55 protein-coding genes (2 of these 55 only partly in view) are annotated in these 57671 nt (G+C 59.8%); 26 read left to right on the plus strand and 29 right to left on the minus strand.

What is annotated here, in order from left to right:
* Both pstB and phoU read left to right on the plus strand, forming a co-directional pair.
* Positions 1–201, plus strand: the 3' end of a protein-coding gene (pstB, locus tag FO488_RS02675; protein WP_149209115.1) for a phosphate ABC transporter ATP-binding protein PstB. It extends 558 nt beyond the left edge of the window; 201 of the gene's 759 nt are visible here — the last part of the coding sequence; the start codon falls outside the window, past its left edge; it ends in the stop codon at positions 199–201.
* Positions 202–270: 69 nt separating this feature from the next.
* On the plus strand, positions 271–942 hold the full coding sequence (gene phoU, locus FO488_RS02680) for a phosphate signaling complex protein PhoU (protein ID WP_149209116.1): 672 nt from the start codon (positions 271–273) through the stop codon (positions 940–942).
* A 297-nt stretch (positions 943–1239) separates the two neighbouring features.
* Here phoU and FO488_RS02685 read toward each other — a convergent pair whose 3' ends face one another.
* Together FO488_RS02685 and FO488_RS02690 are read right to left on the minus strand one after the other, a co-directional pair.
* Complete coding sequence (locus FO488_RS02685) at positions 1240–1542, minus strand: HigA family addiction module antitoxin (RefSeq protein ID WP_149209117.1); 303 nt, start codon at positions 1540–1542, stop codon at positions 1240–1242.
* 161 nt (positions 1543–1703) lie between these two features.
* Positions 1704–1985, minus strand: coding sequence for a type II toxin-antitoxin system RelE/ParE family toxin (locus tag FO488_RS02690; protein WP_149212053.1), 282 nt, complete (start codon positions 1983–1985; stop codon positions 1704–1706).
* A gap of 533 nt (positions 1986–2518) precedes the next feature.
* Between FO488_RS02690 and FO488_RS02695 the strand changes: the two genes are divergently transcribed.
* Positions 2519–2941, plus strand: a complete 423-nt coding sequence (locus FO488_RS02695) for a hypothetical protein (RefSeq protein WP_149209118.1) — start codon at positions 2519–2521, stop codon at positions 2939–2941.
* A 76-nt stretch (positions 2942–3017) separates the two neighbouring features.
* On the opposite strand, the gene FO488_RS02700 is transcribed toward FO488_RS02695, so the two are convergent.
* From FO488_RS02700 to FO488_RS02710, 3 genes are read right to left on the minus strand one after another with little or no spacing between them, the layout of a single operon-like run.
* Positions 3018–3353, minus strand: coding sequence for a hypothetical protein (locus FO488_RS02700; protein ID WP_149209119.1), 336 nt, complete (start codon positions 3351–3353; stop codon positions 3018–3020).
* The gene (locus FO488_RS02705; protein ID WP_149212054.1) at positions 3335–4639 is read right to left on the minus strand and encodes a radical SAM protein; all 1305 of its coding nucleotides are present in this window, start codon (positions 4637–4639) and stop codon (positions 3335–3337) included. The genes FO488_RS02700 and FO488_RS02705 overlap by 19 nt, the downstream gene beginning before the upstream one ends.
* Positions 4640–4692: 53 nt before the next feature.
* Positions 4693–5001 carry a hypothetical protein gene (locus tag FO488_RS02710; RefSeq protein ID WP_149209120.1) on the minus strand — a complete coding sequence of 103 codons (309 nt, stop codon included), beginning with the start codon at positions 4999–5001 and terminating at the stop codon, positions 4693–4695.
* A gap of 218 nt (positions 5002–5219) precedes the next feature.
* On the opposite strand from FO488_RS02710, the gene FO488_RS02715 reads away from it, so the two are divergent.
* Genes FO488_RS02715 through FO488_RS02725 form a run of 3 tightly spaced genes read left to right on the plus strand, consistent with a single transcriptional unit; the run spans position 5220 to position 7890 of the window.
* Positions 5220–6368, plus strand: coding sequence for a Na+/H+ antiporter NhaA (locus FO488_RS02715; RefSeq protein WP_149209121.1), 1149 nt, complete (start codon positions 5220–5222; stop codon positions 6366–6368).
* A 16-nt stretch (positions 6369–6384) separates the two neighbouring features.
* Positions 6385–7200, plus strand: a complete 816-nt coding sequence (locus FO488_RS02720) for a polysaccharide deacetylase family protein (protein WP_240732144.1) — start codon at positions 6385–6387, stop codon at positions 7198–7200.
* Positions 7201–7209: 9 nt separating this feature from the next.
* Complete coding sequence (locus tag FO488_RS02725; RefSeq protein ID WP_149209122.1) at positions 7210–7890, plus strand: type 1 glutamine amidotransferase; 681 nt, start codon at positions 7210–7212, stop codon at positions 7888–7890.
* Between the two features lie 80 nt (positions 7891–7970).
* On the opposite strand, the gene sppA is transcribed toward FO488_RS02725, so the two are convergent.
* The gene (sppA, locus tag FO488_RS02730; protein ID WP_149209123.1) at positions 7971–8927 is read right to left on the minus strand and encodes a signal peptide peptidase SppA; all 957 of its coding nucleotides are present in this window, start codon (positions 8925–8927) and stop codon (positions 7971–7973) included.
* Between the two features lie 231 nt (positions 8928–9158).
* Between sppA and lpxD (FO488_RS02735) the strand changes: the two genes are divergently transcribed.
* A complete protein-coding gene (gene lpxD, locus FO488_RS02735) occupies positions 9159–10205 on the plus strand; it encodes a UDP-3-O-(3-hydroxymyristoyl)glucosamine N-acyltransferase (RefSeq protein ID WP_240732146.1) in 1047 nt (348 codons plus the stop codon).
* A gap of 97 nt (positions 10206–10302) precedes the next feature.
* On the opposite strand, the gene FO488_RS02740 is transcribed toward lpxD (FO488_RS02735), so the two are convergent.
* The 11 genes from FO488_RS02740 to FO488_RS02790 all read right to left on the minus strand — a co-directional run bounded on the left by FO488_RS02740 (position 10303) and on the right by FO488_RS02790 (position 23846).
* Complete coding sequence (locus tag FO488_RS02740) at positions 10303–10788, minus strand: hypothetical protein (protein ID WP_149209125.1); 486 nt, start codon at positions 10786–10788, stop codon at positions 10303–10305.
* A 169-nt stretch (positions 10789–10957) separates the two neighbouring features.
* Positions 10958–14095: an efflux RND transporter permease subunit gene (locus FO488_RS02745; protein ID WP_149209126.1), complete on the minus strand. Its 3138-nt coding sequence runs from the start codon at positions 14093–14095 to the stop codon at positions 10958–10960.
* 148 nt (positions 14096–14243) lie between these two features.
* Positions 14244–15635 (minus strand): efflux RND transporter periplasmic adaptor subunit, encoded by a 1392-nt coding sequence (locus tag FO488_RS02750; RefSeq protein WP_149209127.1) that lies wholly within the window; start codon positions 15633–15635, stop codon positions 14244–14246.
* A gap of 57 nt (positions 15636–15692) precedes the next feature.
* A complete protein-coding gene (locus FO488_RS02755; RefSeq protein ID WP_149209128.1) occupies positions 15693–17000 on the minus strand; it encodes a TolC family protein in 1308 nt (435 codons plus the stop codon).
* Positions 17001–17355: 355 nt separating this feature from the next.
* Positions 17356–18720, minus strand: a complete 1365-nt coding sequence (locus tag FO488_RS02760) for a sigma-54 dependent transcriptional regulator (protein ID WP_149209129.1) — start codon at positions 18718–18720, stop codon at positions 17356–17358.
* Positions 18721–18737: 17 nt separating this feature from the next.
* A complete protein-coding gene (locus FO488_RS02765; protein WP_149209130.1) occupies positions 18738–19586 on the minus strand; it encodes a Bro-N domain-containing protein in 849 nt (282 codons plus the stop codon).
* A 16-nt stretch (positions 19587–19602) separates the two neighbouring features.
* Positions 19603–20694, minus strand: coding sequence for a PAS domain-containing sensor histidine kinase (locus FO488_RS02770; protein ID WP_149209131.1), 1092 nt, complete (start codon positions 20692–20694; stop codon positions 19603–19605).
* 248 nt (positions 20695–20942) lie between these two features.
* On the minus strand, positions 20943–21608 hold the full coding sequence (locus tag FO488_RS02775) for an ABC transporter ATP-binding protein (protein ID WP_149209132.1): 666 nt from the start codon (positions 21606–21608) through the stop codon (positions 20943–20945).
* 171 nt (positions 21609–21779) lie between these two features.
* On the minus strand, positions 21780–22940 hold the full coding sequence (locus tag FO488_RS02780) for an FtsX-like permease family protein (protein ID WP_149209133.1): 1161 nt from the start codon (positions 22938–22940) through the stop codon (positions 21780–21782).
* Positions 22941–23405: a DUF2318 domain-containing protein gene (locus tag FO488_RS02785; RefSeq protein ID WP_149209134.1), complete on the minus strand. Its 465-nt coding sequence runs from the start codon at positions 23403–23405 to the stop codon at positions 22941–22943.
* Between the two features lie 12 nt (positions 23406–23417).
* The gene (locus tag FO488_RS02790) at positions 23418–23846 is read right to left on the minus strand and encodes a heavy-metal-associated domain-containing protein (RefSeq protein ID WP_149209135.1); all 429 of its coding nucleotides are present in this window, start codon (positions 23844–23846) and stop codon (positions 23418–23420) included.
* A gap of 276 nt (positions 23847–24122) precedes the next feature.
* Between FO488_RS02790 and FO488_RS02795 the strand changes: the two genes are divergently transcribed.
* The 6 genes from FO488_RS02795 to FO488_RS02820 all read left to right on the plus strand — a co-directional run bounded on the left by FO488_RS02795 (position 24123) and on the right by FO488_RS02820 (position 29743).
* Positions 24123–24470, plus strand: a complete 348-nt coding sequence (locus FO488_RS02795) for a hypothetical protein (protein ID WP_149209136.1) — start codon at positions 24123–24125, stop codon at positions 24468–24470.
* A 139-nt stretch (positions 24471–24609) separates the two neighbouring features.
* On the plus strand, positions 24610–25989 hold the full coding sequence (locus tag FO488_RS02800; protein WP_149209137.1) for a cytochrome c biogenesis protein ResB: 1380 nt from the start codon (positions 24610–24612) through the stop codon (positions 25987–25989).
* Positions 25989–26843, plus strand: a complete 855-nt coding sequence (gene ccsB / locus FO488_RS02805) for a c-type cytochrome biogenesis protein CcsB (RefSeq protein ID WP_149209138.1) — start codon at positions 25989–25991, stop codon at positions 26841–26843. The genes FO488_RS02800 and ccsB overlap by 1 nt, the downstream gene beginning before the upstream one ends.
* Positions 26844–27075: 232 nt before the next feature.
* The gene (htpX, locus tag FO488_RS02810; RefSeq protein WP_149209139.1) at positions 27076–27942 is read left to right on the plus strand and encodes a zinc metalloprotease HtpX; all 867 of its coding nucleotides are present in this window, start codon (positions 27076–27078) and stop codon (positions 27940–27942) included.
* A 20-nt stretch (positions 27943–27962) separates the two neighbouring features.
* Positions 27963–28721, plus strand: a complete 759-nt coding sequence (locus tag FO488_RS02815; RefSeq protein ID WP_149209140.1) for a TerC family protein — start codon at positions 27963–27965, stop codon at positions 28719–28721.
* A gap of 89 nt (positions 28722–28810) precedes the next feature.
* Complete coding sequence (locus tag FO488_RS02820; protein ID WP_149212056.1) at positions 28811–29743, plus strand: cation diffusion facilitator family transporter; 933 nt, start codon at positions 28811–28813, stop codon at positions 29741–29743.
* A 58-nt stretch (positions 29744–29801) separates the two neighbouring features.
* Here the strand turns inward: FO488_RS02820 and FO488_RS02825 are convergent, their stop codons facing one another.
* Entirely contained in the window at positions 29802–30296 is a 495-nt protein-coding gene (locus tag FO488_RS02825; RefSeq protein ID WP_149209141.1) for a ferritin family protein, read from the minus strand.
* A gap of 285 nt (positions 30297–30581) precedes the next feature.
* Here FO488_RS02825 and FO488_RS02830 point away from each other — a divergent pair, with 285 nt between their 5' ends.
* Entirely contained in the window at positions 30582–31175 is a 594-nt protein-coding gene (locus tag FO488_RS02830) for a hypothetical protein (protein WP_149209142.1), read from the plus strand.
* 86 nt (positions 31176–31261) lie between these two features.
* Here the strand turns inward: FO488_RS02830 and FO488_RS02835 are convergent, their stop codons facing one another.
* The 7 genes from FO488_RS02835 to FO488_RS02860 form a co-directional block, all read right to left on the minus strand.
* Positions 31262–32869 (minus strand): ammonia-forming cytochrome c nitrite reductase subunit c552, encoded by a 1608-nt coding sequence (locus tag FO488_RS02835; protein WP_149209143.1) that lies wholly within the window; start codon positions 32867–32869, stop codon positions 31262–31264.
* Between the two features lie 53 nt (positions 32870–32922).
* A complete protein-coding gene (locus FO488_RS02840) occupies positions 32923–33291 on the minus strand; it encodes a 4Fe-4S binding protein (protein WP_149209144.1) in 369 nt (122 codons plus the stop codon).
* Positions 33288–33590, minus strand: a complete 303-nt coding sequence (locus FO488_RS02845; RefSeq protein WP_149209145.1) for a hypothetical protein — start codon at positions 33588–33590, stop codon at positions 33288–33290. The genes FO488_RS02840 and FO488_RS02845 overlap by 4 nt, the downstream gene beginning before the upstream one ends.
* 390 nt (positions 33591–33980) lie before the next feature.
* Entirely contained in the window at positions 33981–36299 is a 2319-nt protein-coding gene (locus FO488_RS02850; protein WP_149209146.1) for a molybdopterin-dependent oxidoreductase, read from the minus strand.
* 30 nt (positions 36300–36329) lie between these two features.
* On the minus strand, positions 36330–36578 hold the full coding sequence (locus tag FO488_RS02855; protein ID WP_149209147.1) for a chaperone NapD: 249 nt from the start codon (positions 36576–36578) through the stop codon (positions 36330–36332).
* 243 nt (positions 36579–36821) lie between these two features.
* Positions 36822–36935, minus strand: coding sequence for a helix-turn-helix domain-containing protein (locus tag FO488_RS20385; protein WP_304598767.1), 114 nt, complete (start codon positions 36933–36935; stop codon positions 36822–36824).
* Positions 36932–38191, minus strand: a complete 1260-nt coding sequence (locus FO488_RS02860) for a sigma-54-dependent Fis family transcriptional regulator (RefSeq protein WP_304598768.1) — start codon at positions 38189–38191, stop codon at positions 36932–36934. The genes FO488_RS20385 and FO488_RS02860 overlap by 4 nt, the downstream gene beginning before the upstream one ends.
* Positions 38192–38347: 156 nt before the next feature.
* Between FO488_RS02860 and FO488_RS02865 the strand changes: the two genes are divergently transcribed.
* The 3 genes from FO488_RS02865 to FO488_RS02880 all read left to right on the plus strand — a co-directional run bounded on the left by FO488_RS02865 (position 38348) and on the right by FO488_RS02880 (position 43109).
* On the plus strand, positions 38348–38812 hold the full coding sequence (locus FO488_RS02865; RefSeq protein ID WP_149209148.1) for a peroxiredoxin: 465 nt from the start codon (positions 38348–38350) through the stop codon (positions 38810–38812).
* A gap of 768 nt (positions 38813–39580) precedes the next feature.
* Positions 39581–40546 (plus strand): AAA family ATPase, encoded by a 966-nt coding sequence (locus tag FO488_RS02875; protein ID WP_205743336.1) that lies wholly within the window; start codon positions 39581–39583, stop codon positions 40544–40546.
* Positions 40536–43109 carry a S8 family peptidase gene (locus FO488_RS02880; RefSeq protein ID WP_149209150.1) on the plus strand — a complete coding sequence of 858 codons (2574 nt, stop codon included), beginning with the start codon at positions 40536–40538 and terminating at the stop codon, positions 43107–43109. The genes FO488_RS02875 and FO488_RS02880 overlap by 11 nt, the downstream gene beginning before the upstream one ends.
* Positions 43110–43250: 141 nt before the next feature.
* Here FO488_RS02880 and FO488_RS02885 read toward each other — a convergent pair whose 3' ends face one another.
* From FO488_RS02885 to FO488_RS02900, 4 genes are all read right to left on the minus strand, one after another.
* Positions 43251–44552 carry an NCS2 family permease gene (locus FO488_RS02885; protein ID WP_149209151.1) on the minus strand — a complete coding sequence of 434 codons (1302 nt, stop codon included), beginning with the start codon at positions 44550–44552 and terminating at the stop codon, positions 43251–43253.
* Positions 44553–45104, minus strand: coding sequence for a hypoxanthine-guanine phosphoribosyltransferase (locus FO488_RS02890; RefSeq protein WP_149209152.1), 552 nt, complete (start codon positions 45102–45104; stop codon positions 44553–44555). It abuts the gene before it with no gap.
* Entirely contained in the window at positions 45101–45964 is an 864-nt protein-coding gene (gene prmC / locus FO488_RS02895; protein WP_149209153.1) for a peptide chain release factor N(5)-glutamine methyltransferase, read from the minus strand. The genes FO488_RS02890 and prmC overlap by 4 nt, the downstream gene beginning before the upstream one ends.
* Before the next feature lie 137 nt (positions 45965–46101).
* Positions 46102–46290 carry a hypothetical protein gene (locus FO488_RS02900; protein WP_149209154.1) on the minus strand — a complete coding sequence of 63 codons (189 nt, stop codon included), beginning with the start codon at positions 46288–46290 and terminating at the stop codon, positions 46102–46104.
* 480 nt (positions 46291–46770) lie between these two features.
* On the opposite strand from FO488_RS02900, the gene FO488_RS02905 reads away from it, so the two are divergent.
* The 9 genes from FO488_RS02905 to lpxD (FO488_RS02945) all read left to right on the plus strand — a co-directional run.
* Positions 46771–47283: a peptidylprolyl isomerase gene (locus tag FO488_RS02905; protein WP_149209155.1), complete on the plus strand. Its 513-nt coding sequence runs from the start codon at positions 46771–46773 to the stop codon at positions 47281–47283.
* A gap of 187 nt (positions 47284–47470) precedes the next feature.
* A complete protein-coding gene (locus FO488_RS02910) occupies positions 47471–47944 on the plus strand; it encodes a ferritin family protein (RefSeq protein ID WP_149209156.1) in 474 nt (157 codons plus the stop codon).
* A gap of 229 nt (positions 47945–48173) precedes the next feature.
* Complete coding sequence (locus FO488_RS02915) at positions 48174–50630, plus strand: Rne/Rng family ribonuclease (protein WP_149209157.1); 2457 nt, start codon at positions 48174–48176, stop codon at positions 50628–50630.
* 165 nt (positions 50631–50795) lie between these two features.
* Positions 50796–52274, plus strand: coding sequence for a lysine--tRNA ligase (gene lysS / locus FO488_RS02920; RefSeq protein WP_149209158.1), 1479 nt, complete (start codon positions 50796–50798; stop codon positions 52272–52274).
* Positions 52275–52277: 3 nt separating this feature from the next.
* Positions 52278–53540, plus strand: coding sequence for a lipoprotein-releasing ABC transporter permease subunit (locus FO488_RS02925; protein WP_149209159.1), 1263 nt, complete (start codon positions 52278–52280; stop codon positions 53538–53540).
* A 51-nt stretch (positions 53541–53591) separates the two neighbouring features.
* The gene (locus FO488_RS02930) at positions 53592–54272 is read left to right on the plus strand and encodes an ABC transporter ATP-binding protein (protein ID WP_149209160.1); all 681 of its coding nucleotides are present in this window, start codon (positions 53592–53594) and stop codon (positions 54270–54272) included.
* A 38-nt stretch (positions 54273–54310) separates the two neighbouring features.
* Positions 54311–56599, plus strand: coding sequence for an outer membrane protein assembly factor BamA (gene bamA, locus FO488_RS02935; protein ID WP_240732243.1), 2289 nt, complete (start codon positions 54311–54313; stop codon positions 56597–56599).
* Between the two features lie 33 nt (positions 56600–56632).
* The gene (locus FO488_RS02940) at positions 56633–57151 is read left to right on the plus strand and encodes an OmpH family outer membrane protein (RefSeq protein WP_149209162.1); all 519 of its coding nucleotides are present in this window, start codon (positions 56633–56635) and stop codon (positions 57149–57151) included.
* 56 nt (positions 57152–57207) lie between these two features.
* On the plus strand, positions 57208–57671 hold the 5' portion of the coding sequence (gene lpxD, locus FO488_RS02945) for a UDP-3-O-(3-hydroxymyristoyl)glucosamine N-acyltransferase (RefSeq protein ID WP_149209163.1). It continues 574 nt past the right edge of the window; the window shows 464 of its 1038 coding nt (coding positions 1–464); the start codon lies at positions 57208–57210; its stop codon lies off the right edge, out of view.

Consider the following 57671-nt stretch of genomic DNA (forward strand, 5'->3'; position numbering starts at 1 on the left):
ATCGAGGAGTTGATCGAGGAGCTGAAATCCAAGTACACCATCGTCATCGTCACCCACAACATGCAGCAGGCGGCGCGGGTGTCGGACGTGACGGCTTTCTTCTACCTGGGCGAACTGGTGGAGATCGGCGAGACCCGCAAGGTCTTCACCAACCCCGAGAAGAAGCAGACCGAGGACTATATCACGGGGAGATTCGGCTAACGGATCGACCGGAGCCCGATGGACAAAAACACACGAAACCGGTTGCCGGGATTGAAAGGATGACGATATATGGAACGTGAACACTTCAGTGCAACATTCGACGCAGAGTTGGACGAACTGCGCACCATGCTGCTTGCCATGGGGGGCAAGGTGGAGATGATGATCTCCGGCTCCGTCAAGGCGCTCGTGGAGCGGGATACCCCCCTGGCCGACCGGATCATCGCCATGGACCACGAGGTGAACCACCTGGAGGTCATGATAGACGAGCGCTGTCTGGAACTCCTGGCGCTGCGCCAGCCTGCGGCCCGCGACCTGCGTTTCATCACCCTTGCCCTCAAGATCGTCACCGACCTGGAACGGATCGGCGACCAGTGCACCAACATCGCCAAGCGGGTCAAGGAGCTGAACGAGGAGCCGCCGCTCAAGCCGTACATCGACATCCCCCGCATGGCCCACTGGACCGAGGTGATGATCAAGGAGTCCCTGGACGCCTTTGTGCGCGGCGACGACGAGTTGGCCATCAAGGTCTGCAACGACGACAATTTCGTGGACGACATCAACGAACAGATCCAGCGGGAGTTGTTGACCTTCATGATCGGCGATCCCAACGCCATCTCACGGTCCATCAAGCTCAACTACGTGGCCAAGTCCCTGGAGCGCATCGCCGACCACGCCACCAACATCGCCGAGATGGTGATCTTCATGGTCAAGGGGAAGGATATTCGGCATACTATTGCCTGAGAGGGATGGACCCTGCGGCATTTTTGAAAAAGGCACCCACAAGCCCGGATATTTTCCGGGTTTTTTTTGTGTCAAAATGATGCAATGGTGGGTGGCCGGGTGAAGTTCGTGAGCCTTTTATTGTTTGATTTCAATGGAATAGGGGATTGGCATTTTTATGGTAATTTTTTTAACACTCTGATTTTACGTTGAAATTGGGTTCTGCTGGGTGTAGAAGGGCGAGAGGCGTGTTGTGGTGTTCGTCTCAAATCTACTATTTGGAGCTTTGGCCCCCTTACCTCTCCATAAGCTGCTTGATCACGCGGCCAGCGCAATCGGGCGTATCTGCCTGACCCGGTGCGCCATGATCTTCTCCGTGATTTTCAGATCGTAGCTCGTCTGGAGGTTCATCCAGTACTGCGGCGTCTGGCCGAACGCTTTGCCGAACAACACGGCCAGTTCGGCAGTCACCGGGCGCTTGCCATGAATGACATGGGAAATCCTCATGGCGGAGACGCCGATGGAGTTGGCAAAGGCATTTTGCGATAGCCCAAGCTCTTCAAGGATTTCTTTCAAATATTCTCCGGGGTGGATGGCCGGAAGCCCGTTCTTTGTTGCCATGCCAGTTCTCCAGTTCTACAGGTTGTTGAAAAACGTCATGAGGAAGGCCGTATGCCAGGCGCCCGGAACGGAGCGGCCGAGGCGTGACAATAAGTCAGCCGAGGTCGCGAGTACCGCGCAACGCCGCAGACGGCTCTCCGCAATAGTTTTTCAACAACCTGCTAGTGATAATCGGTGATCTCTACGTCATACGCATGACCCTCGGCGAAGGTGAAACATACCCGCCATTGGTCGTTTATCTTGACGCTCCACTGACCTTTTCTGTCTCCCGAAAGCGTTTCAAGGTGGTTTGACGGCGGCATCCGTAAGTCCTCGACCACCGTGGCATTGTCGAGCTGGTTCAACCGCATGGCCGCACGGGTGACAATGCCTGGCGGTAGCCTTTTCGACTTCCCGGATTCAAAGAACCGTTCGGTTGCTTTGTCGGCAAAGGTCTTAATCATGGATGCAGTATAAACAAAATGTTTACACTCGGCAAGTAAAATTCTTGTCACGGATTCTCTCCGCGCTGTTGCCGCGCCAGGCAATTTCTGTGAAAGGCGGGAGGGGTCGGTTTCCAAAATTCAAATTTGATATTTGGAGCTTTGACCCCCTTGCTTCTCCCGCCGTCGAACAATACACAAAATTCTTTGGAAAAGACCCCTTTAGCGATTTAAATTGAGGAAGAGGAACGTGAGGATCAGGCTCAGGTCTACATTCGATATTAAATGAAAAATGTAGACGCGACCCTTTGAGTATCCCCGGGTGACAATGCCTGGCGGTAGCCTTTTCGACTTCCCGGATTCAAAGAACCGTTCGGTTGCTTTGTCGGCAAAGGTCTTAATCAAGGAAGTTTACCTGGGGTCGGGTCTACATTCTACATTTTGTGTAGAATGTAGACCCGACCCTCATGGATTTGCCTTTTTGTGGAGAATAGGGTTCTGGCCCTTGTGACTCTTATTGGATGTGAGGGAAAATGATAGCTGTTTATGGGAGTTTGGTAGTTCTCTTGCTGTGTATATCTTTCCCGCCGCTGTTTGACCACTTTTTGAGAAGCAAGGATGAGCGCAATTGGAAAAGGGCTTTGGGAGGCTATGCTTTGATTACGATTTTAGGAGGCGTGCTACCGGTCTTATTTGGTTGGCCTCTCTATGTCGATTGGTTTTCCACAATCTTGGCTGTTGCAATTGCAGTAGTTATCGCTCCTGTGACCTTCCTCGGTACTTCTTTTATATTGATCCTGTTGAACATTGTTATTCCAATGCTCACGCTCTGGAATATGTCACAATACAATAAAGTGAAAGAACCGTTTGAGATGGTTCTCGACAATATCGACTGGCCCAAATTCCTTGCGCCGTTAGTGTTGGGTCTCGTTACATTCAGTGCCGGACGGAGGCTGTGCAAAAGGTTCAGAACCTAAAAGGGGGAGTTCCGGGGACATCCATGATAAGTAAAGTCATTTGTTTATATTCAGAGAGCCATAGCACTATTTTGAATCAAAAAAATTTATAACGGGGCTTTCCCGACGAAGCCGGGGGATCGTTGTCCCATTGTTTTTTGTACTCGCTCCAATCCTTTTTCTCCTGATCGGTTCGAAGTTGCATCTCAAATCTCTCTGTTGCCAATCTATCTTTGAACTTTTCCTCTTCTGTCCTTGGGTCGTAAACGCAGGCACTCATGACAGAAGACAGAACGACAAGACTGAGAACAGGCAACAGCAAAAAAAACTTTTGAACCATTGATTTTCTCCATTCCCCTGCCGCAAGGAAACGCCCTGGGCTGAATGTCCCGCTTGCCGGGATGAGCCTTTCCCCTATCCCTTGATCGGCCACCCCTGCTCATACCCCTCGGGAAAGAAATTCTCCCTGGTCCTGTTGTAATAGCCGAACTGCAATTTGGGAAACTCCTGTTTCAACCGCTCCAAGAGCCGGTACATGCCGATCCCCTTGCCCTCTACCCCCATCTCCTGGTTGTAAAAATCCGGGTCGATGGACAGGTTGCGCATCTGGATCATGTCGATGCCGGTGTCGCCCACGAAGCGCAGCAGCGCCTCCACCTCCTCCGGGGCGTCGCTGACGCCGGGGGAGACCAGGTAGTTGATCATGGTGAAACGGCCCGCCTGCTTGGCGATGGCCACGGAGCGGAGCACGTCGGCGAAGGTATACCCTTTGGGACGGTAGTAGCGGTTGTACAACTCTTCCCGCACCGAGTTCATGGAGAAGCGGAAGGAGTCCATGCCCGCGTCGCACAGAAGCTCCACCCGCTCCGGGATGGAGCCGTTGGAGTTGAAGTTGACCGTGCCGCGGCTGGTGGCCTTCTTCATGCGCTTTGTCGCCTCGGCGATGGTGTCGGCCTGGAGGATCGGGTCTCCCTCGCACCCCTGGCCGTAGGAGACGATGGCCTGTTCGGCCTGTTCCAGATGGGGGAGGGCGATCTGACAGATCTCCTCCGGGGTCGGCACAAAGCCGATGCGCTCGTGGTTGGCCGGGCAGCATTCGGACGGCTGCAGGCTGATGCACCCCAGGCAGGCCGAGTTGCACACTGGCGAGGTGGGCAGCGGCGCCTCCCAGCGGCGGTAGAAAAGGTTTTTCGCGGCAAAGCAGTGATAGTCCACGGCGCAGCGGGACAATTGCTCCAGCAGGCGGTTGCCCGGCATCTCCGCCAGCCGTTGGCGCACCAGCGGGTCCAGGGTGCGGTCGTCGTAGTTGACCGGGTTCCAGTTGCTGTTGCCGTCCACCTTGGACGCGGCCACCACGAAACAGTCCCGCTCCTCGTCCCACCCCACGGCGGTGTAGGACCAGAGTGGCAGTTGGACCGTCTTGCGCGAGTAGTCGCAGGCGGGCAGCAGGGTGCGCACGTAGCCGGGCGCCATGAAGGCCGACACCGCCTGGATGCGTCGCTGCCGTTTCCCCTCCCGGACGCTGTCCAGGGTGACGAAGCCCTTTTCCCGCTCGTCCCAGGCGATGGGCGGCATGGCGGGCATGGTAAAGAGCCGGCTGTCCTCGGGCAGCGGGATCAACTCCACATCCTCGGGCAGCACCGGCACGGTGCCGTTCATCCCGGCCATGCACAGTTCGGGATGGTCGTAGATGGTGCCTTTTTCATCGGCGTAGAGCATTTTTGGCAGGTGTCTTGACACGTTTCCTCTTTCGTTTGAACGTCCGGTTGTGGTCAATTGCCGAGCGTCGGCCGGTCGCCCTTAATATTGAGCCATATCCTGTTCGCATCCGTCAACTGCTGCCGGAGCCTCGACAACTCCTCCTCGGTATAGACCGCCGTTCCCTTGGCGATCTCGGTTTTCAACCGCTCCATCCGCTGTTGGATGGAATCCACGTAATTGGCGCATTTTTCGGGATGGATCAGGCAGATATCCTTTTGGCCGGCGTCTTGCGCCGTGGCCGTCTCGTCGGCGCAGGCGGGGGCGGCCGTCAGTATGCAGGATAGCGCCACCAGGGGGAAAATACGGGGTATGCTTTGCATCGCTACGCCTCCGGGGGGTGTCGTTGGGCTTCTGCGGCATGCCGGTCGCCCGGTGAATGGTGCGGCCGAGTACAGGGTAAACCTATCCGAAAAGCGAGCCGAAAGCAATAATATTGCGGGGAAACGTTTGACAGGCCGGTGCATGGGCGGCTATTTTATACCGGAACGAACGCGTGCCCAAGCGGGATACCCCGCGGGCACGGCACAGGGACCGCCCCATGAAACGACGCATCAACCTGCTGCTCGAATTTTCCGTGCCCATGCTCACCGGCGTGGCGGTAGCCCTTGCCTGGGCCAACCTCGACCCGGCCGGGTATCACACCTTCCTGAAACAACCGCTGGTGGGGGGGCTCTCCTTCCACTTCATCACCAACGAACTGTTCATGGTGTTGTTCTTCGGCATCGCCGCGGTGGAGATCACCCAGAGCTGCCTGCCGGGGGGCGCCCTCAATCCCCCCTCCCGGGCCGTCAACCCGCTTCTGGGCACCCTGGGGGGCGTGCTGGGACCGGTGGCGGTCTACCTGGGGCTGAACGCCCTGGCGGGCGGCCCGGAACTGCGCAACGGCTGGGGCATTCCCACCGCCACGGACATCGCCCTGGCCTGGCTGGTCGCCCGCGCCGCCTTCGGCGCAGCACATCCGGCGGTTTCCTATCTGCTCCTTTTGGCTGTGGCCGACGACGCGGTGGGGCTGGCCATCATCGCTATCTTCTACCCCGATCCCAGCCACCCGGTGGCGCCGCTCTGGCTGCTGCTCACCGCCCTGGGGATGCTGGTGGCCTACGCCCTGCGCCGCCTCAGGGTCGCAAGCTACTGGCCCGCCGTGATCTGCGGCGGCGCCCTGAGCTGGAGCGGACTGCACCACGCCCATCTCCATCCGGCCCTGGCCCTGGTGTTCATCGTCCCCTTCCTCCCCCACCGCCGCCGCGAGACCAAGCTGCTCTTCGAGGAGGACCCGGGCGACCGCTCGCCCCTCTCCCGGTTCGAGCACGAATGGAAAGCGGTGGTGGACGTGGGGATGTTCCTGTTCGGGCTGGCCAATGCCGGGGTCGGGTTCTCCAGCCTGGGGACCGCCACCTGGCTGGTCCTGGCGGCCCTTGTCTGCGGCAAGACCCTGGGCATCTTCGGCTTTGGCTGGCTGGCGGCCCGGTTCGGCTTCGGCCTGCCCCGGGGGATGTACCGCAGCGACCTCCTGGTGGCCGGCATCATCGCCGGCACCGGTTTCACCGTGGCCCTGTTCGTGGCGGGAGAGGCCTTCGCCGATCCCGCACTCCAGGGGGCGGCCAAGATGGGGGCCATGTTGAGCATCACCGCGGCGGGGATCGCCATGGTGGCGGCGCGGCTGCTGGGGGTCAGGAGGCACAAATGAATCACGGGAGGATTGCATGGTGATGTCGTTGTTCGGGAAGGTGAGGGTGGTTTCTCTGGTCGTGTCGCTGCTGCTGGTGTGGGCCGTGTCGGTAACGGCGACGGAGCCTGCGCCCCTCCTCGATACCATTAAACAGGAGGTGAGTGGCCGCTTCTCCGGTCGCAAACCGCTCCAGTGGGGCGAGACGGTCAGCGGCGTACGCACCCGGCTGGATACCCGGGACAAGGTGGTCGCCCTGACCCTGGACGCCTGCGGCAGCGGCAAAGGCAAAGGGGTGGATGCCAAACTGATGGATTTTTTGGCGCAGGAGCGGATACCTGCCACCCTTTTCATCAATGCCCGCTGGATCGACGCCAACCCGGAGCTGTTCAAACGCCTGGCCGCCAACCCCCTGTTCGAGATAGCAAACCACGGCATGTGGCACAAGCCGGCCTCGGTGGCCGGTCGCTCGGTGTACGGCATCCAGGGCACGAAGGATGCAGGGGAACTGGTGGAGGAGATCGAACGGAACGCCCGGAAGATCGAGGCGATCACCGGGAAACGGCCCCGGCTCTACCGCTCGGGTACGGCCTATTACGACGAGGTGGCGGTTGAGGTCGCAGGCGCCCTGGGGCATGAGGTGGCCGGTTTCAGCATCCTGGGGGATGCCGGGGCGACCTACAGCGCCCCCAAGGTGACGGCGGCGCTGGTGAAGGCCGCCCCCGGGGACGTCATCATCTGCCACATGAACCACCCGGAGAGCGGCACCGGAGCCGGGATCATGGCGGCGGTCCCGGAGTTGCTGCGCCGCGGTTTCCGTTTCGTCCGCATGTCCGACTATCCGCTGAAATGAGGTGCTTGCGTGTTCCACATCATCCAGAACGACCCGGAGGTCCCGCCGGGAAACATCACTGAACACCTCCGGTCTATGGGTATCGCGGCCGGGGTCTGCCACGCCTACCGCAACGAGCCGTTGCCCGCGCCGGAGGATACCCGGGGGGTCATCGTCCTGGGGGGCGCCATGTGCGCCAACGACGATCAGCGCCACCCCTTTCTCATGCAGGTCAAGGGATTCATCCGTGAGATGGTGGCCCGCCGCGTTCCCTACCTGGGAATCTGCCTGGGGGGGCAATTGCTGGCGGCGGCCGTGGGGGGTGGGGTAGTCTCCAACCGCTGGGAGGAGTTGGGAACCCTGGAGGTGGAGCTAACGAAGGAGGGGAGGGAGGACCGGCTCTTTGCGGGGCTCGCCCCCCGGATCGGCACCTTCCAGTGGCACCACGACAGCTTCGATCTCCCCGCCGACGGGGTCCTGCTGGCCGCTTCCCCGGCCTGTCCGCACCAGGCCTTCCGCGTCGGGTCGTGCGCCTGGGGCACCCAGTTCCACCCCGAGGTGACCGAAGAGATCATCCGCGCCTGGTGCGCCTGGGACCCGGCCACAAGGGAACGCGCCGACGAACTGGTGGCCGCCTGGCGGGCGGATACCGCCTATGCCGCCACCGCCCGGCGCCTGCTGGAGAACTTCGTGGGGGTGGCACGGGGGTAAGGTGGGCCGCTGTGAATCAGAATCCGTAGGGGCGAACTGCTGTTCGCCCAATCAGGAATCAGGGCGCATGCAATGCGCCCCTACGGGCGCCACAGGTACATGAAGCTGCTGCTCCCCAAAGCGTCGAAGCCGCCCAGCGCCTCGGCCAGCCCTTCCTTTTCGGCCGCGCCGGCATAGATGCTCCCCTTGTAGCTGCCGGGGCGGTAATAGCTCACCACCCGGGCCTTGCCGTCCCCCGCGGCCGTGCGCATCCGGGCGATGACGTCGTCCAGGTAGCCGATCCGGTCAATGAGTTTCGCCTCCAGCGCCTGGCCCGCGGTATAGACCCGCCCGTCGGCCAGCTTGCGCAGTTCGTCCCGCGTCAGGCTGTTGCCGGGCCGCTCCATGATCACATCCAGAAAACGTCCGTAGAGTTGGTCAATGATCTCCTGCCCCAGCTTCACCTCTTCCGGCGTGGCCTTGCGGAAGGGGGACATGATGTCCTTCTTGTCCCCGGACTTGACGGTCTGCTCCTCCACCCCGATCTTGCCCATCAGCCCCTCCACGTTGAACTTCACGAGGATCACGCCGATGCTGCCGGTGATGGCCGTGGGGTGCGCCGTGATCCCGTCGGCCGCCGTGGCCACGTAATACCCCCCCGACGCGCCGGTGGCCACGATGCAGGCCTGCACCGGGACGTTCCGGCGTTTCTTGAACTCCATGATGTCGTGGCGGATGATGTCGCTGGCGGTCACGGTGCCGCCGGGCGAGTTGATGCGCAGGATGACGCCGGCGATCTCCTTGTCCTGCTCCGCCTTGTGCAGCGATTCGCGGACTAGGGACACCAGGGAGGGGGCGGCGCGTCCCAGCAGGCCTCCCGACTTCTCCTGCTCCGAAATGGTGCCGCTGATATCCAGCAGCAGGATCTTCTTGGCCCCGTCACCTTCCAGGACCTGTTCGGCCAGGGGGCTGGGGGGCGAGATCAGCGGCACGTTGACGAAGGCGCAGCCGGCGAGCAGCAGCGGCAGCAGAAAAAAAGGGATGAGGGCATAACGCATGGGGAGCCTCCCGGAAAAAGCATGGTGTCCCCTATGATAGCAGCGATTGTTTTTGATTCAAGAGGTGATTTTGCCCGGCAGCCGGAAGCTGCGCCGGCATCTAGTCCTATTTCCTTAATTGTAACGCGTAAACGCAATTACAGGATGACAGCTATGTGCTATGCTGCGTGCAGCACCATCAATAAATGTGGCGGACTCCTCTCTGCGTCTTCGCCGGGAACGGAATGTGACGTGAGTAAAACCCTGCAGGAACTGGCCGAGTATCTCGGCGGCCAGGTTAAGGGCGACCCGGCTGTCGCCATCACGGGGCTTGGGACGCTGGACAACGCGGTGGAGGGGCAGATCACCTTTCTGGCCAACCCCCGCTATGGCGCCAAGGTCGGGACGACCCGCGCCGCGGCGATCGTCATGCCTCCCACGGCCGAGACCTTCGGCCGCAACGCCATCGTGGTGGATAATCCGTACCTTGCGTTCGCCATGCTGCTGACGCTCTTCACCTCCCGGCCGCGCAGCGCCAGGGGGGTCATGGAGGGGGCTTTCGTGGGGCGGGACGTGGTCATCGGCAAGGATGCCTCCATCTACCCCGGCGCCTGCATCGCCGACGGGGTGCGGATCGGCGACCGGGTAACCATCCACGGGAATGTATCGCTCTACGAGGGGGTGGTGCTGGGGGACGATGTGACCCTGCATTCCGGCGTATCCGTGCGCGAGGGGTGCCGCCTCGGGAGCCGCGTTACCATCCACAACGGCACCGTCATCGGTGGAGACGGTTTCGGCTATGCCCCCAACGGGAAGGGGTGGTTCAAGATCCCCCAGATCGGCAACGTGGTCATCGAGGACGATGTGGAGATCGGGGCCAACGCAACCGTTGACCGGGCCGCCCTGGAGACCACCCGCATCGGGCGCGGCACCAAGATCGACAACCTGGTGCAGGTGGCCCACAACTGCGATATCGGCGAGGATTGCATCATCGTCGCCCAGGCCGGCATAGCTGGGAGCGCCCGCTTGGGCAGGCACGTCACCCTCGGCGGCCAGGTGGCCATCGTCGATCATACCGTGATCGGCGACAACGCCATGATCTCCGGCCAGTCGGGCGTATTCGGCGATGTGGCGGCAGGGGCGGTATTGAGCGGCACCCCGGCCATGCCTCACCAGGCGCGGCTCAAGTCCGCCGCCATATTCCCCTATCTGCCGGAGATGCGCAAGACACTGGCCAAGCTGGGAAACCGCATGGCGCGGGTAGAGGAACGACTGGCCCCTGTCACGGCCATAGAGTAGGCACATGCCGGTGTTCTGAAACAAAACAGGCAGCCGATTACGCAATGCATCGGCTGCCTGTTTTGTCCGGGGCGCCTATCGGTGCCGGTATTGTGCCCTACTTCACCGTGTACCAGAATTTGGCGCTGCGCACCTTGCCGTCAGCCAGCTTGAATTTGCACATCACACCGTATTTCCCCTTCTTGGAAAGGTCGAAGTCGGCGCCGAAATGCCCCTGCATGCCCATCAGGTCCTTGGTCTGCTCGGCCTTGTCCGGCCCGATCACCTTGCTCTTCACTTCGCCCGTGGTCAGGGCCTTGCCGCTCTTGGCATCCTTGAACTCCACCATGAGGTGGTGGGTTTCCTTCATCCCCTTGGGCATGTCCATGCCCTTCATGTGTTCCTTCATGCTCATGACCTTGAAGGTGGCCTTGACGCCGTCGATCACCTCCTGGTGCGCCGCAGCCCCCATCTGCATCATGGAGTGGTCGCCGTGCCCCATGTCCATGGAACCGTGGTCATGACCTTCGTGGTCGGCCGCAAAGGCCGCCGGTGCCGAGAAAGCCAGTGTTGCTGCCGCAATCATCAGTAGTTGTTTTTTCATCGTTGTTCTCTCCTTTTTGTTGTTACCGGATTCACCGGGTTTCTCCTGACGGGTGCGATTTTTTCGTGAGATCAAGGAAGGCAAGCCATGCCGCGGAGGCGTAGCAGCGCTACGCCGCACAAGAGCATGGTGAAGCCTGACGCGGATATCGCGGAAAAGGCGCGCCCGTCTAATGTTTCATCCCCGAATACTTCAGCGTCCCCTTCCGTAACTCCCGCTTTTTCATGAGCACGAAGATCACCGGCGTCATGATGAGCACGTGCACCGCCGAGGAGATCATGCCGCCGATCATGGGGGCGGCGATCGGCTTCATCATGTCGGCCCCGGTGCCGGAGGACCACATGATCGGCACCAGGCCGATGAGGGCCACGGCCACGGTCATGAGCTTGGGCCGCAGGCGGAGCACGGCGCCCTCGAAGGTGGCGTCGTAGATGTCCTGCTCTGTGCAGGGGCCGTTGATCAGCTTCTTGTCCAAGGCCTCATGCAGGTAGATGACCATCACCACCCCGGTCTCCACGGCGATGCCGTACAGGGCGATGAAGCCGACCCACACCGCCACCGACAGGTTGTATCCCAGGGCCGCCACCAGGTAGACACCCCCCACCAGGGCAAAGGGGACCGAGAGCATGACCATGCTGGCCTCCAGGGCCGAGTGGAAGGTGAAGTAGAGCAGAATGAAGATGATAACCATCCCCATGGGTATCAGCACCTGGAGGCGTGCCTTGGCCCGCACCTGGTTCTCCCACTGCCCGGACCAGGCCACATAGTAGCCGGCCGGCAGCTTGAGCTGTTTCTCCAGCGTCTGCTTAGCCTCGTTGACGAACCCGCCCATGTCCCGGCCGCGCACGTTGAGGAACACGATGGAGCGCAACAGGCCCCCTTCGCTGTTGATCTCTGGGGCGCCGGTGGAGACTTTGAGCTTGGTCACCAGGGCCAGGGGGACCTGGGCGCCGTCGGCGCTCCCCACCAGGATCTGGCGGATGGCCGGGATGCTGTCCCGGTAGTCCCGCTCGTAGCGGATGCGGATGGGGAAGCGGTTCCTCCCCTCCACCGTGGTGGAGAGGGTGGCGCCCCCCAGGGCGGTCTCGATGACATCCTGGACGTCGGCAACGTTGACGCCGTAGCGGGCCGCCGCCTCCCGGTCGATGTCGATGTCCAGGTAATTGCCGCCGGTGACCCGCTCGGCCACCACGTCCGCCGCACCCGGCACGGTTTTCAGAATCCCCTCGGCCTGCACGGCCAGATCTTTGAGCACGTTCAGGTCGGAGCCGAAAATCTTGACCCCCAGGTCGGTGCGTACCCCGGTGGAGAGCATGTTGATGCGGTTGATGATCGGCTGGGTCCAGCCGTTGCGCACACCGATCTGCTGGAGCTTGCCGTCCAGTTCGGCCACGATGTCGGCCTTTTTCATCCCCGGCCGCCACTGCTCCTTGGGCTTCAGGATGATGATGCTCTCGAACATGGAGACCGGCGCCGGGTCGGTGGAGGTCTCGGCGCGGCCGACCTTGCCCAGGACATGCTGCACCTCGGGCACGCTCTTGATGATGGCATCCTGCACCTGGATGATGCGTTTGGCCTCGGTGATGGAGACGTTGGGCAGGGTGACCGGCATGTAGAGCAGCGACCCCTCATCCAAAGGCGGCATGAACTCGCTCCCCAGGTGCATGAACATGGGGACGGCGATCCCCAGCGCCACCAGGTTGAGGGCGATGGTGGTCTTCTTCCATTTCAGCACCCAGCGGATTACCGGGGAGTAGAGTTTGATGAAGAACGTGGATACCGGGTTGGAGCTCTCCGGCGGCATCTTGCCCCGCATGAAGTAGTACATCAGCACCGGCACCAGGGTGATGGCGATCAGGGCCGAACCGACCATGGAGAAGGTCTTGGTGAAGGCCAGGGGGTGGAACATCTTCCCCTCCTGGCCCTCCAGTAGGAAGACCGGCACAAAGGAGAGCACGATGATCGCCAGGGAGAAGAAGATTGCCCTTCCCACCTGCTTGGCGCTGGCGATGATCACCTCAAGGCGCTTCTCCTTGCGCTCCTCCGGCGGCATCTCCGACAGGTGGCGGTAGCAGTTCTCCACCATGATGACCCCGGCATCCACCAGGACGCCGATGGCGATGGCGATCCCCCCCAGGGACATGATGTTGGAACTGACCCCCATGAACTTCATGGTGATGAAGGAGATCAATACCGCGATGGGGAGGGTCAGGACGATCACCAGGGCGCTCTGGAAGTGGAGCAGGAATACCAGAATCACCAGGGAGACCACCACCGACTCCTCGGTCAGGGCCTTTTTCAGGGTGTCGATGGCCCGCTCGATCAGGTCGGATCGGTCATAGGAGACCATGATCTTCACGCCCGGCGGCAGTCCCTTTTCCAGGTCCTTGATCTTGACCTTGACCCGGTCGATGACGTCCTTGGCGTTCTCGCCGTAGCGCATGACCACGATGCCGCCCACGGCCTCACCTTCGCCGTTCATGTCCAGCATGCCGCGCCGGATGGCGCCCCCCATCTGGACCGTGCCCAGGTTCTTGACGTAGATCGGCGTGCCGCGCATGTCGGCGCCCACCACGATGTTCTCCAGGTCGGCCTTGGACTGGACATAGCCGCGCCCCCGGATCAGGTACTCGGCGTCGGCCTGCTCGATGAGCCGCCCCCCCACGTCCTTGTTGGAGGCCTTGACCGCCTCCATCACCTTGCCCACCTTGATGTTGTAGGCGAACAGCTTGTTGGGGTCCAGATCGATCTGATACTCCCGCACGTAGCCGCCGATGGAGGCCACCTCGGCCACCCCCTGGACGGTGTTCAACTGGTAGCGCACGAACCAGTCCTGCAGGGTGCGCAACTGTTCCAGGTCGTACCCTTTCCCCTCGATGGTGTACCAGAACACGTGCCCGACCCCGGTGCCGTCCGGCCCCAGGGTCGGCACCACGCCGGGAGGGAGCAGGGAGGCGGCGTAGTTGAGCCGCTCCAGGACCCGGGTGCGGGCCCAGTAGATGTCCGCCTTGTCTTCGAAGATCACGTAGATCATGGAAAAGCCGAAGGCCGACGAGGCGCGCACGGCCTTGACCTGGGGCAGCCCCTGGAGGTTGACCGCCAGGGGGTAGGTGACCTGGTCCTCCACCACCTGGGGCGAGCGGCCGGGGTAATCGGTGAACACGATCACCTGGTTGTCGGACAGGTCAGGGATGGCGTCCACCGGGGTCCTGTACACCGACCAGATGCCGAAGGCTACGATCAGGGCAAAGATCATCAGGACGATGACGCGGTTTTTGGCGGAGTATTCGATGACTTTTTCGATCATAGGGAGAAAACCTTATCTTCTGCCACAGAGGCGCAGAGACACAGAGGTACAGAGAGAAAAACAAAACCTTTTGGGTCGTTTCATATTGATTGTCTCGCTCCTGATTTTCTCCGTGCCTCTGTGGCTCCGTGGCAAGATTGAATTCACATCACATCTTCATATCATCCATCTTCAGAGAATCCTTCTTGGCCGGAGCCGGTGCTGTCGGTGCCGGTTTCTTGTCGTCCATCTTCATGCCGGGCATGGTCTCATGACCGCCGCCCCCCTTGAGCTGGGATTCGGAGTCGATGAGGTAGGCGCCGGAAACCGCCACCTTGTCCCCCGGTTTGAGGCCGGAGAGGACCTGCACCCGGTCGTCGGTGCGCTGACCGAGCTGTACGTCCCGCGGCTCGAACATGCCGGGGGAGGTCTCGATCCACGCCACCTGGCGCTTGCCCGTATCCATCACCGCCGTGACCGGCACGACGATGGCCTTGCCCAACCCTATCTTGATCGACGCCCGCACGAACATGTCAGGCTTGAGCTTCATGCCCGGGTTGGCCATCTCCACCCGCGCCTTGACCGTCCTGGTCTTGGGGTCCAGGAAGGGATAGATGAAGGCGATCCTGCCGCTGAAGGGCTTGCCGGGGAAGGACTGGGACTGGATCTCCACCCGCTGGCCGATCTTGATGTTGGGGAATTCGTTCTCGTAGACCTCAATCTCGACCCAGACCCGGGAGAGGTCGGCGATGTTGAACAGCACGTCGCCGGTGTTGACGTACTGCCCCTGCTGCACCATCTTTTCGATGACCACGCCGGACAGGGGCGTGTAGATCGGCAGGCGGATGTTGGGTTTGCCGGCCCGTTCCAACTCGGCGATCTGGCTCTCCTTGACCCCGAACAGCATCAGACGCTGTTTGGCCGACTGCACCAGCCCGTCACCGTTCTGGGAGATGGAGGGGATGGGCGAGTTCTTCAACTGGTCGCGGCTTTTCACCGCCAGGAGGTACTCCTGCTGGGAGGCCAGCAGATCGGGGGAATAGACCTCGGCCACCGGCCTGTTCCTGCCGACGTAGGCGCCCACCGCGCCCACGTGCAGCTTGTCGATGCGCCCGGCGATCCAGGCCGTGACCTTGGCCTGGCGCGACTGGTCGTACTGCACGATGCCCACGGCGTTGATCTCCTTGTTCAGATCCTCCTGCTTCACCTCCACCGTGGCCACGTTGGCCATCACCCGCTGGGTCGGCGAAAGGGAGACATGGCCGATCATTGCGGCCTGCTGCTTCTGCTCCGGCGTCTGGGTGGCGCTCTGGGCGTCGTTTTGCTTCTTGATCAGTTCCATGCCGCAGATCGGGCAGGCCCCGGGCTTGTCCTTGATGATGAAGGGGTGCATGGGGCAGGTCCAGAGCGGTTTGGCGTTCAGTTCCTGCTTGGCGGTGCCGTCGCTTTTGGTCCAGCCGCTCACCTTGCCCAGCTTGCCGCTCTTGTACAGCCAGCTGGCGACGACGATGGCCAGGACCACCAGGGTCAGGGGGATGGTTATCTTCTTGTTTAAGGCCATGTGGAGCACCTTTCCTCGTATGAGTTCCTCGCCCGCGAAGGGAGGGCAGCGTGTTTCCTAATGATGGTCGTGATCCGCCATAGTGTAGCCGTTTTCCAGGTCGGCACCTACCGTGGCCTCCAACTGGGCCAGCCTGATCTGGTAATCGGCCAGGGAGTCGTAGTAGTCCCGCTCGTAGTTGAAGAGCGTCAGCCGGCTGTCCAGAAGGGCCAGAAAATCAACCTTGCCCACCCGGTAGGCGATGACCGCCGATTCCAGGGCCTGCTCGGCCTGGGGGATGATGCCCCCCTTGTACAGACCGGCCAGCTTCCGGCGGCGCTCCATCTGGGAGATCAGGTCGGCGATGGTGCTGCGGATGCTGTTTTTGGCGTCATTCAGTTCGGCCGTGGACATGGCCTGCTCCGAGGCCGACTCGGCCAGCATGGCGTGGCGCCGCTCCCGTTGCAGCGGCAGGTTGAAGGTGACCCCCAGGCCGTACATGTCCGAGCCGTCGCTCCCCATGGCCGGTTCCCGCTGCATGTATTCGAAGGAGACGGTGAAATCGGGGAAGAACTCCTTGCGGGCCAGGGCCTGTGCCGCCTGGCTCTTGTCGATCTGGGCCCGCATCCCCTTCAGGAGCGGGCGGTTTTTCTCGGCCTGTTCCAGCAGTTCCGCGTCGCCGTGGTTGAAGGGGGCGATCTGCGGGTCCGGGATGGCGCCGACGGGGGTGTTCACCGGGCGGTAGAGCAGGTTGTTCAGCCTGATCTCCAGGCTGCGCCGCTGCTGCTCCAGGGTGATGCGCATGTCCATCAGTTTCGATTTTTCCAACTGGGCCTTGAATATGTCCTGCTGAACCCCCTGGCCCACCGCGTAGCGGTTTTGGGCGATGGTGATGAAGTCGTCCAGGATGCGGGTGTTCTTGTTCAGGATCTCCAGGGATTTGTCGGTGAAGTAGATCTGGTAGTAGGTTTCCTTGACCCCCCGGGCGATGTCCAGGATGCGTTCCTTCCGGTTCCAGTGGGAGGCCTCGGCTTCGCGCCGCGCCACGTCGCTGCGCAGGCCGCGTTTGCCGAACCAGGGGAGTTGCTGGCTGATACCCACGACCTTCTGGGTCATGCTGTCGCGCCTGAAATTGAGAGGATCGGTTACGACGCCGTTCTGGATTTTCAGCATCAACATGGGGTCTTCCAGGCTGCCGGCCTGTTTGGCCTTGTTTTCCAGCATCTTGAGGTACGCCTCCGAGGCCGCGACCTCGGGGTTATTCGCCAGGGCGGTTTTCACCAGTTCAGGGAGACTCTCCGGTGGCCTGGTTTCGGCCGCGCGGCTGAAGCCTGCCGGAAGCGTGGCGGTGACGAGCAGGGCGAGAAGAACGATGGTGGTTTTCATACGGTGCCTCGGTATCGGTTTCGTGGTCATGCAACAAGATATTACAAAGGGTGTGCCAACGGTGCAATATACCGATTATACAACGGTTGCTCGGGATGTACAGCGAGGGCGGGGTGAAAGGTCGTGGAATATTCTACAGGGATGGGAGCATATTCTCCAGCAACAGGAAGGCTGAAAACGTCAAAGACGGTTTCTCACAGAGCACACAGAGGCACAGAGAAAATCGTAAAGACTACCTCACGCAAAGCTCGCAAAGGCACAAAGAAAACCACAGAAATTTGGTTTACCCCTAAAATCAATCGGCCTTTGATGTTCTCCGTGCCTCTGTGAGCGGGTGAGAGAACAGATTCTGTTTTTACTTCTCCGGAGGAACGATTCCGTACTTCTCCATGCGGTAGATGAGGGTATGGCGGGGGATGCGCAGGAACCGGGCCGCGGCAGTTTGGTTCCAGTGGTTGCGCTCCAGGGCGGCCACCACCACCTCGTGCTCCAACCGCTCCAGGGAATATCCCTCGGCGGGGAGGTTGATCACCGCCGTTGCCGTGGATGCCGCACCGTTGCCGGAGCGGATCTTGTCCGGCAGATCCTCCGGGGTGATGGTATCCCCGTTGCGCATGATCAGCAGGCGTTCCACTGTGTTCTCCAATTCCCGCACATTGCCGGGCCAGCCGTAGTGCACGAGTGTATCCAGGGCCGGGCGGTCGAACGTGACTTGGGTGCTGCCGTGCTTGGCGCAGAAATAGCGGAGCAGGAGCGGTATGTCGTCCGGCCGCTCCCGCAAGGGGGGGAGGTGGATCGGGATGACCGACAGCCGGTAGTACAGGTCCTCCCGGAAGGTCCCCTCACTCAAAGCCTTTTCCATGTCCAGGTTGGTGGCGGCCACGAGGCGTACGTCCAATTTGTGCGCCCTGGTCCCCCCCACCGGCTCCACGACCTTTTCCTGCAAGGCCCGGAGCAGCTTGGGCTGCAATTCCAGGGGGAGTTCCCCCACCTCGTCCAGGAACAGGGTACCCCCCTCGGCCAGTTGGAACCTGCCGGTCTTGTCCTTCACCGCGCCGGTGAATGCGCCTTTGACGTGGCCGAACAGCTCGCTCTCCAGAAGGTCGCGGGGGATGGCGGCGCAGTTGATGGCCACGAAGGGGGCATCCTTTCGTCCGCTGTGGGCGTGGATCGAACGGGCCACCAACTCCTTGCCGGTGCCCGATTCGCCGGTGATGAGCACCGCCGCCTCGCTGTCGGCCACCTTGCGCACGATGTCGAAGACCCGCTCCATCTGGCGCGAGGCCCCCACAATGGTGCGGAAGTCGGAGCGGTCGGCAAGTTGGTCCTTCAGGCGCTTGTTCTCGGCGGCCAGGCCGGTGAATTGCAAGGCCTTGCCCACGGTGAGCCGCAGCTCGTCCCGGTTGAAGGGCTTGGTGATGTAGTCGTAGGCCCCCAGTTTCATGGCCTCCACGGCGATATCCACGGTTCCGAAGGCGGTGATGATCATCACCAGGGTCTCGGGCGACCGTTCCTTGACCGCCTTCAATACCTGGAGCCCGTCCATGCCGGGCATCTTCATGTCGGTGATCACCAGGGCGGGCGCTTCATCGGCGAACAGCCTCAGCCCCTCCTCGCCGCTGGCCGCGGCAACCACTTGGTAGCCGGCCTCCTGGAGGTTGTATTCCAATACCCGCCTGAGGGAGGTGTCGTCGTCGATGATGAGGATTTTGGGGGTCATAGTGGTCCTCTCGGTGATCACTTCTTCTTCGAGTTGCTGTCAATAACAGCAGCCTTCGGCGGCAGATAATTGTCCCCGGTCACAACGCTTCTGCCGGTCTTTTGCTCCAACTCCAAACGCGCTTTTTTGGCGATGCCTCCGCCTTTCTTGCTGGCAATCTTATTTTCCTCCATGCCGGTGGCCTCGGCCACTTCGGCAATCTGGCGGGTGGAGAGTTCCGCCAGGGCGGTAAAGATCAACTCTGCCTCGCTCATATGGTCACGCAGATTCTGGGTATTCAGCCCTTTTACCTCTTTGTGCGCCTGCACCGTCAAGCCCGACCATTCCTGATGAATGATGTTGGTCAGGATGGCAAATTCGGATTCCTTCCTGATGTCATGTTCTTTCCAGTAGTCGGTCAGCTTGTTGCGGGTTTCCTGCCCCATCATCCGCTGCTGAATCCACTTTTCACTTCTGCCGTGCTGCCGCCAGTATTCCCTGGCCCGGTCCAGCGAACGGGCCGGATCGGTCATGTCCTGCATCCGCTCATAACCTACCCTGGCCAGCCAAAGCTTGATCGGTTCGGCCTTGGGGCTAGGAACGGACTGGATCAAGCGGAGTAAGACTTCCGGCGAGGCTGTGTCGGTAAGGCGCATCTTGCCGTCTTCGGCTGGTAGCTTCAACTGGTGACAATCTGTCACCGTTTGACTTCCTTCTCTGTTCAGGCGTTCTTTCAATTTGTTCCAATACTTGCGGGCGGTCTGATAGTCCGGCTGTTGCAGCAAGGCACGGATAATGTCCACAACGGAGAAATACCACGTCTCCGTCTGTTCGTCGTAGATTCTGCGAATCTGATAGCCTTCGAAAAGTGCCGGTTTGTCATTCATGTTTCTCCTCGTTCATCTACGATATTTTCGGTAACTGCACCACCACCTTCGTGCCCGTACCGGTTTGGCTCTCTATCTTCAGAGTACCGCCGTGGGCCTCGACGATCTTTTTCGTTATGGCCAGACCCAGGCCGGTGCCATCCGGTTTGGTGGTGAAGAACGGCTCGAAGATCCGCGCCAGGGCACTGGCCTCGATCCCCGGACCGCTGTCGTTGAAGTGGATCTCGTGGAGCCCGTCGGCCTGCCGGGTGGCGATGGTTACGGTGCCGCCCGCCGGCGTGGCCTGCAGGGCGTTGATGACGATATTCAGGAACGCCTGACGCAGTTTCTCGCCGTCGGCGTTGACGAAGAGGTCGCCGGCAGGCGGTTCCAACGTGAGTTTTATTTTGCGCCCCTTGGCGTCGTTGGCGGTGAGGGTGACGATGGTTTCCAGCTCTTCCCGTAACGAGCAGCGTGCCATCTCCGCCGGCTGGGGGCGGGCCATGCGCAGGAATTCCTCCACCACCCGATTGAGCCGCTCCGTCTCCTTGATCTGGATTTCAATGAACTCGTGCTTGGGGTCGCCGGGTCGGTAGTCGTCCCGCAGGATCTCGGCCGTGCCGCGGATGGAGCCGAGAGGGTTCCTGATCTCGTGGGCCAGCACCGCCGCCATCTCTCCCAAGGTGGAGAGCCGCTCCGCCCGGCGCAACTGCTCCTCGATGGTCATGATCCGTTCCGACTGGGCCTGCAGCTTGTTGTAGGATTCCTCCAGCCCCTGGGCGGTCCGCTGGAGTTCCCGGCTCCGGGCGCGCTCCCGCTGCGCCAGGAGCCCCGTGACGCCTCCCACCACGTTGTACATGACGATCTCCAGGTACTTCTCCATCTCCAGGGCCAGGCCGCCCCCCCATTGGAAGAGGATGTGCGGGGCGTAGGCCACGCTGACCGTGAGGGAGCAGAGCAGGCCGCCCCGGAAGCCGAACCAGAGGGCCGCCAGGATGACCGGCAGGTAGTAGAAACGCTGGAAGATGTCGTGAAGATAGGGCAGGTGCAGCGGCGTCAGGTAGTGGAGCAGGCTGATGCCCAGGATGGAAAGGCCCAGCAGGGCGGTGCGCAGGATGGTTGATTTCATGGGTATCTATATAGCGCAACCCCGCGTAAAATTAAACCCAAATCGGTTTCTCACAGAGCTCACGGAGGCACAGAGGACAACATAAAACAAAGATTTGAGATTTTAAAGCGTCAAAGGCAATTTCTCACAAAGGCTCAAAGAAAACCGCAATAATTTTGGTTTACCCCCAAAAGGCTCGGTTTTCGATGTTCTCTGTGCCTCTGTGAGCTTGAGCGAGCGAAAGTGAGCGGGTGAGAGGCGTTTTTGAATTACACGACTCGCCCGTCCTTCAAGGTGATGGTCCGGTCGCTGTGTCTGCCGTTGTCCGGGTTGTGGGTGACCATCACGATGGTCTGGCCGGCGGCGTTCAGTTCGCGGAACAATGCCATGACCTCGTCGCTGGTGCGGGAATCCAGGTTGCCGGTCGGTTCGTCGGCCAGCAGGATATGGGGCGTGTTGACGATGGCCCGGGCGATGGCGACCCGTTCCTGCTCGCCCCCCGAGAGCTGGCTGGGGAGCCGCCCGGCCTTGGCCCCCAGACCGACCCGCTCCAGGGCCTGGCGGGCAGCGGCCTGCTTCTGGGCGTTTTTGGCCTTGACGATGGCCAGGGGGAGCATGACGTTTTCCAACGCTGTCAGGTAGGGGATCAGGTGGAAGGACTGGAAGACGAACCCAAGGTTCTGAGCCCGGAAATCGGCCAGTTTCTCGCCGGGAAGCTGGTAGAGCTTCACCCCGGCCATCTCCACCTCGCCCGATGTGGGGTGGTTCATCCCCCCCAGCACCGAGAGGAGGGTGCTTTTGCCGGAGCCGGACTGCCCCATGACGGTGATGAATTCTCCGGCCTCGATGGCGATGTCCACGCCGCGCAGCGCTTCGACCGTCTCGCCGCCGCTGGTGTAGTGCTTGGTCAGATTATTGATTTCAATGAGTGACATTATTTGGACTCTCTTGAAAAACGGGTTTTTGTTTATGGCAGACCACCGTAAGAAACGTGGATTTTGTGCAAGATCAAGGCTGTCGAGGGATTGCGCGGAGGCGTAGCAGCGCTACGCCGCACAAAGCAGTCCCGAAGACTTACGCAGATATTGCGCAAAAGCCGCGTTTCCTTACAGGGCACGTAGCGCTTCCGTCGGGTCCATCCTGCTGGCATGCAACGCCGGATACAAGCTCGCCAGCAGGCCCAGCACCAGGGCCAGGGCGATGGAGCCGCCCGCCACCCTGGCATCCCAGAGCAGCTTGGCGTCTTTGGCCTCCGCCATGAAGGGCAGTGCCAGCCGGGCGCCCCCCATGCCGACTCCGTACCCCAACAGGCCGGCCAGGAGGCTGACCAGGGCCGCCTCCAGCAGGATGATCCGCATGATATGGCTCTTCCTGAAGCCGATGGCGCGGAAGACGCCGATCTCGGTGGTGCGTTCGTTGACGCTCCCCATCATGGTGACGAAGACGATCAGGGAGCCGATGAACACCACCACGCCGGCCATGGCGTAGGAGAAGCGCTTGAACTGGTTCAGGGCCTTGAGGCGCCCCTCCACCACCTGCTGGATGGCCGATACCTTGGCGTCGGGCAGCTTTTCGGCGATCTGGACGACCATGTCGCCGATGGGGCAGCCGGAACAGAGCGCCGCCACCTCGGCCAGGGTGATCCTGCCCTCCTTGCCGAGCAGCTTCTGGGCCTTTTTGAGGGGGGCAAAGACCAGCGAGTCATCCTGGGAGCCGGTCTGGTCCAGCACCCCGACGACCTTGAATGCCTCTCCCTTGATCCGGAGCGTGTCCCCGCTAGCCGCATTGAGCACTTTGGAGGCATCGCTCCCCAGCAGCAGTTGGTTGTCCCCCTTGGGGGCATCGCCGAAAATCCGCCACCACTGTTTCATCTTCAGCTCACTGGCAAAATTGACCCCCACCAGGAGGACGTCGTGCCCGTTGATGGGGACGCTCCCCAGCACCTTGGGGCTTATGGCCGAAATGTTGCGGTGGTTGGCGATGGTCGTGATGCGCTCCAGGTCGGCTTCCCGGATCTCCCGCTGGTCGAAGGTCACACCCCCAAGGCTGATGCCGCCGTAGTTCATGGCCAGGCCGTTGCTCTGGGGGGTGACCAGGATGTTGGCGCCGAATTCGTCCATCTTGTGCTCGATGTCCCGGGACATGGAGTTGGTGAGGGTGATCAGGGTGACGATAGTCCCGATCCCCACCATCAGGCCGATGGTGAGGAAGGCCATCTTGGCTTTGCGGCGCTTGAGATTATTTATGGCGATGGTGTGGAGTCTCATCTAGAAGAACCGCGCCCCTGCCTTGAGATCGGCCGCCTTGATGGTGATGGTGCCGCCGCTCACCTGGTGGGGAAGGAAGGAGGGATTGCAGCCGCCGCTGGAGTTGGGGCCGATGCGGTCGATGGCGAATTTCTTATTGCAGTTCTTGCAGAGCATCTGGTCCCCCTGCTGGTCGTACCCCTTCTTTTCCCGGTAGCAGACGTCGCAGGCGTCGAAGGCGGTGCGGTAGCTGCCGTCCGGGGCCTTGACGACAAAGAAGGCGATGCTCTTGCCCCCGTCATCGAAACGGTAGAAGCGGGCCTTGTCGCCGCTCAACCGGGAAATCGGGATGGAAACCGTGCCGTTGACGGCCTTGATCTTTTCGTACTTGCCGAGGGAAAAGGCAAACACCCCTGCCGCGCCGATCACCAGCGCCCCGACGATAATCCCTGCCCAAACCAGTTTTTTTGCGTAATTCATGCGCATGCCCTGCTCCCCTTATCTTGTTGTTGTGCCTGCCCCGCAGCCGCCATTCCTGTTTCCGCAACACCCCTGTCTGCCGGGGCCGCTGGCGCCCACATCCCTGCCGGTGACCCGCCGGTACTCCTCCGGCGTCACAACCTCCTGGACCGCGCTGGCAAACCCGGCCTTTTTGACGTTCTCCGCCAGCGCCTCCGGTCTGACCGCCCTGGTGTCGTAGCCGACGATGACCCAGCCGCCCTCCGTATCCACCTCGGTCGCGGCGACCCCCTTGATGCCCCGCAGCGCCGTGGTGATCCTGTCGGCGCAACTTCCGCAGGTCATGCCGGCCGTCTTCAGGACCGCCACCGAGTCGGCGGTCGCCCCGGCCCTGACGCGTACCGCCAGGAGGGCAAGGAACACGATCGCCGTCAAGACCAATGCCGTATTGATGATTCTGTTTTTCATAGTCGCCCCATTCGGTCGTGCATGGTCATTTCACCGGCCAAACCACGTTGTTTTCCTGTCTTCAAGGAACATGCCAGCGTGGCTGTATTGTGTAAATAACTGTAATATCGTTCGTATTTTTGCGGTTTCACGCTGGAATGCATTTTGCGTGTGAGGAATATCCGCCAGACGGGTGTGGAATATTCCTCACGCGGGAATGTGTCGAAACAGGGAAGGATGCGCCTGACGATTAATCGTTGACAGCGCGGCCCGAATTCTATACGAAGTGAACCAGCCATGCGCCATTTAGTGTATTACCCATTCGCCATCGTCGTCATAGCGCTCTACCTGCTGCTGCCGGTAAAGGCCTTTGCCCATTGCGACATCCCGGAGGACTGCAATGCCGGGGTCCAGTTTGTACAGACCGGCGACGAGGCCCCCTGCGGCTCGTGTCCCTGCACGGGAACGCGGCATGCGGATTGCTGCGAAAGCGCCTGCTGCTGCCCCTGCCACGCCCCCTTCGGCCAGCGCGTCACGGTCGCCTATGCGCCGATGGTCACGTTCCAGCGCAGCCCGGAGATCCGCGGGGAACTGCCCCAGGTCTACCCCTCCATCTACGTGCCCCCGCAGAACCGCATCGCCTGATCCGGCCATCCGTCGGAGGGCTGCGCCCCTGTTTGGCATCCCTCCTGCATCCACAACCCTCTCATTCATGCTATCCTGCCCCTGCATGGCCCCCGGCGGCCGGCGGCAGGGGAACATACCAACAAAGGAGTCTGCCAACGTGACAACCGATCAACGCAGTTTTCTGAACTCCCTCTGGGATTTCTTCTGCTCTCTGAAACTCACCATGTTCCTGCTCATCACCCTGGCGGTCACCTCGATCATCGGGACGATCATCCCCCAGGGGACGCCGCCCCAGGAATACCTGCAACAGATCTCCCCGGCCAAATTCAAGCTGTACCAGGCGTTGGGCTTCTTCGACATGTACCATTCCTGGTGGTTCATCCTGCTGCTCTACCTGCTGACGGTCAATCTGGTCGCCTGCTCCATCAAGCGCCTGCCCCATATCTGGAAGACCATCACCCAACCGGTGACGGTACTGGGCAGCGGGCTGGAAAAATCGCTTTCCAGCGTGGTTTCCTTCAAGGCGGGCGGCGAGCCCGAGGCGCTCCAGGCAAAGGTGTCCGCCTTTCTCAAGGCCGAGTTTGCCGAGCCGGTAGCGACGGAAAGCGACGGCGCCCGTCACCTGTTTGCCCAGAAGAGCCCCTGGTGCCGCCTCTCGGTCTACTTCGTCCATCTGAGCGTCATCGTCATCTTCATCGGTACGATGATCGGCTCGCTCTTCGGCTACAAGGGCTTCGTCAACATCATGGAAGGGGAGAGCGTTGCCAAGGCGATAACCCGCTCGGAGAAGGAGATCGATCTCGGTTTTTCGGTGCTCTGCGAGAAGTTCAGCGTCGCGTTCTACGACAGCGGCGCCCCCAAGGAGTTCAAGAGCATCCTGACGGTCCTGGAGAACGGCAAGCCGGTGCCGGGGTACGAACATGTTCCGGTCATTGTCAACGAACCGCTGACCTACAAGGGGATCACCTTCTACCAGTCCAGCTACGGCAATGCCGGTGAATATCGCTTTCTGGTCACCGATCTCGACGGCAAAAACGCCGTGCCGGTAACGGTACCCGCCACCGGTTCGGCAACCCTGCCGGACGGCAGCAGCATGCACGTGCTCGAAACCACGCCGGACATCGCTCCCTTCTCTCCCGGCCTCTCCGGCCCGGCGGCCAACATCGAGATCCACACCCGCGGCGGTGCTTCGGAACGGGTGGTGGTCTACGCCAACCATCCCGAACTGAACATGGAGCATGCGAAACACCACGGCACGGGACCGGTCATCCACTTCAAGGGTGAGGAAAAGCGGATGTACACCGGGCTGCAGGTGGCGAAGGACCCGGGGGTCTGGGTCGTCTGGCTGGGCTGCCTGCTCATGGTGGTGGGCATTTTTGCCGCGTTCTTCCTGTCCCACCGCCGCATCTGGGTACGGATTCAGCACGGAACCGTCACCATGGGAGGCAACGCCAGCAAGAACCAGGCGGCCTTCCAGATGTTCTTCGACGGCCTGGCCGAGAAACTCAAATCAGAATGCTCAGGGGAGAAAAGATAATGACAAGCTCACTTCTGTTCAACGTCACCACGTTCACCTATCTCGTCTCCATGCTGCTTTTTTTCGCCTTCCTCGCCAGCCGTGCCAAAGCGCTCGGCACGGCCGGCATCGTGACCGCCTACGCCGGCCTCGTGGCCCAGACCGGGGCTATCCTGCTGCGCTGGAAGGAGTCCTACGACATGGGGTACGGCCACGCCCCCCTGTCCAACCTGTACGAGTCGGTGGTCTTCTTCTCCTGGACCATCGTGCTGATCTTCGCCCTGCTCGACCTGAAGTACAAATACCGGGTCATCGGCGCCTTTGTCATGCCTTTTGCCCTGTTGGGCATGGCCTGGGCCCAGCTCGGGCTGCACAGCGGCATCGAGCCGTTGGTGCCGGCGCTCCAGAGCAACTGGCTCCTGTACCACGTGGTCACCTGCTTCCTCGGCTATGCGGCCTTTGCCGTGGCCTGCGGCATCTCCATCATGTACCTGATCAAGGCCGGCAGCGAGGAGAGGGGCGGCTCCACCCCCGCCGGCGGCCTCATGGGCATGTTTCCGCCCATCCGGGTGCTGGACGACCTGAACTACCGGGCCATCATGGTCGGTTTTCCCCTGCTCACCCTGGGCATCATCACCGGCGCGGCCTGGGCCAACTACGCCTGGGGCACCTACTGGAGCTGGGACCCCAAGGAAACCTGGTCCCTCATCGTCTGGTTCGTGTACGCCGCGTTTCTCCACGCCCGCTTCACCCGCGGCTGGGTCGGCAAAAAGGCCGCCTGGCTCTCCATCATCGGTTTCGCGGCCACCATCTTCTGCTACCTGGGGGTCAACCTGTTCCTGTCCGGCCTCCACAGCTACGGCGGAGGGAAGTAGGCGTTATCCCCTTGACAGGCCCACGGGAGATTGGGTATAGTCGTATCAGCATAAAGGGGAGTAGCTACCGGCCGGAGACATGGCCGGCCCCAGGCCCGTCAATACGGTCGAACGACCCGGGCTGGGGACGATGATATTCGAAAGCAAGACCTTTATCCAGGTGTTCACGCCGGGGATAAAGGTCTTTTTTTATTACCCCCGGCGACAACTCAATCGTCGGAGGTACATGACCATGTTGAACCGTTTCAAGACCACCCTGCTTCTCACCCTGCTGACCCTGCTGCTGGTCGCCATAGGCGGCGCCATAGGCGGCAAGACCGGTATGGCGGCCGCCTTTGCCGTGGCCGCCGCCATGAACTTTTTCTCCTACTGGTTTTCGGACCGGATCGTCCTGGCCATGTACGGCGCCCGGGAGGTCACTGCCGGCGACAGCCCCTACTTCCACGGCCTGGTGGAGCGTCTGGCCCGTCGGGCTGGCCTGCCCATGCCGCGGGTCTACGTCATCCCCTCGGACAGCCCCAACGCCTTTGCCACCGGCCGCAACCCCGAGCACGCCGCCGTGGCCGCCACGGAAGGCATCCTGAATATCCTCACCCCCGAGGAGTTGGAAGGGGTCATGGCCCATGAGCTGGCCCACGTGAGAAACCGGGACATCCTCATCTCCACCATTGCCGCAACCTTTGCCGGGGCCATCTCCATGCTGGCCAACATGCTCCAGTGGGGCGCCCTGTTCGGCGCCGGCCGCCGCGACGACGAAGAGGGTGGCGTGGGCGGCCTGATCGGCTCCCTGGCCATGGCCATCGTCGCCCCCATCGCCGCCATGCTGATCCAGATGGCGGTCTCCCGCTCCCGGGAGTATCTGGCCGATGCGTCGGGGGCGGAGATCTGCGGCAGACCCCTGGCCCTGGCCAATGCCCTGCGCAAGCTGCACCGCGCATCGCAGATGATCCCCCTGGAGGAGGCCCGCCCCGCCTCGGCCCATCTCTTCATCGTCAATCCCCTGACCGGCGGTGGCCTGGTTGCCCTCTTTTCCACCCATCCCCCCATGGAAGAGCGCATTGCCAGACTCGAAGCAGTGGCGTATAAGACAAAGTTCTAGAACACAGGGAGGAAGCACCAATGGAATGGCTCACCGACCCCCAGGTCTGGCTGGCCCTGGCCACGCTGACCGCACTGGAGATCGTGCTCGGCATCGACAACATCATCTTCATCTCCATCCTGGCCGGCAAACTGCCCAGCCACCAGCAGGAACGGGCCAGGCTGCTGGGCCTGGGGCTGGCCATGTTCATCAGGATCGGCCTCCTGTTTTCCCTGACCTGGCTGATGGGACTCACCACGCCGCTCTTTTCGGTGCTGGGCAACGAGATCTCGGGCCGCGACCTGATCCTGATCGCGGGGGGGCTGTTCCTGCTGGGTAAAAGCACCATGGAGATTCACGGGAAGCTCGAAGGGGAGCAGGCGCACGCCTCCGGTCGCGCCGGGACCACCTTCGGCGGCGTTATCGTCCAGATCCTGATGCTCGACATCGTCTTCTCCCTCGACTCGATCATCACCGCCCTGGGCATGGCCAACAGGCTGGCGGTCATGGTTGCCGCGGTGGTGGTGGCGGTGGGTTTCATGATGCTCTTCTCGGGAGCGATCAGCGCCTTCGTGGAACGGCACCCGACCATCAAGATGCTGGCGCTCAGCTTCCTGCTCCTGATCGGCGTGGCGCTGATCGGCGACGGCCTGGACATGCATCTGCCCAAGGGGTACATCTACTTCGCCATGGCCTTCTCCGTCATGGTGGAGTTGCTCAACCTGCGGCTCGGCCGGGGCGGGGCGCCGGTGCAACTGCATCAGACCTATGAGGAGCCGGTCGATGAAGGTACCCCCTAGGCTGCCCAAACGGGAGTAATGCGGCCAGGAGCGCCATCGTGCCGCTGTTTTTTGTATTCGGCACCTTTCTGTGGTATGGTTGGAACATCATGCACCCACACAATCCCGATAAAAGCATCGCCGCCCGGTTTCGCTACGCCATCGTGCTCACGGTGGTCACCCTGGCAGCCGAGGTCATCGGCGGCATCTGGACCAACTCCCTGGCCCTGTTGTCCGATGCCGCCCATGTGTTCCTCGACCTGTTCGCCCTGCTGCTCTCCCTTGGCGCCATCAAGCTGGCCGGGCTCCCCTCGTCCGAGACCCGCACCTTCGGCTGGCACCGGGCCGAGGTCTTCGCCTCTTTCATCAACGGGGTGTCGATCTTCCTGATCGCCTTCGGTATCCTCTATGAGGCCGCCGGGCGTCTGCTGCACCCGGAGCCGGTCAACAGCCTCCCCATGTTCGTCATCGCGGTGGTCGGCCTGGTCATGAACCTGATCGCCGCCTCAGCCCTTCATCGGCATTCCCACGACGATCTCAACGTGCACAGCGCCTTTCTCCACGTCATCGGCGACGCGGCCGCTTCGGTGGGCGTCATCGTCGGCGGGGTGGTCATGTACTTTTCCCACTGGTATGTACTCGATGCGCTCATCTCCATCGGCATCGGCTGCGTGGTCTTCTTCGGGGCGTGGCGGGTGTTGCGGGAATCGACCCATATCCTGCTGGAGGGGGTGCCCCGCGGGTTGAAGGTGAGCGAGGTTGCCGAGGCCATCCGCAGCGTGCCGGGGGTCCGGGATATCCACCACCTCAACGTCTGGTCCATCTGCTCCCATATTGTGGCCCTCTCCGCCCATCTGGACGTGAGCGACGACTTCAAGTGGCAGCAGGCCGATGTGATCCACGAGGTGGAGCACATGCTCCTGGACCGCTACCACATCACCCACACCACCCTGCAGGTGGAATGCAGCGCCTGCCTAGCCCGGCCGGTCATCAAGGACCTGAGCCACGCTGCCCGCCACCATCACCACGGCCATGCCCACTGACCCATGAAAAAGGGCGCCTTCACAGGCGCCCCACGTTTCTTCCGTCACTTCGTATGTCTTACAGCGGTTGCAGATTCGAGAATTCTCCCCACTCCAGGAAGCTGCGGGGGGCCTCGATGAACTCATAGATATTCTCTATCCTGCGCAGATGCTGCTTCTCCTCCTCTGCCAGCAACACCAGCAACTCCCGCGTATTTTCCTCCGCTTCGGCCTTGGCCATCCCGTCCAGCAGTCCGATTACCTCCTCTTCCGCCTTCACGATATGCTCGAAAGCATCGGCATCCTGTTTGAACTCCCTGAGGAGGTCGCGGTGGTCAAGTGTCCGCCGGAAGCCGTTTGTCACCTGTTCGGCCCGGTCAACCAGATGGGTGTCGGTCTCCATGCCGTGCACGCCCTCTTTCAGGCGTTGGAGAGAACCCAGGTGGCGCTTCTGGTTGTCGGCCAGGAGGTCGAACAACTCTTTCCGTTCGGCATCCACGCTCTCTGCGCCGAGGGCTTCAAAAAAGCGAAGGCCATCCTCTTGGAAACGGGCCATGAATTCGATTGCGTCCATATCATTCACCTCCTTCGCATAGTGCTATTATAGCACAAGAATCGGGCGCGATGATGCCGCAGAATCGCAGGCCGCTCTGCCGAAAATCCGTGCACCCTGGCGGTTCGTTAATCACCTGGCGGGGTTTTGGGGCGACGCTGCCGGGAGGCCCCCAGCGGCTGTGCGGGCGAAAGGGTAATAAAAAACCGGCGGTAGCGCATACGCACCCACCTGTTTTTCCGCAGGGCGTATATCGGCAAGCAAATTGCACCTTTCATGGAAAAATGCAACGAAGCGAGGCAGCCAATGACGACGAGCAGCTTTACGACCGACACCACCCGGCATCACACCTCCCCGGGGAGGGATCTCGAATACGCCATCAGGCCCCAGGGGGCGACGGCGCTTCTGGAACTCGACGGGGTCCTCTCGTCGGGGTGGGCCGGTTCCCTGGCGTCCGCCCTCACGTTGCAGGACATCAGCATTATCCGGGGGAGCGCCGTCAAGACCAGCGCCCTGAAATGGTCGGCCCGGTTCGAGATCAAGCCGCGCTCGGTGCGCCCGGAAGGGCTGGCCTCCCTGGATGTCCCCTCCATATTCGGCAAACCGGCGGATTACAAATCCGCGCCCACGATCAGCCTGAAGGATTACCATCTGGAAGTATCCCCCCGGCACGGCGGCTCGCTCTACGCCCGAATCGTGGGGGCCGACAAGATCGGCTTTCTGGTGGGGATACTGCGGCAACTCAGCTTCTTCTCCCTCTTCCCGGTGGAGATGAAGCTCGAGACCGAGGGGCTGACCGCGTCCGATCATTTCTGGCTCAAACGGATCGGCAACGTGCAGCCGACGTCGGAGGACATCGCCAATATCCAGGAGAGCCTGTTCGGCCTGCTGTCCGCCTAGTTTTTCTCCCGTCAAGACACACAAGAAAAGCCCCGTTCAAAAATGAGCGGGGCTTTTCTTGTGGTACATCCAGCGCTGTCTGGTCCCTACTTTTTGGCGTCGTCCTTCCTGGCGACCGCCATGGCATCGTTTAAGATCTTGACGCCGGCCTTGGAGGCGGAGATCGAACCGGTCAGGGATTCCCGCGCCAGGTCGGGGTTGTGGAAGCCGTCGGAGTTTTCGGCGGTCCAGTATTCCCACAGCACGTGGGCCTCTTCATGCTTTTCACGGGCCTGGGCCAGGACGCTCTCGGTCACGCCCATCCGCTGGGCCGCCGCATAGGTGTCGATCAACTGGCCCAGCCAGTACTCGGCCTTGCGCATCTTGCCCTTGACGTAGTTCTGCACGGCGTCGATCTGGTACAGTTTCTGTTCGGCGCTGCTGGTGGGGTGGCAGCCGAGGCAGGACTCTTTGACGTGGTTCTTGGGCCGCACCACGCCGTGGTTCGAGAACAGCTTGCCGTCCTTGCCCTTCTGTTTGGGCATGTGGCACTGGTGGCACTGGATTCCCGCCTTGTCATGCACGCTGCCGGCGTAGGTTTCGGCCTCCGGGTGCTGGAATTTGACCAGCCGGGCGCCGGTGACGGCGTGCTTGAAGTCGAAGAAATCAAGCTCCTTGTAATGTTTCAGCAGTTGCAGGGAATTCTTGAGCGGGAAGTGGTTGGTGCGGCCGTCGTCGTATTTGACCGGCTTGCCGTTGCTCCACTGGGAGCCCGCATTGCAGTTGTACTCCACGTGGCACTGGGCGCACATCATGCGCGAGTCGGTCTTTTGCATCACGCCGATCTTGCGGAAACCGTCGCGGAAGGAGATGGTCTTCAGGTCGGTGGCGCCGTTTTTGGCAAAGATGTTGCCGGCCCGGTCCTTGTCGATGGCCTGGATCAGGGCGTCGCGCACCACCCGCGGTTGGGCCCCGTGGGGGTCATGACAGTGGATACAGCCCACGGCGTTCTGGGTGTCCTTGGCCACGGCCACGATATCCGAGCTACGGTCCCATTGCGCCTTGGGATCCTTGTCGCCCATGAATTTCCATTTCAGGATATGATCGGAGGTTTTGCACTGGATGCAGGTCGGGTTCCCGGCCATGGCGGTTTCCGACAGTTTCTTGCCGGTGTCGGTCAGCACGTCCCAGGTTCTGCCGGTCTTGTCGATCCCCTTCCAGCCGTCCTTGAACTGGAAACGGCCGCCCTGGAAACGGTCCACGACGAATTGGTCGATGACCATGAATGCGTGGCCCCGGGGCTCGTTGTGCTCAAAGGTGAAGCCGTGGCCGGCGAGGAGCTTGTCCTGCATGGGGGAGCGGCCGGTGGGGGTGCCCTTCTCCTTGCGGGCGGCCGCCTCGTAGTTGACCGTGAAGAAGCTGTTGTACTGGCTTTTGTGACATTTGCCGCACAACGCCTGGTCGATGACGGTGACCGGCTTGTTCTTCTCCGGGTCGTTCATGTGCGCGTCGAGCTTGTCGTGGCAGGTCCTGCAGGAGAGCTTGGCGTGCTTGGAACCCTCCTTCAGCGCCTTGACCTCATCGTGGCAGGAATAGCATTTGTCCCTGCCGTCGGCGGCTGGCTTGCTCTTGGCGGCAGTGGTCAGGCCGGGAAGCGACAGGACTGCGACCGCGCCGATGACTGCTCCTGCGATGGCCAGGTTTCTCTTCCGCATGTGGTGATTCTCCTTTCATTGAGGGTCGGGATATCCCGTGTGGCACAGAGTTCTTATAGGGACTGCGGTTGTTCGCGGGGTTGCAGGCTGACCGCCTTGGGGGTTACCGGGCAGACGTATTCGCAGGTGCCGCAGCCGGTGCATTTAGCCGCGTCGATTCTGATCCCCTCACCCATGACCACGGTGATGGCCTGGGCCTCGCACCGCTCGAAACAGGCGAAGCAGCCGCAGTTCCTGGCCAGGCACCGCTCATTGTGGGCCACGGCCCGCATCCCTTCGTGCGGGGCCGTGACGAAATCGGCGGTGTCGCGGATGGTGGGCTGTTCGGGCTCCGGTTCCTTCAGGGCGCCGCTGACCGTGGTGATCGCCTCGCCCAGGGAGTACAGGCTCTTTTTGAAGAATTCCTTGCGGCTGATGTTCATTGCTTTGTCCTGGCCTTCTTTCCGGATGTTTTTGCACCCATATTGCTTCTGACATGGCACTGGGTGCAGTTGAGGCGGGTGGGGTGCGGCGTCACGGGTGCCCCTTTCAGGCCGGTTTCGTGGCAGGCCAGGCACGCCTTGCCGTTGACGTCGTCGCCCACGACGTGGGGGATCATCGGCGGCGCGTCTTCGGCGTTGCGGGCATCGGCATCGTAGTTTTCCTGCTCCTGGGCCAGGGCCGGGAGCGTCAGGACGACAACGCAGGCAACCAGGGCCGCAATCCTGAACAAGATCTTCATGGGCAACCTCCTGAATGACAAAGGATGGGAATCATTTTTTTGTACCAGGCATCAAAAACCAGCGCCTTGGGGCTCACACACGGATGCGGGCGGGTGGCCGCAAACGACCTGCCGGGGGCTGTTGTCCACGACCGCCTCGACGACCACGATGGCCGGCAGCAGGAGCAAAGGGGGCCACATCAGCAAACATAATGGCACGAGTAACCGCTCCAAGGGGAGAAAAAATTTCAAACAGCGGACCGCCGGCCAGGAAGGAAATCGTCAGCGTCAGGGCCGTCATCCATCTTCCCTCCCCGAGTGGGAAACCCGGCGTTCGCCGCTTCCCAGGCCGGGGGTGGAATTTTTCGACCATCTCCGTAAGTCGCTGGATTGTCCTTGTCCTTTTCGTTCTTACGCCTTTTCGATCCTCACCGCGCACTTCTTGAAGTCCGGCTCCCCGGATATGGGGCAGTAGGCGTCGATGCACAGTTCGTTAATCAGCTTCCCCTCGTCGAAGAAGGCTACGAAGATGTTGCCTTTTTCGGCCAGGCTTCGGCCGTTGAGTTCCACCGGCAGCACGATCGAGCCGCGCCGGGAGGAAATTTTCACATTTTGGCGATTTTTGACGCCGAGTCTTTTGGCGTCGTCGGGATGCATCTCGCACACCGCCGCCGGGTAGGCGCGCTTGAGTTCCGGCACACGGCCGGTCATGGTGCCGGTGTGCCAGTGTTCCAGCACACGGCCGGTGCAGAGCCAGAACGGGTACTGCTTGTCGGGCACCTCGGGCGCCGGTTCATAGGGGCGGGCCCAGATGACCGCCTTGAAGTGGTCCGGTTTGTTCTTGTAGAATTTGATTCCCTCACCCTGCTTCACATAGGGGTCATGGCCTTCGGCATAGCGCCAGAGAGTCTCCCTGCCGTTGACCACCGGCCAGCGCAGGCCGCGGGTCGTGGCATAGGTCGCGTAGGGGGCCAGGTCCTTGCCCTGTCCCTCGTTGAACTTGCGGTACTCCTCCCACATCTCCGGTTCCACCTGCGTGTAGGGAAAGAGGTTGCCGTGGCCGAGGCGCCGGGCCAGTTCCATGGTCTGCCACAGGTCGCTTCTTGCCTCGCCCGGCGCGTCCACCAGCTTGAACCACTGCTGGGTGCGGCGCTCGGCGTTGCCGAAGACCCCCTCCTTCTCCACCCATGAGGCCGAGGGGAGGATCACGTCGGCCAGTTCCGTGGAGCGGGTCGGGTAGATGTCGGAGACGATCACGAAGCGCCCATCCTCCTTTCGGGCGCCCTTGCGGTAGCGGCCCAGGTTGGGGAGGGACTGGAACGGGTTGGTGACCTGGACCCAGACCACCTTGATGTCCCCCCGGTCCAGGGCGCGGAACATCTCCGTGGCGTTGTAGGTCGGCTTGGCGGGAATCTTCTTGGGATCGACGCCCCATATTTTGGCGGCCTTTTCCCGGTGTTCGGGATTCGTGACCACCATGTCGGCCGGCAGACGGTGGGTAAAGGTGCCCACCTCGCGGGTCGTGCCGCAGGCCGAGGGCTGGCCGGTCAGGGACATGGGGTTTTCTCCCGGCTTGCAGATCTTGCCGGTCAGGAGGTGCACGTTGTACACTAAGTTGTTGACCCAGGTGCCGCGGGTGTGCTGGTTGAAGCCCATGGTCCAGAGGGAAGTGACCTTGCGGTCCTTGTCGGCATACAGGTGGGCCAACTCCACGATGGTCTTGGCCGGCACGCCGGAGAGTCCGGCCACGTATTCTGGGGTGTAGGGCTTGAGAAACTCCCGGTACTGTTCAAAATCGATCAATTTCGGTTCGTCGGCGAACTTGAACTTGTCCTCCAGGCCGTAGCCGATCTTCTCCTTGCCGCGCTTGAACACCACGCGGTCCTTGATGAATTGCTCATCGTAGAGTTTGTCGCGGATGATGACGTGGGCGATGGCGTTCAGGAGCGCCAGATCGGTCTGAGGGGTGAACCGGATGTACTGGTCGGCCATCTGGGAGGTGCGGGTGCGGCGGGTGCCGAAGTCGATGATCTTTACCGCAGGGTTTTTCAGGCGATTGTCGATCATGCGGGAGAAGAGGATCGGGTGGCACTCGGCCATGTTGGCGCCCCACAGGAAATAGGTGTCCCCCAGGTCCAGGTCGTCGTAGCACCCCATGGGCTCGTCGCTGGCAAAGGTGGTCATGAACCCGGTCACGGCCGAGGCCATGCAGAGCCGGGCGTTGGGCTCGATGTTGTTGGTGCCGATCCCCCCCTTGAAGAGCTTGCTGGCGGCGTACCCCTCGAAGACGGTCCACTGGCCGGAACCGTACATGGCCACCGAATCGGGGCCGTGCTTGGCGATGGCCTCCTGGAACTTCGAGGCGATCAGGGTCATGGCCTCGTCCCAGGAGGCCTCCACCATCCTGTCCCCCTTGCGGATCAGCGGCTTGGTCAGGCGGTCCTTGCCGTAGAGCACCTTGGAGAGGAAGTATCCCTTGATACAGTTGAGCCCCCGGTTGACCGGGGCCTGCGGGTCCCCCTTGGTGGCGACGATCCTGCCGTTTTTGACCCCCACCAGCACGCCGCAGCCGGTGCCGCAGAAGCGGCAGGGGGCCTTGCCCCAGGTGATGCCGCCCTCCGCAGCCGCCGCATCCCCGGGGCGCAGAGGGCTCAGTGCCGCTGCACCGGCTGCGGCGAATGCGGCCGCGGCCGCGCTGCTCTTGATGAAATCACGCCTGGAAAGTTCCATATATTCCTCCTGTGCTGCGAAAATACGACGTCAGGACGGCAGCTGCTCCGTATCATCGAAATGGTGGTAGGCCAGCCTCACCGCCACCACCCCCTCAACCTCATGAAAGCCGGCGAACATCTGGACCTCCCCATCGACCGTATCCGCCTCCAGGACGGCCACGATCTGCCCGTCCGGCAGCACGCCATGCACCTCGACGCCGTCAAAGGCGGCGATCCGTTGGGCCACATCCTGGGCGCACCCATCAACACAGGTGATGACGACTCCTGAAACCGGCATGAATGCTCCTTGGTAAGATGTCGCGTAGCGGATGGTTTCAAGTGTATCACCGGAGCGGTTCTCCGCAATGGCGGCCGAACCCCATCCGGCGAACAGATGAGCAGGGAACGTGCCAGGGATGCGCGTTCCATATAACTTGCCGTAAATAGACGATAATTTTTCTTAATTTTTCTGAATGGCGTTCGGAGGTGAGGAGGCGTGGCGGGTTTGTGTTACCTTGAGGTAACGTTCATGTAACGTCTGCTACCCGTTTTTCATCTGTTTCAATTTCTGCCACAAGGTTTTGCGGGATATGTTGAGCAGGCGCGCGGCTTCCTGCTTGCGGCCGCCGGTGCTGGCAAGGGCGTCACGGATCATCTGGTGCTCGAAATCGTCAACCGAGCGGGACAGGGCGCGCAGGGGGCGGGTGTCGTTTTCGCGCCTGGCCGGGGCGGTTCTGCCCCCGGCCGCGAGGAAACCGGCGGGGAGATCCTGGGGCATGAGGTTCCCGCCGCTGCAGAGGGCGACGCCCCGCTCGATGGCGTGCTCCAACTCCCGGACATTGCCGGGGAAATCGTAGGCCGCCAGGATATGGGCCGCAGCCTGGCTGATCCCGGTGACCGGGCGCCCCATCTTGTCCGCAAAGCGCCGCAGAAAATGTTCGGCCAGCAGCAGGATGTCCTCGCGCCGCTCCCGAAGGGGGGGACATGGATGGTGATGACGTTGAGCCGAAAATACAGGTCCTCCCGGAACCGCCCCACGGCCACGAGGGCTTGCAGATCCTGGTTGGTGGCGGCGATGATGCGCACGTCCACGGCGCTCTCTTTTTCGCCCCCCACCCGGGTGATGGTCCGGTCCTGGAGCACCCGCAGCAGCTTTGCCTGGGCGCTGGGAGGCAGGTCGCCGATCTCGTCGAGGAAGATGGTGCCGCCGTGGGCCAGTTCGAACTTGCCCCGGTGGCTGGAAAACGCTCCACTGAATGCCCCCCGCTCGTGGCCGAACAGTTCCGATTCCACCAGGTTTTCCGGCAGGGCGGCGCAGTTGACCTTGACCATCGGCTTGTTGAGCCGCTTACTGTGCTGTCGGACGGCGGCAGCCACCAATTCCTTGCCGGTGCCGCTTTCGCCGGTGATCAGGATGGTGGAGTCCAGCGTGGCGATGGCGGCAATGGTCTGGAAGAGTTGCAGGATGGGCTGGCTCGTCCCCACAAAATCGTTGAAGGCGTCGCCCAACCCCATCTGGTCGCGCAGCAGGCGGTTCTCTTCCTTGAGCAGTTGTTTCTCGGTGATGTCGCGGCTGACCAGGACCGCCCCCAGGTAGGTGCTGTCCGTTGCCCGTATGGGGTAGTAGCTGTTCTCGAAGTATTTGCCTTTGACCTCGATCACCCGGCGCGTCTGCTGGATAGACCCGTCCTTGAGGCCGCAGAGAAGCTTTTCGACCCGTTCCGCGGAGGCGGGGGAATGGATGGTGAGGATGTGGCGGCCGATGAAGTTCTCGGCCCTGATCCCGCGGATCTGCTCGGCGGTATGGTTGATGAAGGCCAGCCGGTCCTCGGCGTTTATGAAGATGACCCCTTCCCCCATGCTCTCCAGGATCGCCCGGTGAATGGTCGAAATGTCCGCTGCTGGGCTCATGATGCCTCCGTTGGAAATTACGTTACTGAATGGTAACATAATTCCTGCCGGGACACAGCAAAAAATGATCCGTGCGGTGGTGTTGACCTTTTGGAAAATAATGGTATGGTGGCTTAAAGATAAAAACCATCCTGTTTGTGCCGAGGAGGGAACACCATGTCGCTGGAAGGGAAAAAGGCCCCCGCTTTCAATCTTGAGGGGAGCGACGGCGTACGCCATAGCCTGAAACAGTATGCGGGAAAAACCGTGGTTCTGTATTTCTACCCCAAGGACAGCACCCCGGGTTGCACCAAGGAGGCGTGCGGTTTCAGGGATGACTATGGGAAGCTTGCGGACCGGGGAATCGTGCTTTTGGGGGTCAGCAAGGACAGCATCGCCTCCCACGGGAAATTCATCGCCGCCCACCGTCTGCCCTTCGTCCTGCTGTCCGACCCGGACACCACCATGATGCAGGCCTACGAGGCGTTCGGGGAAAAGGTCATGTACGGTAAAAAGAGCACCGGCACCATCCGCTCCACCGTGGTCGTCGGTCCGGACGGCGTGGTGCAAAAGCACTGGGCCAAGGTGGCCAAGGCGGAACAGCACCCGGCGGAGGTACTCCGGTTTCTGGAAACGACATAGTCGCCCAAAAGGAGGACGCTTTTCTATCTGCGTGGTGATTAAACGAAACGGATGGGGAGTTCGACGGGAAATACCAGGACAAGCCTGAATCCGTGGTGCCTTCGAGGTGCCGTTCGCTTAGTATACCTCAGTCCCGGCCATGTATCCACCGTGGCAGAGGGCGCACAATACCCTCGGCATGGTGCTGCATGGGCGGCGTTGGACTCCGGCATGCCGCTAGCTCCGCCGTTCAGGTGCCACGGCTTCGGAAAAAATTAAGAAAACAGGGGGGTGTCCCTAGTTTTCTCAGTTTTCCATGAGTACATAGCAGTGGAGAATAAGAGCCAAACTTTGCTTGCCCTTCACGCAAATATTCCTTAAACTTCTGACAATCGGCTTTGGTGAAGAAAACCTTGCCCCGCTTGTTGCCACGAGCAGTTACATGATGACAGCGCCTTCATATTCCAGGCGTAGATGTCTCGACATTATGCTTCCCTCTTTCGATTAGTTCAGAAACATGCATCTCAAATGCCTCATGTCAAGAGCTGCCCCCTTTAGGGTTTCTTGAACGGTTTGATGAGGGAGAATAGGGTAGCTCTCTAATCTACCCGGAATTATCCAATGATTTAAAGTGGATTTTTTTTGAGCGAAGGCTGACAGATATGATATTAATAACAAATCGTAGGTAAAAGTTGATGGGTAGTACGCTTTGGGGGGCTTAGGAACCGTTGCATCATTTGCGTCAAACTTAGTTATAGGGAAATATATGCAGGCAGACTTAATAAAAAATTGTTTAGAGCCATCAGCAAAGACTCGGATAGCGACCTGTTGTTTTCATGCAAACAAATAATCGAGGCAGAGCGTAAAAATGGCCATGTCGTGCTTGCATCGAGTTTGGAAAAAATTATTGCCGCTCGCTCTTCTCAAAGCTCTAAAAACTTTTCTAAGCTCCCAACAAGTCGAAGGCATAATGATCCTCTCGTTACTGTTATGTCACGTGATGAACTCAGGCATCACATGATACTGAACGAGGATACTGAAAAGAGATTCAGTCGAGTTGAGAAAGAGTTTGCTGCTCGTGAACGTCTTGCAAAATATGGTTTTTCATACAAAAAGAAAATTCTGCTATATGGACCTCCTGGTTGCGGAAAAACTCTAGGGGCAGAAAGGCTTGCATGGAATACAGGTCTTCCGCTCATCAAAGTGAGATTTGATGCTATGATCTCCTCATACTTTGGCGAATCTGCATCAAATCTCAGAAATATATTTGATACAGTGAAAAATGCTCCTTCCGTATTACTGCTTGATGAATGTGATTTCATTGCTAAATCTCGTAACTTATCAAATGATGTCGGAGAAATTCCTCGTATTGTAAACACACTGCTTCAACTTTTAGATGATTATAATTCACCTGGCCTTCTTGTGGCTGCAACTAACTTAGATAAGATGCTGGATAGAGCTATTTTTAGAAGGTTTGACGATGTTTTTGAAGTGCCTATGCCGACCCAAAATGAGATTCACGAGTTGTTAACAACGTCACTATCATCTGTAAAAGTTGAAAGTAATATAAATTACAATCATTTGTCTCAAATAATGGTTGGAATGTCTGCTGCTAATGTCGCAACCATTGCTCAGAATGCGGCTAAATCAATAATTTTAGAAGGAAAAAATTGTGTAACTCAGAAAGACTTGGAATTGGCTCTAAAAGATATTTATCTAAAGGAACAGCAAGGAGACCTCTTCCATGCCGCCTAGAACGGATTTCGGTCATTTACCCTTACCGTACATTTTGTCCGACCGCGCTTTTCTCCAAGGTAGAGGCCAAGTCCCCGCAGAGTTAGAACATAATCGTCATAATTTTCAGCAACATGGTTTTCGCTTAGCACAATCAGCTAGAACTGTTACAGGATTCTGGAACGAAAGAAATGACTATCGTCAAGCACATCGATTACCAGTGTTGCCGTCAGGAATCCCAGTCTTATTGAGAGTCGAACCTGATACGGATCTTGATTTTTTACGCTCTTCCTTTGGTTTTGAAATAGTTTCTGAACAAGAGGAAGGTTTTGTTATTGTTGCCTCTGAAGAAATTAATCTGAATCGCTTTATTGAAGCCGTGGAGTCGTTCGCACGGAATGAAGCACGAACGGGGAATGCGGCCAAAGTCTACGATTTTATTGAAGATCAAACCTGTGAGTCTCGGCTTAGACTTTTGTTATCCGAGCAGCTTATGGAGAACTGGTTCCAAATAGATGATCACTTAGAATATGTCATAGATTTCGGTATAGAATGTGCCGGAACAATCACGTTATCTGAGCTGAAACCGAAACAGGAGGGCGAGAGCGACGAGCAATATGATGCGAAGAGGCAGCGTTGGGAACGTAAACGTGCAGAAGTATATGAAAACTGGGACGAGTTACGGTTAGAACGTGAAACACAATTCATACGAATAGTTGAAGACCATGCTGGTGAAGTCTTGGGTATGGTAGATGGCGAAGCAGATTATATACCTGATAGCTTTACTATCAGAGTACGAATATCTGGATTGGGGCTGAAGGATTTAGTTTTAAATTATCCTTTTTTATTTGAGGTTACTGAACCTGATTCACTCCAAAATGAAGTCCCGTGTGCTTCTGAGTCCTTGCCCAACCTTGAATTGGAAATTATACCACCCAACGATGATTCTCCATACGTTTGTGTTATAGATAGTGGTATACAGGAGGAACACCCGCTTCTGAAAGATGCCATTGATGGAGCTTCGTCAGAATGCTTCATACCTGGGGAGTCGCCTACCGATACTGCTGATTATGTGCGTGAAGGTGGACATGGAACTCGTGTCGCTGGAGCTGTTCTTTATCCGAACGGGATTCCCCGCCGCACAGCCTATCAGCAGCCATGTCGAATACGTAATGCAAGAGTTTTAGATCACAACAACTCCCTCATTGAACAAATTTTCCCTCCAGCATTAATTTCTCAGGTTGTGAACCAATACTCATCTCTACAGCCAGCCACTAAAATTTTTAATCACTCAATTTCTGGCTTTGCTCCCTGTCGCCTTCTTCATATGTCTGCTTGGGCAGCACAAATCGATCTACTCTCCTATAATAGGGATGTGTTGATTATTCAGAGCGCAGGAAACCTTCGGAACTCTTATCCGGGGCCAGTCCGTTATGGAATACTTGATCATATAAGTGCAGGTCGGCCTTATCCGGATTATTTACTTCAAGATTCATGTCGTATTCCGAATCCATCGCAAAGCCTTCAGGTACTGACCGTTGGTTCGGTTGCTCAAGAAAATATAAATACACCTGACCTCGTTTCGATCGACTCTGCTGAAATGCCATCGGCATTTACCACTACAGGTCTTGGTATTTGGGGTTCTATCAAGCCAGAGGTTGTAGAATATGGCGGGGGAATGGTTCTTGACGGAGGATATCCGCCTAGTATTTCTACGCCTCCTGAGGTGTGTCCGGAACTTGTTCGATCAACGTACCCTCATGGTGGCCCTCTTTATTCTCGTGACTGCGTAGGGACATCCTTTTCAGCTCCTAAAGTTGCTCACATTGCAGCCTCTATTGAGACGATTTTTCCTAATGAGCCTGCTCTTCTATATCGTGCCTTGATCGTGAACTCTGCTCGCTGGCCAAGATGGGCAGAAAATCATCGAAATCCGCTTGCGGTCATAAGAAAAATCGGTTACGGAATTCCCAATTTGGATCGTGCGACAACTAATTCTCCCTATAGAGTGACTTTGATTACCGCAGGTGAGAGAAGAATTAGAGCTCGTGAGGCACAAATTTATCGTGTACCCATCCCTGTTGAACTGCGCAACATTATCGAAGAGCATGATATTAGGATTGATGTGACCCTGTCATATGCCGCAAAACCCAAGAGGACCAGAAGAAACATAAAGAATTACTTATCAACTTGGGTTGATTGGAAAAGCTCTAAAGTTGGAGAAACATTCGACTCCTTCAGTAATAGGGTTTTGCTGGAGGGGGTACGTGGTTACAATGACGGTGAGGGTGAAATTCCGTGGATGCTCCGAGAAAGAGGGGATTGGGGAACAGTTCAAGGAATAAAGCGTGGGGTAGGAACTGTTCAAAAGGATTGGGCTGTTGTTAAATCAAATCGATTGCCTGAAGATTTTTGTATTGCTGTTGTTGGACACCCGGGATGGGATAAAGATGCCGATGCCTCAGCGAAATACTCCCTGGTAGTGAGCTTTGATGCGGTCGAACGTGATATAGAGATATATTCGCAAATTCAGGTGGCTGTAGAAGCTGTTATTGAAACCGAAGAAATTCAGGTTGAAGTGTAAGTTTTGATATTGTTCAGCTTTTATAAGATGGGGACATGCTCGCCCCACTATTCAGGCGTCACAAATTCAGGATAAAGAAAGGGAGGTGGAGCGCAACGGCTACCACCTCCTTTTTCTTTTATCGGGCGGCCACGCCCGGAATCACATCTTGGGCAGGAAGAAGAACAGGGACAGGGACAAGAGCGCCAGCACCCACATGCCGGCCTTGACCTCGGCCGCCCGGCCGGTGAACAGTTTGAGCAGGGCGTAGGCGATCATGCCGGAGGTCATGCCCACCCCGATGTTGTAGGTGAAGATCATGAGCACCACGGTCAGAAAGGCCGGGATCAGCTCGGTAAAGTCGTCGAAGTTGAGCTGGGTGATGGGGCGGATCATGAAGGAGCCGATCACGATCAGGGCGATGCCGTAGGCGTGGGGCGGCACGATGGTGAAGAGCGGTGCGAAGAACAGGGAGAGGGCGAACAGCGCCGCCACCACCAGGGCCGAAAAACCGGTGCGCCCCCCCTCTTCGATGCCAGCTGCCGATTCGATGTAGGCGCCGGTCGTGGTGGTGCCCAGGAGTGGCGCCGCCATGGTGGCCAGAGCGTCGGCCAGCATCGGTTTCTCGATCTCCGGCAGGTTGCCGTTCTCATCCAGCAGGTCGGCCCGCATGGAGAGGCCGATGAGCGTACCCACCGTATCCAGGAAGGCCATGATGAATATGACCATGACCACCGGAAAGAAGTGCACATTCAGGGCGCCGGCGATATCCAGCTTGAACATGATCGGGGAAAGGGAAGGGGGGAGGCTGACGAACCGGGTCGGCAGGGGGGTGATGTGCAGGGCTATGGAGCCGATGGTGGTGGCGATGATGCCGATCACCAGCGCGCCACGGATGCGGCGGGCCATCAGCACCACCACGAGGAGAAAGCCGGCCACGGCCAACAGCACCGACGGCTGCGAGATGTTGCCCAGTTTGACCGGCGCTCCCGGTACCCCGAGCACCACCAGCCCGGTTTCGTTGAGGCCGATGAAGGTCAGAAACAGGCCGATACCCACGGCAAAGCTGGCCTTGAGCGACAGGGGGATGGATTCCGCCAGCCAACTGCGCACCTTGAAGACCGTAAGCAGCGTGAAGAGCGCCCCGGCGATGAATACGGCCCCTAGGGCCACCTGCCAGGGATAGCCCATCACCTTGACCACCACAAAGGCGACAAAGGCATTTTCGCTCATGTAGGGGGCGATGGCGAAGGGGCGTCGTGCCCAGAAGGCCATGATCACGGTGCCGATCACCGACGCCAGGATCGTGGCCGTGACCGACGGCCCCTTGGGGATGCCTGCATTTTCCAGAATGGCCGGGTTGACGATGATGATGTAGGCCATGGTCAGGAAGGTGGTGACCCCGGCCAGAGTTTCCTGGCGATAGCTCGTCTTGTGGTGCTCGAACTGGAAAAAGTTTTTCATTTACAATCCCTTCACCGCATAGATTCCCGGCGCATTGCGCCAATACCCTTTATAGTCCAGGCCGTAGCCGAACAGGAAGCGGTCCGCGGTCTCGATACCGGTGAAATCGGCCCGGAAATCGGGGGAGACCTTGCGGTCGTGGCGTTTGTCCACCAGAACCGCCATCAGCACCCGGGCCGCCCCCTGCTCGCGGCAATAGTCGGCAATGGCGGCCAGGGTAATCCCTTCGTCCAGGATATCGTCCAGGAGCAGCACCGTTCTCCCCCGCAACTCCTGCCGTGGCCGGACGATCCAGTTCAGTCCCGCTCCCGTCGTCTCCTGGCCGTAGCGGGTGGCGTGGCAATAGTCTATCTCCAGGGGGAACACCAGTCTGGTCGCCAGTTGTCCGGCAAAGATCAAACCGCCGTTCATGACACAGAGCAGCACCGGGTTTGCCTCGTTGAGCTGTTCCGTAATCTCGCCTGCCAGACGCCCGATGGCCGCAGCCACCCCCGCCTCCCCGACCAGCAGGTCGGCCTCCGTCAACACCCGATTCGCTTCATCTACCGTCATGACACATCCTTTCGCTGGGCTCCCACCACGCGCTCGATACCGCCGGGGTCGCGCGCCGTGACGGGGTTATCGTAATTATTTGCTTTCCGGAACAGTTCCGCCACCGCCGGGGCCTGGCCGATCCCCACCTCCACCAGCAGCCAACCGGCCGGGTTCAGGTGTGCCGGGACCGCGGGGATCAGCGTCCGGTAGACGTCCAGGCCGTCCGGGCCGCCGTCCAGGGCGCCGCGGGGGTCGAAGTCCCGCACCTCGGGTTCAAGTCGGTCGATATCCGCCGTGGGGATGTAGGGGGGGTTGGATACGATCAGGTCGAACGTGCGTCCGGCCACCGGTTCCAGGAGCGAGCCGGCCAGAAACTCCACCGTCGCCCCGTTGTGCTCGGCGTTGCGCCGCGCCATCGCCAGGGCGGCCGGGGAGATGTCGATGGCCGTCACGGCTGCCTGGGGCAGGCTATGGGCTAGGGCAACGGCGATACAGCCGCTGCCGGTGCCGATGTCCAGCACGCTTCGCGCTTCCGGTTGGCGGGCCAGGGCTTCCGTTACCAGGGTTTCCGTGTCGTGGCGCGGGATGAGCACGTCCGGGGAAACCTGGAACTCCAGGCCGCAGAACTCCTGGGTGCCGAGGATGTGCTGGAGCGGCTCTCGCCGGGCCCGGCGGGCCACCATGGCGCGGAATGACGCCAATTCGTCATCGTTGAGCGGTTTGTCGAAATGGAGATAAAGTCCGACCCGGTCCAGGCCGGTAGCGGCGCACAGCAGCCACTCGGCTTCAAGCCGGGCGTTTTCGATGCCTTTTGTGCACAGATAGTCTTTGGTCCAGGCAAGGACCTTGATGGTTGTCCACGTTTCCTGAGGTGTCATGTACGCCATTCCAAAAAGAATGGGCGAATACTAACCTATTATGCGGTTCTGCTCCACAAAAAAAGAGCTGCGGCCGGCACGAATGGCCGCCGCCGTTTTTTCCTTCCGCCCGGGGGCTCTCCGGCGACGGGATGACCCTACACCATGAGCACGCCGGTCGGCAGGGAACGGGGCTGTACATCCGCCAGACAATCGGAGAGGTGAAACGAGTAGCGGCACTTCGGGCATACGGCCCGCCGCGCTTCATGGGGCGCCCCCTTGCGCGGCACGGTGCTGACGAAACCGCAGGAGATGCAGAAAATAGTTACCAGGTCTTCTTCCATCATTCCTCCTCCTTGCCCCTTCGGGATGCTCCCGTTTGCGTCCCGTGGAACGCCTGGGCTCTCCCTGCTGCACGGGGTATCTGGAATGGTCTTATCAATATGCGTGCCATGTATATAAAACTAAATAGTATCAGCTAGTTGCCTTGGGGCTGATGTGCCTTGTGCCGTGGCATGGCAATGGTTTTGGGGGGGAAGTGGTAATTTTTTTAACAGTCTTTCTTTTTATTCAGCAATATCGGGATGTTGTGTCTGGCGAGGAAAATGTTATTTTTTTTAACATGAAAAAATATTTCAAGTAATATCGAGATGATACGTGTGCAAGAAAAGTGTATTTTCTTTAATCTTTGGCGCCGGCCGTCATTCTCCGTTTGGGATGGCTCATGTGGCGGCCCACAAAAAAAGAAGGTTTAATTTTGCGCCGCAGTGTGTTACACAGCCACCTGACGGGACAAGATCCGAATTTTACGCATCAGGAGGTTGCAGATGTCCGAGCAGAACCCATATGTCATGCTGGAAACGTCCAAGGGCTCCATCAAGATCGAGCTGTTCAGTGATAAGGCGCCAATCACGGTAAAGAACTTTCTTTCCTACGTTCGTGAGGGATTTTACGACGGGTTGATCTTTCACCGGGTCATCAGGGATTTCATGGTCCAGGGTGGCGGCATGAGTGAAAACCTGGAACAGAAGAAGCCCAAGTTCGCCATCAAGAACGAGGCCGACAACGGCCTTTCCAACGAGCGCGGCACCTTGGCCATGGCCCGTACTTCCGTGGTGGACTCGGCCACCTCCCAGTTCTTCATCAATGTGGTGGACAACTCCTTTCTCGACCACCGGGGCAAGCAACCGGACCTCTACGGTTACTGTGTCTTTGGCAAGGTCCTGGAGGGGATGGAGACGGTTGACGAGATTCGCGCCGTCAAGACCGGCATGAGCAGGGGCCATTCCGACGTCCCCGTGGAGCCGGTTTTCATCGTGTCGGCCAAGGTCATCGAATAACGCCTGTTTCTGTACGCCCTCCCCGGCATCGTCGCCCCGTTTCCCTCCCGGAAACGGGGCGTTGTTGTTCATGGGCTGTGGGGCGGAATTGCATCCTTGAAACTGTATACAATATGAGCTACAGTATGGCTCCCGCTAACGCCGACGCAGGTAACGCCCACATCAGATAGAGGAGGGGAGTACAGTCATGAGCAACGATCAGGTCTGCTATACCTTTGATGCGGCCGTGGAGATGGCCATCGAAATGGAGAACGAAGGCTTTCGCAACTATCTCGCCGCCATCCGCAGGGTGACGAACAAGGGGGCGCGGGAACTCCTGCGCGATAACGCCCTGGATGAACTGGACCATAAGCACCAGTTGGAAAAGGCGCTGCTGGAAGGGCGCATGGATGGGGGCGAGGCCCTGGACCAACCGATCCCCACCATGCACCTGGATTATGTCTTCAAAAAGCAGGAACTCGGCCCCGAATCGGGGGTGCGGGAGGCCCTGGTCTACGCCATTCACCTGGAAAAGGGGGCCGTGGATTTTTACGGCAAGGTTGCGTCGGGATGCAGCGGCGCCCCCATGGGGCAGCTCTTTCAACAGCTTTTCAAGGAAGAGAGCCGCCATTTGCAGGCGCTGGAAGACCTTTACGAACAGCACTTCATGACGGAGAACTGATGGCCGGCGGGCATGATGACGCCCGCATCCATATCGGTGTCCCGTGCGGCAAGTCGTGGGAAGTACGAGTACGAACCGAGCGCACGGGCCTGGTCCTGTCAAGGGGCGCCAGGCGGCAGCCAATTTCCGCCAGGTGTCCCTTTTTCTTTGCTTTCGGTGCTGGAATCTATATAATAACTCATTTAAATGTTGTCACGTGGGCACGTCTCACTTGAAAGGAATAGAGGCAATGAGTGATACCGTAAGCAAGAAAATGCTGATCAACGTCATGCACCCCGAAGAGGCGCGGGTGGCCATCGTGCACGACGGTCGCCTGATGGAACTCAACATCGAGATCAGCGGCAAGGAGCAGACCAAGGGCAATATCTACAAAGGGGTCGTGTTGAGGGTCGAGCCGGGCCTCCAGGCCGCTTTCGTCGATATTGGGCGGGCCAAGCCGGGTTTTCTCCAGATGGGGGAGCTGCACCCCGACTTCTGGCGGTGGCGCGACGATGTGCCGGAGGACCAGCACAAGCGCCGTCCCCGCATTCAGGAGGTGCTGCGTCGGGGGCAGGAACTGGTGGTGCAGGTGGAGAAGGACGAGCGGGACACCAAGGGCTCTGCCCTGACCAGCTATCTTTCCCTGCCGGGGCGCTACATGGTGATCATGCCGGGCAGCGATTCCACCGGCATTTCCCGCAAGGTCGAGCAGGAAGGGGCGCGCAAGAAGCTGAAGGAGATCGTGGCCGGCCTGAACGTTCCCGAGGGGATCGGCTATATCATCCGCACCGAGGCGGTCGGGCGCACGCCGGAGGAGTTGCAGAAGGATCTGGAAAACCTGCTGGAGTTGTACGACGATATCAAGACGCGGGCGGCCGAGGCCAGCGGGGCGGGCGAAATCTACCGCGACAGCGGACTGATCATCCGCTCCATCCGCGATTACTTTTCCGACGATATCGATGAGGTGCTCGTCGATAGCAAGGACGCCTACCGGGAGGCCAAGGAGTTTTTCCGCGAGACCATGCCCAAGTGCGAGAAACGGGTCAAGCTGCACAAGGAAAAGCGTCCCATCTTTTCCCGTTTTCAGCTGGAAGAGCAGATCGACCAGATCTACGAGAAACGGGTGGCACTCCCCTCGGGCGGCTCGTTGATCATCGAACCGACCGAGGCCCTGGTCAGCATTGATGTCAACTCCGGGAAATCCAGCGGCGAGCGGGGGATCGAGGATACCGCCTACAAGACCAATCTGGAGGCCGCCGAAGAGGTGGCGCGCCAACTCCGGTTGCGCGACCTGGGCGGCCTGATCGTGATCGACTTCATCGACATGCGCGAGCGGAAGCACAATATCGAGGTGGAGAAGACCCTCAAGCAGGCCCTCAAGATGGACAAGGCCAGGGTCAACCTGGGGCGGATCTCCGAATTCGGCATGTTGGAGATGTCGCGTCAGCGCATCGCCAAGACGCTCAACGACGCCATTCACCTGGCATGCCCCCATTGCGAGGGACGCGGCAAGGTCAAGTCGGTGGAGGCCATGGCCGTCTCGTTCCTGCGCAAGGTGCACGCCGCCGCCGCCAAGGGGACCGTGGCCGGGGTGCTCGGCTCCCTGCCGCTGGAGGTCGCCTACTACCTGCTCAATCGTAAGAAACGGGAATTGACCCAGATCGAGAACGATTACGAGATCGAGGTTACGGTCAAGGGGAAACCCTCGTTTACCATGAATCAGCTTGAACTGGAGACCGTCAAGCGGGAAAAACCGCGTATGGAGGATGTGCTGGCATCCGAGGCCGAAGCCGCCGAAGCGCCGAAGCAGTCGGAGGGGAAGGCGGAGCGCCCCGAGTCAGCACAGCCGGAGGAAAAGGCGGTTGAGGGGGGCGTTGCCGAAGGTGGCAAGAAACGCAAACGTCGCCGCAAGAAGAAAAAGCCTGCCGGAGAAGGGGCACCCGAGGCCGCGGCCGCATCCGCCGAATCAGCGGCAACGGCAGAACACCCGGCCGAAGCGCAGCAGGAGGCCGAACCGGCCCACGAACAGGAAGAAGGGGGCACACCGGAAACCCCGGCCAAGAAGAAGCGCAAGCGTCGCCGCCGCAAGGGGGGCAAGGGGCAGGACGGGGCAGCCGCAGAAACGGCGGTGCCCACGGTTGAGTTCGAGGCGGTCGTCCCGGCGGCTCCTGTGGAGCAGCCACCGGCGGCGGTTGAGCCCGAGGCGGCGGCACCCCCCAAGAAAACCCGGCGGGGCAAGACGTCCCGGACGGCCCCGGACACCGCTGCCGCACCGGCTGTCGAGGCCGCGGCGATTGCCGTCCCGCCCGCCGTCGCCGCGAGGGAGGAACCGGCGCCCGAAAAGCCTGCCAAGCCGCGCCGCAGCAGCCGCAAAGGCAAGCAGGAAGAGGCTGCCGCGGCCGCCCAGCCCGAGGTGGCCATTCCCGAACCGCCCGTTGCAGCCCCGTCCGAGGCGCCGTCGGCCGCGGAGAAGCCGAAGCCGGCCAAAGCCCCGCGTACCCGGAAAAAGAGCGAACCGGTACCGCCAGCGGCGGAGATTTCTCCGGCCGAAGCGGCCCCGGGTGCCGCGAAACCGGCAAAACCGCGCCGCGCACCGGCCAAAAAGGCCGCCACAGCCCCCGCCGAACCGGCGGCTGAAGAGGCTGCTGCCCCGAAGAAGCGCGCGAGCCGTTCCCGGAGCGTCAAAAAGGGCGAAGGGGATCAGTAGTCTCCTGTGCGGTGAGCCGGTCACGAAGGGCACAAGGCCGTCCGTGACCGGCCGCTGCGGCCACCCCCTTTTTTTCTTGACCTGACAGGATGTTGGCGATATTTTTACCAGTCTTGCCCCACCGAAACCCGGATACCGTTGCTCACGAAAGGCTGAAAAGATACCATGGAAGAACTCAGCGAACTGCTGCTTCAGAGACGGCGCAAGGTCGATGCCCTCTGGGAGGCGGGCGTCAATCCCTACCCCAATGATTATAAACCGCTGCACACCTCGGCCGATGTCGTTGCCGCCTACGGCAATACGGAACAGTTCGATGCCAGCGGCGAACAGTACAGTGTGGCCGGCCGCATTCTGGCCCGGCGTTCCTTTGGCAAGGCGGCCTTCATCCAGCTTCAGGACCGCAAGGGACGCATTCAGGTCTATGTGAAAAAGGACGAGGTCGGCCCGGAGGCGTTCGAGGCCTTCGAGTCCTTTGATATCGGCGATATCGTCGGCGTCGAGGGGTTTCCCTTCCGCACCAAGACCGGCGAACTGTCGCTCCACGCGAAGCAGATCCGCCTCCTGGTCAAATCGCTGCACCCCCTGCCGGAGAAGTTCCACGGCCTCACCGACCTGGAAACCCGCTACCGCCAGCGATACGTGGATCTCATCGTCAATCCCGAATCCCGCGATGTCTTCATCAAGCGCTCCCGGATCGTCAACCTGATCCGCGGCTTCATGGCCGGCCGCGACTTCCTGGAGGTCGAGACCCCCATGATGCAGCCGATCCCCGGCGGCGCCACGGCCCGGCCGTTCATTACCCATCATAACGCCCTGGACATGCAGCTCTTCCTGCGCATCGCCCCCGAACTCTATCTGAAACGCCTGGTGGTGGGCGGACTGGAAAGGGTCTTCGAGATCAACCGCAATTTCAGGAACGAAGGGATTTCGGTACGCCACAACCCCGAATTCACCATGATGGAGTTCTATCAGGCCTACGCCACCTATGAGGATCTGATGGACTTTACCGAAGAGCTCTTCTGCCATGTGGCCCGGGAGATTCTCGGCACGCTGGATTTTACCTGCCAGGGGAACGAGATCAGCTTCAAGCGCCCCTGGAAGCGTCTGACCGTTCGGGAGGCGATCCTGGAGTACGGGGATATCGACGCCAGGCAGTTGGACGACCGGGATCTGGCCTTGGCCTATGCCCGCGGCCTCGGCCTGGATATCCCCCAGGATATGGGATACGGCAAGCTGGTCATGGAGATTTTCGATGAGGTGGTCGAGCACAAACTGATTCAGCCGACCTTCATCACCGCCTATCCGACCGAGGTGTCGCCGCTGTCGCGCAAAAATGATCACAACCCCGACATCGTCGATCGTTTCGAGCTGATCATCGGCGGCCGCGAGATCGCCAACGCTTTCTCGGAGCTGAATGATCCGGTTGACCAGAAGGAGCGTTTTCTCTCCCAGGTGGCGGAGAAGAATAAAGGGGACGAAGAGGCCCATTACATGGACGAGGATTATGTCCGGGCGCTGGAGTACGGCATGCCCCCCACGGCCGGCGAAGGCATCGGCATTGACCGTCTGGTGATGCTCCTGACGGATTCGGCCTCGATCCGTGACGTGATCCTGTTTCCCCAGCTGCGGAAGGAAATGAAATAGGCGATGCCTTTCGAGCTTTTTATCGGGTTGCGCTATCTGAAGGCCAAGCGCAAGTCAACATTCATTTCCATCATCACCTTCATCTCCACCGCCGGGGTTGCCCTGGGGGTCATGGCGCTGATTGTCGTGCTGGCGGTCATGACCGGTTTTGAAGAAGACCTGAAGGAGAAAATCCTCGGCACCAACGCCCATGTGGTGGTCCTCCGCAACGGTGCCTCCATGGACAATTACCAACAGGTCATGACGAAGCTCAAAGGCTTCAAGGGGGTGCAGGCGGCCACGCCGTTCATCTATAACCAGGTCATGCTGTCGTCGGGCAGGAATGTCTCCGGCGTGGTGCTGCGGGGGATTGATGTTCAGTCGGACCGTCTGGTGACCAAGTTGAGCAGGTCGATCGTCGAAGGCTCCATCGATAAACTCGACCCGGTCATGGGGGCGGGTTCCGACGCCAAGCCGGGGCTGGTGGTGGGCAAGGAGTTGGCCAAGCACCTGAACCTGTTCGTGGGGGATACGATCAACGTCGTCTCTCCCATGGGAAACATCACGCCCCTGGGCATGATGCCCAAGATGAAACCGTTTCGCGTGGCGGGGATCTTCAATACCGGCATGTACGAGTACGACTCGACCCTGGCCTACATCAGCCTGGCCCAGGCCCAGGCCTTCTTCGACCTGGGGGATACGGTCACCGGCATCCAGCTCAAGGTTGCCGACGTCTACCACACCGGCGAACTGGCGCGCGCCATCAACCGGACCCTGGGGAGCGACTACTACGCCCGGGATTGGATGCAGATGAACCGCAACATCCTCTTTGCCCTGAAGACGGAGAAGATGGTGATGTTCATCATCCTGACCCTCATCGTCCTCGTGGCGGCCTTCGGCATCGCCTCGACCCTGTTCATGGTGGTCATGGAGAAGACCAGGGATATCGCCATCCTCAAGTCCATGGGGGCCACCGGTCTCAGCATCATGAAGATATTCGTTCTGGAAGGGCTGATCATCGGCATCATCGGCACCATCCTGGGCGTTGCCTCGGGGCTCCTCATCGCCCTCAACCTTGAGCCGATCATCACCGTCATCGAGAAGGTCACCGGCCTGAATTTCTTCAGCAAGGATATCTACTACCTGGACCATTTCCCGTCGCTGGTGGTGCCGTCCGACGTGGTCCTGATATCGGTGACGGCGGTGCTGATCTCCTTCATCGCTACTCTGTACCCGTCGTGGCAGGCGTCCCGGATGCTGCCCGCCGAGGCATTGCGCTATGAGTAGGAAATGTGAATTTTTTTCAACCCGCTGCGTTTTTCGTCAAGAGGTGCTATTGTGAGTAACCTGCTTGAGGTGCGCGGCCTGTGCAAAACGTATGCTACCGGGCCGAACAGGGTCGAGGTGCTGACCGGCATCGACCTCGAACTGGAGGCCGCAACCACCACCGCCCTGGTGGGGGCCTCGGGCGCCGGCAAGAGTACGCTGCTGCATCTGCTGGGGGCATTGGACCGGCCGTCATCGGGCACCGTCAGCTTCCGCGGCGAGGACATCTTCCGGAAGAGCGATCGTGAACTGGCTTTTTTCCGCAACAAAAGCATCGGGTTCGTTTTCCAGTTTCACCACCTGCTCCCCGAGTTCACGGCCCTGGAGAACGTCATGATGCCGGCTCTGATCGCCCGCGTCGCCCGTGACAAGGCCCGGGCAGCGGCGGCGGAGCTGCTGGATGACGTGGGGCTCTCCCACCGCATGGGGCACCGTCCCGGCGAATTGTCCGGGGGGGAGCAGCAGCGGGTGGCCATTGCCCGTGCCCTGGCATTATCCCCGGAGTTGCTGCTGGCGGATGAACCGACCGGCAATCTGGATATGAAGACCAGCGAGGGGGTACATGCCCTGTTGGCCGAATTGCAGCAGAAAAAGGGGCTGACCCTGGTTGTCGTCACCCATAATGAACGTTTGGCCGCCGCCATGGGAAGAACCGTGCGGCTGGTTGACGGACGGCTTGAACAATTTACATGAGTCTCGGGGGAAGAGTGCCCATATTTCGTATGGCAGTGATGGTTGCATGCGCGTTTCAGTTCGCCGTTGCCGGTATGGCGTGGGCTGAAGGCGAAAAGATTTCAGAGGTACGGGTCAAGGGCAACCGGCGCATTGAATCGGCCGCCATCCTCAACGTCGTCTCAAGCAAGGCGGGCGACACCTTGTCCGGCGACAAGACCGACGCCGACATCCGCGCCATTTACAAGCTGGGCCATTTTCAGGATATCCAGGCTGCCACGGAAGAGACCGACAAGGGCGTGGTCCTGGTCTATACGGTGCTGGAAAAACCGGTCGTCCGCGACATCAAGTTCGAGGGAAACAAGGAACTGGGCACCGACAAGCTCAAGGAAGCCCTGGAACTTCGGCAGAACGCCATATTCTCCGCCAAGGACCTTGCCAAGAGCGTTGCCAAGATGAAAAAACTCTACGGCGACGAAGGGTACTATCTGGCCGAAATCGAGCCGGCGATGGAAAAACGCACGCCCACGGACCTCGCAATTACCTTCAAGGTCACCGAAGGGAAGAAGATCCTCATCCGCGTCATCCGTTTCGACGGGAACAGGGCCTTCACCGACAGCCAGTTGCGCAAGGTCATGGAGACCAAGGAGAAGTGGTTTCTGTCGTGGCTGACCGGGGCCGGCACGTACAAGGAAGAGGTGCTGAAAAACGACGCCTTGCTGGTCGCCGACCATTACATGAATAACGGCTATATCAATGTCAAAGTGGGAGAGCCGGTCGTCAAGCTGACCGACGCCAAGGACGCCCTGGAGGTGTCCATCGGCATCACGGAAGGGCAGCAGTTCCGCATCGGTGAGCTCGATTTCAAGGGGGAACTGCTGGAGCCGGTGAGCGAGTTGCGCAGGAAGGTCAAGGTCGAGCCGGGGCAGGTCTTCAGCCGGAGCACCCTGCGCACCGATATCGCTACCCTGACCGATATCTATGCCGACAAGGGGTATGCCTTTGCCAACGTCAATCCGCTGACAAAGGCCGACAGCGCAAAGCAGACCATTGACCTGACCTTTGATATGGAAAAAGGTGAACTGGTTTCCATCGAACGGATCAACATCGCCGGCAACCCCAAGACCCGCGACAAGGTGGTGCGCCGCGAACTGCGCATCACCGAGGGTGAACTCTACAGCGCCACCGGCATCAAGCGCAGCAAGCAGAATCTCATGAACACGGGCTATTTTGAGGAAGCCAATATTGCGACGGCCAAGGGGAGCGCCGGCAACAAGCTCAACGTCAACGTGGACGTCAAGGAGAAGCCGACGGGATCGTTCAGCATCGGCGGCGGCTACAGCTCCCTGGACGGCATCATCGGCCAGGGCTCCGTCCAGCAGTCGAACTTCCTCGGCCTGGGGCTCAAGGCGAACGTTTCCGGCTCCATCGGCGGGAAGTCCCAAACCTACTCCCTCGGCCTGACCGACCCCTACTTCCTGGACACCAAGTGGACCCTGGGCGCCGACGTCTACCGGACGCAGCGCGACTACAACGACTACACCCGGCGCCTGACCGGCGGCGACATCAAGGGGGGGTACCCGATCAACGACTTTATCGGTACCTTCTTCATGTACAAATACGAGATCAAGGATATCTACAATCCCCAGGATGCCTATTCGAGGCTCAATCATGACGACCCGGACAACTATCCGCTGGGGGTGACGACGACCAGTTCAGTCATGGCCAGCATCACCCACAACAATACCGACTACCGACTCGACCCCACCACCGGGTTCATCAATTCGGTGACGGCCGAATTTGCCGGCCTGGGGGGGAATAACAAGTTTGCCCGCTACACCCTGGAGAACACCTGGTTCCACCCGATCTACAAGAAGCTGATCTTCTCCACCAAACTGGCCCTGGGGTACGTCCAGGAGGTGGGTGGGACCCTGGTGCCGATCGATGAGAAGTTCTACCTGGGCGGCATCTCTTCGCTCCGCGGCTACAAGGCCCGCACGGTTTCCCCGGTAAAGCTTCTGGGAACCGCCGACCACGCGTCCCTTACCACGTCGGAGGAGAAGGTCTACCTGGGGGGCAACAAGGAATTTTACGGCAACGCGGAGTTCTCCTTCCCCCTCCTGTCCGATGTGGGGGTCAAGGGGGTCGTATTCTTCGATTACGGCAACGCCACCAGCGCCCCCTACAACAAGATGTTCGATTCGCTGCTGATGAGCTACGGCGGGGGGATCCGGTGGGCCTCGCCGCTTGGGCCGCTCCGCCTGGAGTATGGCATCCCCGTCAACCCGCGCGCCAACCTGGACAGCCCCAGCGGCAGGCTCGAGTTTTCGATCGGCAGCCTCTTTTAGGCTGCATCATACAGAAAAAGGAGAACGTCAATCATGAGAAGGTTTATACTGGCGGCAGTCATGGCTTTCGGTTTTGCAGCGGCATCGGCGTCTGCCGCCGATGTGAAGATCGGCTACGTCGATATGCAGCGGGCGCTCAACAACTCCGAGGCGGGTAAGGAGGCCAAGGAACAGTTGGCGGCACGCCTCAAGAAGTATCAGGACGAGATCAACGGCAAGCAGGAAGAGCTCAAGAAGCTGAAGGACGAGCTTGAGAAACAGGGCATGCTCCTGTCCGAAACCGCCCGGGCCGCCAAGGAAAAGGACTACCAGCAGCGGTTGAAGGAGTTCCAGCGTTTCACCAAGGACGCCCAGGACGAGCTTCAGGGCAAGGATGAGGAGTTCACCCGCAAGATCCTCGAGGAGATGGAAAAGGTTATCAAGGAGTACGGCCGTACCAACGGCTATGCCTTTATCTTTGCCAAAAACGACAGCATGATGCTGTATGTGGATGAAAAGTCCGATGTGACCGAAGAAGTGCTGAAACGCTTCAACGCCGCAAAAAAGAAATAGCAGGCGCCGTATCGCTTGTGCGGCCTGAATTTTGACTATCGCTACGGGGCAGTGACATGCAACAAAGCAAAACATTGAAAGAGATAGCCGACTACCTGGGAGGCACGGTCAAGGGGGACGAAACGGTGCGCGTTGGCGGACTTGCCCCCCTGGAAACGGCCGGTCCCGACACCATCACGTTTCTGGCAAACCCCAAATACGCCGCCAAGGTGGCGGAGACCAGGGCCGGAGCGGTGCTGATGGTACCCGGGAGCGAGGCTTACGGCCGCAACGCGGTCGAGGTGGCCAATCCGTACCTGGGATTTGCCAAGCTTCTGACGCTCTTCTACACATCCCCCCATCCTACGCTGGGAATCCTGCCCGGGTCGAGCGTGGGTACCGGCGTGACCTTGGGGGAGGGGATCAGTATCTATCCCGGCGCCTGCATCGGGAACAACGTCACCGTCGGCGACCGGACCGTCATCCACAGCGGCGCTGTCATCTACGAGGGTGCCGTGATCGGCGCCGACTGCGTGGTGCA

Origin of the sequence: Geobacter sp. FeAm09, assembly GCF_008330225.1 — a bacterium.
Lineage (GTDB): Bacteria > Desulfobacterota > Desulfuromonadia > Geobacterales > Pseudopelobacteraceae > Oryzomonas.

Coding starts and splice junctions, on each gene's coding strand:
- phoU (WP_149209116.1), top strand. CDS start 271: ATGGAACGTGAACACTTCAGTGCAACATTCGACGCAGAGTTGGACGAA.
- FO488_RS02685 (WP_149209117.1), bottom strand. CDS start 1,542: ATGGCAACAAAGAACGGGCTTCCGGCCATCCACCCCGGAGAATATTTG.
- FO488_RS02690 (WP_149212053.1), bottom strand. CDS start 1,985: ATGATTAAGACCTTTGCCGACAAAGCAACCGAACGGTTCTTTGAATCC.
- FO488_RS02705 (WP_149212054.1), bottom strand. CDS start 4,639: ATGCTCTACGCCGATGAAAAAGGCACCATCTACGACCATCCCGAACTG.
- FO488_RS02710 (WP_149209120.1), bottom strand. CDS start 5,001: ATGCAAAGCATACCCCGTATTTTCCCCCTGGTGGCGCTATCCTGCATA.
- FO488_RS02715 (WP_149209121.1), top strand. CDS start 5,220: ATGAAACGACGCATCAACCTGCTGCTCGAATTTTCCGTGCCCATGCTC.
- FO488_RS02720 (WP_240732144.1), top strand. CDS start 6,385: ATGGTGATGTCGTTGTTCGGGAAGGTGAGGGTGGTTTCTCTGGTCGTG.
- sppA (WP_149209123.1), bottom strand. CDS start 8,927: ATGCGTTATGCCCTCATCCCTTTTTTTCTGCTGCCGCTGCTGCTCGCC.
- FO488_RS02740 (WP_149209125.1), bottom strand. CDS start 10,788: ATGAAAAAACAACTACTGATGATTGCGGCAGCAACACTGGCTTTCTCG.
- FO488_RS02745 (WP_149209126.1), bottom strand. CDS start 14,095: ATGATCGAAAAAGTCATCGAATACTCCGCCAAAAACCGCGTCATCGTC.
- FO488_RS02750 (WP_149209127.1), bottom strand. CDS start 15,635: ATGGCCTTAAACAAGAAGATAACCATCCCCCTGACCCTGGTGGTCCTG.
- FO488_RS02755 (WP_149209128.1), bottom strand. CDS start 17,000: ATGAAAACCACCATCGTTCTTCTCGCCCTGCTCGTCACCGCCACGCTT.
- FO488_RS02760 (WP_149209129.1), bottom strand. CDS start 18,720: ATGACCCCCAAAATCCTCATCATCGACGACGACACCTCCCTCAGGCGG.
- FO488_RS02765 (WP_149209130.1), bottom strand. CDS start 19,586: ATGAATGACAAACCGGCACTTTTCGAAGGCTATCAGATTCGCAGAATC.
- FO488_RS02770 (WP_149209131.1), bottom strand. CDS start 20,694: ATGAAATCAACCATCCTGCGCACCGCCCTGCTGGGCCTTTCCATCCTG.
- FO488_RS02775 (WP_149209132.1), bottom strand. CDS start 21,608: ATGTCACTCATTGAAATCAATAATCTGACCAAGCACTACACCAGCGGC.
- FO488_RS02780 (WP_149209133.1), bottom strand. CDS start 22,940: ATGAGACTCCACACCATCGCCATAAATAATCTCAAGCGCCGCAAAGCC.
- FO488_RS02785 (WP_149209134.1), bottom strand. CDS start 23,405: ATGCGCATGAATTACGCAAAAAAACTGGTTTGGGCAGGGATTATCGTC.
- FO488_RS02790 (WP_149209135.1), bottom strand. CDS start 23,846: ATGAAAAACAGAATCATCAATACGGCATTGGTCTTGACGGCGATCGTG.
- FO488_RS02795 (WP_149209136.1), top strand. CDS start 24,123: ATGCGCCATTTAGTGTATTACCCATTCGCCATCGTCGTCATAGCGCTC.
- ccsB (WP_149209138.1), top strand. CDS start 25,989: ATGACAAGCTCACTTCTGTTCAACGTCACCACGTTCACCTATCTCGTC.
- htpX (WP_149209139.1), top strand. CDS start 27,076: ATGTTGAACCGTTTCAAGACCACCCTGCTTCTCACCCTGCTGACCCTG.
- FO488_RS02815 (WP_149209140.1), top strand. CDS start 27,963: ATGGAATGGCTCACCGACCCCCAGGTCTGGCTGGCCCTGGCCACGCTG.
- FO488_RS02820 (WP_149212056.1), top strand. CDS start 28,811: ATGCACCCACACAATCCCGATAAAAGCATCGCCGCCCGGTTTCGCTAC.
- FO488_RS02825 (WP_149209141.1), bottom strand. CDS start 30,296: ATGGACGCAATCGAATTCATGGCCCGTTTCCAAGAGGATGGCCTTCGC.
- FO488_RS02830 (WP_149209142.1), top strand. CDS start 30,582: ATGACGACGAGCAGCTTTACGACCGACACCACCCGGCATCACACCTCC.
- FO488_RS02835 (WP_149209143.1), bottom strand. CDS start 32,869: ATGCGGAAGAGAAACCTGGCCATCGCAGGAGCAGTCATCGGCGCGGTC.
- FO488_RS02840 (WP_149209144.1), bottom strand. CDS start 33,291: ATGAACATCAGCCGCAAGGAATTCTTCAAAAAGAGCCTGTACTCCCTG.
- FO488_RS02845 (WP_149209145.1), bottom strand. CDS start 33,590: ATGAAGATCTTGTTCAGGATTGCGGCCCTGGTTGCCTGCGTTGTCGTC.
- FO488_RS02850 (WP_149209146.1), bottom strand. CDS start 36,299: ATGGAACTTTCCAGGCGTGATTTCATCAAGAGCAGCGCGGCCGCGGCC.
- FO488_RS02855 (WP_149209147.1), bottom strand. CDS start 36,578: ATGCCGGTTTCAGGAGTCGTCATCACCTGTGTTGATGGGTGCGCCCAG.
- FO488_RS20385 (WP_304598767.1), bottom strand. CDS start 36,935: ATGATCCGTGACGCCCTTGCCAGCACCGGCGGCCGCAAGCAGGAAGCC.
- FO488_RS02860 (WP_304598768.1), bottom strand. CDS start 38,191: ATGAGCCCAGCAGCGGACATTTCGACCATTCACCGGGCGATCCTGGAG.
- FO488_RS02865 (WP_149209148.1), top strand. CDS start 38,348: ATGTCGCTGGAAGGGAAAAAGGCCCCCGCTTTCAATCTTGAGGGGAGC.
- FO488_RS02880 (WP_149209150.1), top strand. CDS start 40,536: ATGCCGCCTAGAACGGATTTCGGTCATTTACCCTTACCGTACATTTTG.
- FO488_RS02885 (WP_149209151.1), bottom strand. CDS start 44,552: ATGAAAAACTTTTTCCAGTTCGAGCACCACAAGACGAGCTATCGCCAG.
- FO488_RS02890 (WP_149209152.1), bottom strand. CDS start 45,104: ATGACGGTAGATGAAGCGAATCGGGTGTTGACGGAGGCCGACCTGCTG.
- prmC (WP_149209153.1), bottom strand. CDS start 45,964: ATGACACCTCAGGAAACGTGGACAACCATCAAGGTCCTTGCCTGGACC.
- FO488_RS02900 (WP_149209154.1), bottom strand. CDS start 46,290: ATGATGGAAGAAGACCTGGTAACTATTTTCTGCATCTCCTGCGGTTTC.
- FO488_RS02905 (WP_149209155.1), top strand. CDS start 46,771: ATGTCCGAGCAGAACCCATATGTCATGCTGGAAACGTCCAAGGGCTCC.
- FO488_RS02910 (WP_149209156.1), top strand. CDS start 47,471: ATGAGCAACGATCAGGTCTGCTATACCTTTGATGCGGCCGTGGAGATG.
- FO488_RS02915 (WP_149209157.1), top strand. CDS start 48,174: ATGAGTGATACCGTAAGCAAGAAAATGCTGATCAACGTCATGCACCCC.
- lysS (WP_149209158.1), top strand. CDS start 50,796: ATGGAAGAACTCAGCGAACTGCTGCTTCAGAGACGGCGCAAGGTCGAT.
- FO488_RS02925 (WP_149209159.1), top strand. CDS start 52,278: ATGCCTTTCGAGCTTTTTATCGGGTTGCGCTATCTGAAGGCCAAGCGC.
- bamA (WP_240732243.1), top strand. CDS start 54,311: ATGGTTGCATGCGCGTTTCAGTTCGCCGTTGCCGGTATGGCGTGGGCT.
- FO488_RS02940 (WP_149209162.1), top strand. CDS start 56,633: ATGAGAAGGTTTATACTGGCGGCAGTCATGGCTTTCGGTTTTGCAGCG.